This window comes from Maribacter sp. (assembly GCA_020629415.1).
Taxonomy (GTDB): Bacteria; Bacteroidota; Bacteroidia; order Flavobacteriales; family Flavobacteriaceae; genus Maribacter; species Maribacter huludaoensis.
In genome coordinates, this window is the sequence record JAHDDL010000003.1 from 91,702 (window position 1) to 141,414 (window position 49,713).

Consider the following 49,713-nt stretch of genomic DNA (forward strand, 5'->3'; position numbering starts at 1 on the left):
ACATGTTTTTAAAAGTTCTGAGTCGGCGCCAGAACAAAGAATGAAGAAATTTTGAATCATGATGAAAATTCGTTTTTTGACCATCCATACGGCTGGCAAGTTGATGATGATGATGATGTATACTGGGTGAACGTAACTTTTTTGTTTTTGGTACGTAAAAAGCCCTCTAAAAGAGGGCTTTAACATATGTTTGACGTTGTGTCTATCGTATGGTTACAGGTGCGGTAGTAATTCTTACTTCAGTCTTTCCAAGTTTCTTACGAGATTCCATATTCAATTCTTTGTTCTTTTTAAGTATGTCGATCGCTTTATCAGACGTTATTTTTTCGCCTTCAAAATAAAATATTGCTCCTTTTTTTGCCATGTCTTTAGCGTAGTCAAGAGGAGAGGGTGGAGTAGGAGGAGTGGGTGCCGCAGGACTAGTAAGTTCCATAGTCGTTTTTGAGGATGTTCCTTTTATTCCATTGATATTTAAGTTCAAATGATCATAGGGGTCTTGATTTTCAATGATTTCTTTAATTTGATTATCTGCATAATCTGAAGAATTCGGTGCTTTTGGAGCTTTGGGAGCTGGTGGTGGCTCTGGGAAATCAGGGAATGGCTCTGCATTCTCTTTTTGCTCTTTAGACATTAATCCGTAAATATGTTTTAATTGATTTATATCAGATTTCAGGATGCGGATATTGCTACCATCGGCTATCATACGGTTGTATTTTTTTGCAAGCTCATCATATTTTGACATTTGAACAGATGTTGCTCTTTTTTTTCTTTTATCGATTTTAGGGTTGTATTCTTGAATGTCAATAGTTGCTGCTCCATACGCAAGTAATTCTTGCTCTACTTTCATCACTACTTCTTTGGGGCTGTCAGGTACAACCTTTATTATTGTTTTTACAATTTGTTTTCTCTGGTTAATAGTTAAATGAGAATTTATTTCAGATAAATGTTTCTGCAAATCTTCTAATTCAACTAACTCATCTTGTACAAGCAACTGCCCTTCTTTATTTATATTTACGGTTATCTTAGGAATCGTTGACTGTTCATTTTCTCTGGTTTGTAATACTAGATGGTTAGTTTTTACCAAAACAACCTTTGGACTAATGTCTACGGTATCCTTATATTCCTTTTTAGGCATGATATACTTTTTAGAAAAAACAGTAATGCTTTTTGTCTTTAGCTTTCTCAATTCTTGTGAAATGGCAGCTGTAAAACTTGAGTCTATACTCCTTTGTGTATAAATCTGTGCTGATAATTTGTTGTTTTTAACTGCCAATGGAAATTTTTCCTTTACCTTCTCATTTAGTTGTGATAGTTGAACATGCTCATTGTTAAGCCAAATTTGATTTTTGTTCTTTACTTCTATCCAAGCTATCTCTAAAAGCGGTTCATGATAGATATCTGTCTTAAGATCATTGTATACATTTGCTTTGCGTATTTCTTTAGCTTCATTTATAGTTTTACCATGATACTCGCTTGGTTCAAATCCGTTTTTGTCAAGAAGCGTAATAGTTTTTTTACTAAAATGTTCAATATTGGATATACCTGAAGCTCGCAGTGTTGATTGTACCTGATCAATTAATTTATATTGAGTTTCATCATAAAGAATATGAGCGGTTATGTAGTTTCTAGTAATATATGGTCCAAAATTATGATTGACCATTTCTAGTTCTGTTGAAAGGTTTTCTAAAGTTGCCCGTTCATTGTTGATTAGCAAATCTCCAGTTTTTGTAATTTCAATATTAATGTCTTTGATGGTGTTTTTAGATACCACGTTCCTTTGACTAAAGCCGTAAAGCATTAAAGCTAGTAACGGCAGCAACAATAGACTTCGAATTAAAATATTTCTTTTTGATGTTTGTTTTTTCATGATGATGATTCGTTTTTTGATTGATGAATAATTTATGGCATTTGCAATACCAACTGATTGATGGATGTTATGGCTGTTGTTTGATAAATACGACAGCAATGTATTTTGATAGTTTAAATGGTCTTCTTGATTATTGAGTACCGCACTATCTGCTAAAAATTCGTGGTTGAGTTTAATGGTTTTTTTAAATAGATATATCAACGGATTAAACCAGAATAAAACTTGTAGCAATTCAATAAAAAGAACATCTAAACTATGCCACTCCTTTGCATGGGTTTCTTCATGTAATAGTACAGCAGCCGGTATACTCTTAGATTCAAATTTTTGCTTGTTCAAAAATATATAGCGAAGAAATGTATGTGGCGGTAATTCTTCTTTTAACAAGACTTTTACCAAGAAATTAAATTTAATTTGGGTATTGCGTCTAACACGGATCCATAGTTTGGCAATGTTATAAAGAAAACGAAATCCAAAAATTGCAACTCCCAAACCATAAATAGTATAAAGAATTAAGGACCAATTCATGGGCGATTCTTCCATCACATGAACTATAGGTGTTATTTCTGGTTGTTCATTTATAGTTAAAATTTGAGTGACAGCAGTGGTTGGTTCTGCTTCAATATATTCGGTAAAAACAATTTGTGGAATTATTAGAGAAATAATAAGCGCAGTTAATAGAAAGAATCTTTTAAAATGGTGCATACTTTCCCTTTCAAGCAAAAGTTTATAGAACACTAAAAAAATGCCCATGCATGCCGTAGATTTTAAAAGATAGATTTCCATAATTACTTCTTTTCTATTTCAACATCTATTAATTTCTTCAATTCCTCCAATTCAGCTTTGCTTAAATTGGTTTCTTGCGTAAAAAATGAAGCAAACTGACTGGCGCTATCGTTAAAAAAGTTTTTAATGAGTCCGTTTACATGTTTAGAGAAATAGTCTTTTTTCTTAACTAGCGGATAATATTCTCTGCTTCTGCCATAACTTTTATAGTCAATAAACTTTTTATCGGTCATCCTTTTCAACAAGGTGGCTACAGTGGTGGTAGCGGGCTTTGGTTCTGGGTAAGCATCCAATAAGTCTTTCATGAAAGCTTTCTTTTGCTTCCAAAGTATATTCATTAATTCTTCTTCCGATTTGGATAGCTGCATTTTTCTATAAGTTTAGAATTTGTTCTACAAACATAGAATAAATAATTTGATTCTACAAATGTAGAGGTTAAATGCGTTTTGGGTGTACTAAGATTTTTTAAAACCTAATATAATAGAAAGGGCAGCAGCTATAAGACCTGCGGCTAGCAGAACGTTTCCGTTTATGAATCCAAATTGCCAGTGTAGAATTTTAAATTGAGCACCAATAATAATACAAATTACCGCAATTGAATATAGAACTATGTTGATGATTTTCTTTTTTGAAGTAGGGGGCTGTTCCTCTAATGTGGAGGAATTATCATTTGAGAAAAATACATCTTTTATATAGGCAATGATGAAAATTACCAAGGCTATTCTAAAAATATAGGAAAATATATAACCATAATTTAAATGCAGAACTCTAAACAAGTAATGAAGTAAAAACGAAATTAATAAAAATAACTTGGCATAATCTAACCAGTTTTTGATTGGTTTTTTGTAAAACCCTATAATGAAGAAAATAGCGATGCCACCAACTGCTGTAACCAATAATATTTCAGCATAGGGCCAATGCATTATTTTAAAGAGTATGGCAATTAATGCCAAGGCAATGCTTACTCTTAGAAATCGGTTGCTTTTTTCCTTGTTAATCAAAAGTTTTACTTCTTTGGTTTCTATGTAGAACGGCGAATAAAAGTTTTAAGTGTTTTCAAATAGGCTATGGTATGATTTGTTCCCTTTTAAAAGTTTAGATTTGCAGCCTAAAAGCAACCTAGAATGAGTGTAAAAGATGATTTAGAAGCACGTAGTGGTTCCACATGTGAATTATGTACCGGAACCAATAAGTTAGAGGTTTTTGAAGTTGAACCAGTTTCTATAAGTGGAGTTGATTCTAGTATTTTGGCATGTGAAACGTGTCGTAGTCAAATTGAAGACCCGGAACAAATGGATGCTAATCACTGGCGTTGTCTAAATGACAGTATGTGGAGCGAGTATGATTCTGTAAAAGTTGTGGCGTGGAGAATGCTATCTAGATTAAAATCTGAAGGTTGGCCCAAAGATTTGCTGGATATGATGTATTTAGAACCTGAAGTTTTAGATTGGGCAAAGGCTACGGGAGAAGGTTTGGCAGAAAGTGAGAAGATAATTCACCGTGATGTCAATGGTGTAATCTTACAAAATGGTGATAGTGTTGTATTGGTGAAAGACCTAAAGATTAAAGGTTCTAGTCAAGTAGCCAAACAAGGTACTGCAGTAAGGCGAATTTCGTTAGATAGGGAAAATGCTGAATATATTGAAGGCAAAGTAGGACCTACCCTTACCGTAATCATCACTAAATACGTGAAAAAAATATAGTTGTTCGTTATTGGTTCTCGGTATCAATTTATCATCAACAAAATATACTTCTACAATAAAAAACGTCTTTGTAAGCAAAGACGTTTTTTAATTTACTGTCAACTGTCAACTGTCAACTGTCAACTGTCAACTGTCAACTGTCAACTGTCAACTACTTCTTGGTCATTTCCGTAAAATACTGATAAAAATAAGGGATGGTTTCGATACCTTTTAAGTAGTTCCATACCCCAAAATGTTCGTTAGGGGAGTGTATGGCATCACTATCTAAACCAAAGCCCATTAGAATAGTTTTACTCTTTAGTTCTTTTTCAAATAGAGCGACTATAGGAATACTACCACCACTACGTTGCGGTATCGGTTTTTTTCCAAAAGTGGTTTCGTATGCTTTTGATGCTGCTTGGTATGCATCAGTATCTATTGGCGTTACATAACCTTGACCTCCATGATGAGGTTTTACTACTACGGTAACACCTTTAGGTGCAATAGATTCAAAATGAGTTTTAAATAGCTCGGTAATTTCTCTCCAATCTTGGTTGGGTACCAATCTCATAGATATTTTAGCATATGCTTTACTTGCTATAACCGTTTTGGCTCCTTCCCCAATATAACCGCCCCAAATACCATTGACATCTAAGGTAGGTCTAATGGAGTTACGTTCGTTTGTAGAATAACCTGCTTCACCATACACTGAATCAATATCCAAAGCTTTTTGATATTTTTCGATGCTAAATGGTGCTTTTGCCATTTCTGCGCGTTCTTCGGCGGAAAGTTCCTCTACCTTGTCATAAAACCCTGGAATGGTAATATGGTTATTTTCGTCATGTAAACTAGCGATCATTTTTGTTAATATGTTGATCGGATTTGCTACGGCACCACCATACAAACCAGAATGCAAATCACGATTAGGACCCGTAACTTCTACTTCAACATAACTAAGTCCGCGTAAACCCGTGGTAATTGACGGCACATCATTAGCGATCATGCCCGTGTCCGATATTAAAATAACATCGTTTGCCAATTTTTCTTTGTTCTCGGCTACATAAATACTTAAGTTATTACTGCCAACTTCCTCTTCGCCTTCGATCATAAATTTTACATTACACGGAAGCTGATCGGTTTTTACCATCAACTCCAATGCCTTTACATGCATGTACATTTGCCCTTTGTCATCGCAGGCGCCACGTGCAAAAATGGCTCCTTCTGGGTGTAAATCGGTTTTTTTTATTACCGGCTCATAAGGTGGGGAAGTCCATAATTCCAATGGCTCGGCCGGTTGTACATCATAATGGCCGTAAACTAGTACCGTTGGTAGGTCTTTGTTTATGATTTTTTCACCATAAACTATAGGATAACCTGCTGTTTCATGAATTTCAACAATATCGCAACCTGCATCTTCTAGTCTTGATTTTACCATTTCTGCAGCGTTTAATACATCTTGCGAGAAGGCAGGATCTGCGCTAACAGACGGTATTTTAAGAAATTCTATGATTTCATTTAGAAATCGGTCCTTGTTTTCGGAGATATAATTTTTTACGTTTTTCATGCAATTTTTTATCTGACTTTTGATAAAAGTACAAAAAGCGTAATTTTTAAATAGCTAAAATTTAGAGAATTGATTTTTTGCATTATATTTGCACCCCGATAATCACATATCGTGATTTTGGAAAGTATGCAGGCGTGGTGGAATTGGTAGACACGCTAGACTTAGGATCTAGTGCCGCGAGGTGTGAGAGTTCGAGTCTCTCCGCCTGTACAACGAAAGCCTTTCAGGAAACTGAGAGGCTTTTTTTATGGATTTAGTTTTAAAAGGAGCATCCTAGATTTCTGTTTCTCATAAGAATTGTAAGTTTTAGTAGTTATTTACTTCTAATATTGGAGAAAGGATAGTTATGGGTTTCGAAAAAGTATCATTTACAAATTCTGAAGGAAAACAATTAGCAGCTAGGTTAGAAATACCTAATAATCAAGAAGCACATAGCTATGCCATTTTTGCGCATTGTTTTACGTGTAATAAGAATTTCTCTGCGGTTCGTAATATATCAAGGGCCCTAGTGAATAAAGGAATAGCAGTGCTCCGTTTTGATTTTACCGGGTTAGGCGATAGCGAGGGCAGTTTTGAGGACACCAACTTTTCATCTAACGTTTCTGACCTTATTTACGCATCTAAGTTTTTAGAAGTGAATTATAAAGCTCCCTCTTTGCTAGTAGGTCACTCACTTGGTGGTGCAGCCGTTATTTTTGCTTCTGCTAAACTGGAGTCCGTTGTTGCTGTTTCTACCATTGGGGCGCCATCTTCACCGGCACATGTGCAACATTTGTTCAAATCTAATGTTGATGAAATAAATGCAACCGGTAAGGCAAAAGTGAATATCGGAGGACGCGATTTTACTATCAAAAAGGATTTTATAGATGATATTGAATCTAAACCAATGAAAGAGGTCCTAAAGAATTTAAGAAAACCGTATTTGGTGCTGCATTCTCCTCAAGATACCATTGTAGGGATTGAAAATGCAAAAGAATTGTACCAGTATGCACATCATCCAAAGAGCTTTATTTCTATTGATAAGGCCGACCATCTTTTAATGGATAGTGTAGATTCTACCTATGTAGGTAATGTGATTGCAGGTTGGGCAGAGCGGTATTTGGATATTCCTAAAAGACAGTCTGTAAAAACTACGCATCAGGTGGCAGTAAGTATTGGTAATGAGGGTTTCACCTCTGAAATAGTGGCCGGTAATCATCTGTTGATTGCAGATGAGCCTAAGGATTTTGGCGGTAATGACTTTGGTCCTTCGCCTTATGACTACGTTTCATCTGGCTTGGGAGCTTGTACTGCTATGACTTTAAGAATGTATGCTTCAAGAAAAAAGTGGGACTTACAAAAGATTATAGTACATATTGATCACGGTAAAGAACATGCTCCTGATTCTCAAAATACTTCGACTATTAAAAAGATCGATACTTTTAAACGAAGTATAGAATTGTTCGGTAATTTAGACGATAGTCAAAAGAGTAGGTTAATGGAAATTGCAGATAAATGTCCTGTGCATAAAACCTTGTCCGCAACATCGATTATTGTAACAAAACTTAAATAAAAAAAACTAAAATAATATGGTAAAAGCTATATGGAATAATACGGTAATTGCTGAAAGTGATGCTACGGTACAGGTTGAAGGCAACCATTACTTTCCGCCTTCCGCAATTAAAAAAGAATATTTTACAACTACGGATACACATACAAGTTGCCCCTGGAAAGGAGTAGCATCTTATTATGATATTAAGGTTGATGGTGATGTCAACAAGGATGCCGCATGGTATTATCCAGAAGTATCAGAATTAGCAAAAGGTATTAAAGGGTATATCGCTTTTTGGAAAGGGGTAGAAGTGAAAGAAATCTAGCATTAAAAAAGGTCAGTGTTAAACTGACCTTTAAAATTTTATACGATTAAATCACTTACGCTGTAGCATTTTGTGGAGCCCAGTGGCTGCATGACATGCCTGGTGCTGCCTTTTGTGGGTTTGCACAATCGCTAGATTCAAATCTAATACAGGTTATACAATTGGTGTCATCCTTCAAAGCGGCTTTCATTTCAAAACTATCACAAGTGTAACTATTACCAACTTTTACTCCATGAACTTTACAAGTATTCCCTTCTACTAAGTTGTCGCAGTTAACGCAACTATTTCCTAATCTTATCGACATAATTTATTGTTTTACGTTCTACATAAATCTACGTTGCTAAACTTTAAAATACAATTTAAATTGCTGTATTACAGTAGTATGTATTTAGATTATTTAAAAATAGAAGTATAGTTCAGTGACTACATGGCTACTTTTGATATTTAGTATTCAGTGTGTCATTTTAATAGCTTGTATAATACTGGAATATCTCCACTGACTTTAAATGCCTTATATTTAAAAGATTGAATATTGATGTTACCTTAAATGATATTTAGACTTTTTATCACTACAATAGTTCTCTTTGCACTACGCTTATCCGGGCAAGAGCTACCTCCTATTCAAAACTATACACCTATAGAATATAATGCCGGTAACCAGAATTGGTCTATGGCTCAATCTGCAGATCGGACTATTTATGTAGCAAATAATGATGGCTTGTTAGAGTTTAATGGAAATTCTTGGTCATTGTACCAAATGCCTTATGGAACACCGGTAAAATCTGTTATGGCTTTTGATGACAAGATTTATACAGGTAGTTATATGGAGTTTGGCTATTGGAATCGTAATGCATACGGTAAATTAGACTATATATCCATTTCCGATCGGTTAAAGGAACCGCTTATAGAAGACGAGGATTTTTGGAATATAACACAGCTTAAAGATTGGGTGCTTTTTCAGTCTCTGGATAGGGTTTATGTTTATAATATACACAGTTCAACATTTCAAATTTTTGATGTTAGGAGTAATAATCCTAAAATATTTGAAATTGATGGTAAAATATACTTTCAAGATATAGGTAAAGGTTTTTTTACACTAGAAAATGGAGAGCCAATTATGGTTTCTGATGAGGCCGTGTTCAAGAATATAAATATTGTTGGGGCATTTGGTGTAGACAACAATATACTGGTCATAACTGAAAAAGGTTCTTTTTATAATTTAGGAAACGAAGGAATTATAGAATGGAAAATTACGTCGTTAGATGATTTTTCACTAACTAAAATTTACAGTGCAATACAATTGCATGATGGTTCTTTTGTTTTAGGAACCATCTCTAAAGGGATATACCATTTAGATAAAAATGGTGGGCTATTAAAACATATAAATCAGGAAAAGGGAATTAATAATAATACTGTTCTTTCACTGTTTCAAGATAACGATTATAATCTCTGGTTGGGTTTGGATAATGGTATTAGTATTGTTAATCTAGAGTCGCCCTATAAGGAGTATATTGATTATGCAGGAAGTATAGGTGTAGTCTATACGGCAAAGAAAATAGATAATTTGTTATATCTAGGAACCAATCAAGGATTGTTTTACAAAAGAATAGATAGAAATGATAAATTTAAGCTAATAGATGGTACGGAAGGGCAGGTCTGGTCATTAAAGGAAATTGACGGTACCTTATTCTGTGGGCACCATACTGGAACTTATGTCGTAAATAATGGAGAAGTAAACAAAATTTCGAGCGTGCCAGGCACCTGGGACGTTCAATCTATATCAGGTAGATCTAATTTGCTCATCCAAGGTAATTACAAGGGTCTTAGTATTCTTGAGAATGATGATGGTAATTGGAAGTACCGTAATAGTATCGTCGGTTTTGATAGCTCTACTAGATTTTTTGAATCTGTAGGCGATTATCATATATTGGTTAATCACGATTATAAGGGAGTTTATGATTTAAAAATTAGTAATGATCTTACTAGTGTTGAAAAGATTGACAGAAAAGAGTCAAAGGGAATTGGTTCTAGTTTGTTAAGATATAATAACCAAATACTCTACAGTACTATTAATGGTGTTTTTAAGTATAACAAGAATAATGAAGAATTTATAGCAGAGTCTGTTTTAACGAATAACTTCTTCAATGAAGATGAGCATATTATAGGTATACTTAGGTCTACAAATAATTTTGAAAGACTTTGGGGTTTTACAAAAAATAATATAATTACGGTTTCCAAAGGACATTTAAGCAAGGAACCGCAAATGATTAAGATTCCAGTTCCAGCAGCGTTTAGGAGAACAATGGGTGTCTTAGGCTTTGAATCGGTGGTTCATCTAGAGGATGAGTTGTATTTAATAGGAATTTCTAATGGCTACATTACCTTAGATTTAAATGCTATTGAGAAAAGAGTATATGAAGTCAAGATTGGTTCTGCAATCAAAAAAATGCCAAACGATCTTGAAGATAATTTACTCATTCATGATAATCCACAAATATTATATGAAGAAAATAGTATTAGCTTTAATTACAATGTAGCCGAATATGATAAATATACGGAAGTCTATTATCAATACTTGTTAGAAGGTCTAGATGAGGAGTGGAGTAGTTGGAAACTCTCTTCAAGTGCTTCTTTTGATAATATACCTTATGGGAACTATAATTTCAAGGTAAAGGCTAAAATTGGTAATGATGTATCTAGCAATACTGCAAATTATAGTTTTACCATTTTAAGACCTTGGTATGTTTCATATTGGGCAATTATATGTTATATCATCATTGCAATGTTAACCTCGTTACTAATTCATAGAATTTATAAGAGCTATTATAAAAGGCAGCAGCTTCAATTAATAAAAGCCAATAACAAAAGATTGAAGCGTAAAAAGCTTAAGAACCAAAAAAAGATTGTTCAAATTAAAAATGAACAATTACAAGAACTTGTAGATAGTAAAAATAGAGAGTTGGCAATTTCTACAATGAGTATTATTAAGAAAAATGAATTTTTAAGTTCTATAAAGGATAAGTTGAAGGAAAGTTCAGATAATCCTCAGGTAAAATCTGTAATTAAAATAATTGATAGAAACATTAATAATGAAGATGATTGGAAGTTTTTTGAAAGAGCCTTTAATAATGCCGATAAAGATTTTTTGAAAAAAGTGAAAGGTAAACATCCAGAATTATCCGCTAACGATTTACGTTTATGTGCTTATTTAAGGTTAAACCTTTCTTCTAAAGAAATTGCTCCACTTTTAAATATATCTGTCCGCAGTGTAGAAGTTAAAAGATATCGTCTTCGTAAAAAAATGGGTCTTTCTCGTGAATCTGGTTTAACTGACTACATAATGGGTCTTTAATTTCCTCTACAAAACAAAATAATACCACAACATTACCACAACATTTTATGTTTTTGGTTGCTTTCTGTATGCTTTTTTAATTAATAAGGTTTTGTTCATTCTACCCCTAAATATTGGTATTATCTATTTTTTTTAGGTTATAATTTGTATTGTATGTTTTTTGTAGTGGTAAAAATTTAGAATATGGTAATTATGTGTGTTAAATTGCTCTAGTGTTATCTTCTTGAATTGAATACAACAAAGATTGTTTTTTGAATCGCTTTTGATAATATTTAAAATTGAATAATTAACTCAACAAAAAAAATTAACTATGAAAAATTTAAAGTATATCATGGTATCTTTATTTGCGGTATTAATGAGCTGTGACGGAGATGAAATTGATATTCCAGAATCGGTAATGCCTTCTAACTTAACGGTAAGCGCTCAAAATTTAGGAGAGGGTGTTTTTGAGTTTTCTGCGTCTGCAACAAATGCAAATTATTACCATTATGACTTTGGTGATGGTACTTCGGCATTAGAAACTTCTGGATTAACGACCAAAACTTATGATGAAATTGGGGATAATTCATATACGGTAACTATAACTGCTGGTTCTACAGAAGGGAAAAAGATTTCCGAAACATTGAATGTCTCCGTTTCATTGGCATTTACAGACACTGAGACTATTTCATTTTTGACCAATAATAGTTCAAAAACTTGGTTTTTAGCTGCTGCTCAACCTGGGCATTTAGGTTTAGGACCTGCAAGAGAAGGAATTGATGGAGACTGGTGGTATCCTAAATGGTATTCTGCATCGGCGTTTGAAAAATGTGGTACAGATGATTCGGATTGTTTATGTGATGATGAACTAACATTTTCAGTAGATGATTCTGGAGCATTAACGTATATGTTGGATAACAAAGGGCAAACCTATTTTAATGTTGGGCACAAGGCTGTTGTAGGTGGTGCAGAGGATATTGATTTTTGTTATGATTTTGATACTACGGGGTCAAAGAGCGTAGTTCTCTCAGAAGTGTCGGGTAATGTCCCAGATGATCAAACTACGGGAATTCAGATGAGTTTTTCAGATGGTGGTTTTATGGGGTATTATGTTGGCTCATCTACCTATGAAATCTTATCGATAAGTGATACTGAATTGTATGTTAGAACTTATGATACGGAAAATGCTGATCTGGCGTGGTACCATAAGTTTACATCTTCAGAAGCTGTAGAAGGTGCTGAAGAAAGTCTAGAAACTATATATACCAATTTGGTTTGGTCAGATGAGTTTGATGTTGATGGTGCGCCAAATCCTGCAAATTGGGCATATGACCTAGGTGCTGGCGGCTGGGGTAATGCGGAATCACAAACATATACCGATAAGGCGGAAAATGTAAAGGTAGAAGATGGGGTCTTGAAAATAACCGCAATAGCTGGTGAAGGTGAAGCAGCTGTTCACTATTTTGATGACATGACTTTGGTCGATGCTGCAGGAGGTACCCAGTCTATAGAAAATTTTGAAGGTGTTGCTCCGGTTTTTACTGGTTTTGGTGGTGTGGGAACAGTTGTAATTGCCAATCCTGATGCTACTGGTGAAAACACAAGTGCTAATGTAGCGGAATCTACTAAAGCCTTAGGTGCTGAAACTTGGGCAGGTTCGTTTTTTGATTTATCTGCACCTGTTGATCTTGTTACTTATCCTATTATTACTTTAAAAACATGGTCACCTGCAATCGGTGCAAACATAATTTTAAAACTTGAGAACCAAGCAAACGCAGATGAGAATGTAGAGGTGAGCGTTAGTTCTTCTGTTGCCAATACCTGGGAGACATTATCTTTTGATTTTACAGGAGTTGCAGCAGGTACCTATGATCGCGTTGTGTTGTTTTTTGATTTTGGTGTATCTCCTTCTGGTGGCATCACATCCGGAAGAATAAAATCTGAAAATCTTTTTGAATTTACTTATGGTAGAGTTGAAATTAGGGCCAAACTACCTTCTTCTGGCGGTACTTGGCCTGCATTGTGGGCTTTAGGGGCTAATTTTGATGAGGTGGGTTGGCCTGCAGCCGGTGAGATTGATATCATGGAGCATGTAGGTAATAATAACAATACTATTAGTAGTGCATTACACTATCCAGGTAATTCTGCAGGAAATGCAGTTGTAGGTTCTACACCGGTAGAAAATGCTATCTCTGAGTTTCATAATTACACTGTTGAGTGGACGCCGGACAGTATTAAATTTGTTGTAGATGATCAATTGGTTCACAATAGTTTTGTAAACAATGCAACTACTCCATTCAATGCCGATTTCTTTTTAATTATGAATGTTGCAATGGGAGGTACTTTAGGAGGTACTATTGACCCGGCATTTACAGAGGATACCATGGAGGTTGATTATGTTAGAGTTTATCAATAAAATTAGTTAGTTATTTTTAAAAGGCTGTTGAATATTTTTCGGCAGCCTTTTATTTTTGTTTTTCTTTAAAATATGAGCTTTTAAATGAATTGTAAATTTTAAGCAATCATCTTTCTAAGGTATTATAAATAAAAAATGCCCCTTAATCAAGGGGCATTTTTTTTAAAGTAATTTTTTTTCAATAAGGATTTGGTATTAAAAGATTAGACAATCCCCAAAAGGGCTAAAAAAGCTCCTACTACAACGACAGCTAAAAATGCATGCATTGCAATAACAAGCACGGATAGATAAGTCTCTACTCCGGTTTTGAAAGATAAATTGTTCATAACATTACCTACTTTAAAGTTACACTACTAAAGTTAGTTGAATTAAGCAACAATTCCATAGAAAAAGTTGTAAAACTGTCTTAAATAGATGTAAAATCCTACGTTATTGTGGTGTGTCGTTTATAAAAAATGCAATTCAGCCTAGAAATCTGTATTTCGTCGATGTCTGAATTTCAGTAATTTATAACATCACATCATCGCTTGTAAAGCTATGTAGGCAATATTATTCTAAAATCTATTGAATTAAATTAAACCAATCTGCAATACCTGCCAAGGGTACAGATAAAAGAATTATTACCAAGCAGGTAACCATTAATCTAAGAAATCCATTGAGTATTTTAACCCCTGAAGTTAATTCTTGTTTCATAATCATTGTTCTATTGTTCTGTACTCAATATGGGAGATCTAACCTAAAGTGCTGTTGAATAGGTTGGTAAAATCGATTAACGTATAGAAAATATCCTTATAAAGTATCTTTTCTATACAATAATTTGCCTTTTTTGAATTGATATAATATGTGATAACTACGGGGTCAATTGGTAAATGTTTGTTATTTTAAGGTGAAAACGGAGCTTAGCTTAGAAACAATTAGATTGGTAGCACCAGCTTTTTCTTGAATGTATGTAGTATTGATATTTCCAACTTTTAATCTATAATCATTACTCGTATAACACTTGTCACTGATTTTTTGAAAGCTTTGGTAATTAGAAACTGAAATGACTCCGCCAAGTGCTACTAGTTCTTCTGCCTCTGCAAATTCTTCAAACTGGGGGCCTATTATTACCGGAATACCAAAAACTGCTGGTTCTAGTGTGTTGTGGAGCCCGGTAGCAAAGCCTCCACCAACATAGGCAACATCGGCATAACTGTAAATTTTTGTCAAAATACCGATGGTGTCTATGATAAGTACATCATAGTCCTTTAAAGTTGCATTGTCCATTTCGGTATAGCGCATTACTTTTTTGCTTATGGCCCCGGTAATTTCTTGAATAAGACTATTTTTAATAGTGTGCGGTGCAATAACAAACTTAATAGGCTGGTTGTTTTGGTTGATATAGTCGATTATGACTTTTTCGTCTTCTGGCCAAGTGCTGCCAGCTACATAGCAATATTGTTCGTTTTTAAATAGTTTCATGAAATCTAGCTCGTTATTACGCTCTAAAATTTCACTTACCCGATCAAAACGGGTGTCCCCTGCAATGGTAACATTTGTAAGGTTACCAAAAGAACTTAATAGTTTTTTAGACTTTTCATTCTGTACAAATATATGGGTAAACCGGGTCATTGCTTTACGCATAAAACCACCGTACCATTTAAAATATATTTGATTTTCTTTAAACAATGCCGAAATTAAAAATGTTGGTATATCGTTTTTTTTCAGTTCCAATAGGTAGTTAGGCCAAATTTCATATTTAATGAATATGGCTATATCTGGGTGTGCGGCAGTTAAAAATGAATTTACTTTTGACTTGGTGTCCATAGGCAAATAGCAAATACAATCTGCTACCTTGCTGTCTTTTTTTACTTCATACCCGGAAGGTGAAAAAAAAGTAAGAAGTATTTTATGTGATGGATGTTGATCTTTTAGTTTTTCAATAACGGGCAATCCTTGTTCATACTCACCTAAAGAAGCGGCATGGATCCATATTACCTTGTCTTCTGTTGAAATTTTTTGATTGATCAAGGAAATAGTTTCTCTTCTTCCATTTACAAATAAGGATAGTTTTGTGTTTGTTAGTGCTAGGGCCTTTAAAATGGCAGAGGCGCTGATGACGATAAGGTTATAGAGAAAGTACAAACTGATGCTTTTGTGCTAAATTACGTTTCTTTCCATAAAATTACTGTCACCTGTTTCGTATTTTTGTATTGCTTCATGTAATTACAACAGATGAAAAAGATACAAATGGTAGACCTAGGTGGTCAATACCAAGAAATTAAAGATCAAGTAAATACTTCAATAACCCAAATATTAGAAACTTCGGCATTTATTAACGGACCTGAGGTGCATGCATTTCAAAAGGAGTTGGAAGAATATCTGCAGGTTAAACATGTAATACCATGTGCCAACGGTACAGATGCCTTGCAGATCGCAATGATGGGTTTGGGTTTAAAGCCGGGTGATGAGGTAATAACTGCAGATTTTACTTTTGCCGCAACAGTAGAGGTAATTGCCTTGCTACAGTTAACTCCTGTTTTGGTCGATGTTTATCCGGATACCTTTAACATTGACATTGAAGCGATCGAAAAAGCAATTACGCCCAAAACGAAGGCTATCGTTCCTGTTCATCTTTTTGGTCAATGTGCCAATATGGATGCAATTTTAGATTTGGCAAAAAAACATGACTTGTTCGTTATTGAAGATAATGCACAGGCCATTGGAGCTAAGTATCTTTCTAAAGATGGTACCAAACAGGTGGCGGGCAGTATGGGTCATGTTGGCGCTACTTCTTTTTTTCCATCTAAAAATTTAGGCTGTTATGGCGATGGTGGTGCAATCTTTACTAATGACGATAAATTGGCGCATACGCTTCGCGGTATTGTAAACCATGGAATGTACGAGCGCTACCATCATGATGTTGTTGGTGTAAATTCAAGATTAGATTCTATACAAGCGGCCGTATTACGTGCTAAATTGCCAAAGTTAGATGGGTATTGTGAAGCAAGAAGAAATGCAGCACGAGCCTATTCTAAAGCTTTTGAAGGGCAAGAGCATATTGTTACACCTGTAACGGTCAACAATTGTGGAGGTATTTGTGATGTGTGCGATTGTCACGTTTTTCATCAATACACATTGCGTATAACAAACGGTAAAAGAGATGAATTGGCACAATTTTTAGCCAAAAATGAAGTTCCTTTTGGTATCTATTACCCAATTCCACTTCACAAGCAAAAGGCATATCTAGATGATAGATATAACGAAGCGGATTTTCCGGTTACAAATCAATTGGTCACAGAAGTATTGTCTTTACCAATGCATACAGAGTTAGATCAAGAACAGATTGACCATATAACGAAGTTAGTTATCGGGTTTGTTAACGGGTAGTAAGGATAGTTTTCTAAATTTGATAACGTTCAAATAGTATTATAAATGAAAGTATTAGTAACAGGCGGATTAGGTTTTATTGGTTCTCATACCGTTGTAGAATTACAGAACAAAGGATTTGAAGTTGTCATTATTGATGACTGTTCAAATTCAGATGAAAGCGTTCTTGATGGTATAGAGGCAATAACCGGAAAAAAACCGGCTTTTGAAAAATTGGATTTAAAAGAAAAGCATAAGGTCGAAGACTTTTTTCAACGTTATCAAGATGTTACTGGTGTTATTCATTTTGCTGCATCTAAAGCGGTTGGTGAGAGCGTTGAAAAGCCTCTTTTATATTATGAGAACAACATAGGTACCCTAGTTTACATTTTAAAGGAATTGTGTAAAAAGAATAAAGCCAGCTTTATCTTTAGTTCTTCATGTACCGTTTACGGTCAAGCCGATAAAATGCCTATTACAGAAGATGCACCGGTTAAGGCAGCAGAATCTCCATATGGTAATACCAAGCAAATGGGCGAAGAAATCATTGCCGATACTTGTAAGGTGATACCGAATTTGAATGCCATTGCCCTACGTTATTTTAACCCTATGGGCGCACACCCTAGTGGTGAAATAGGGGAATTGCCCAAAGGTGTACCTCAGAATTTGGTGCCTTTTATTACACAAACGGGTATAGGGTTAAGAGAAGAATTGTCGGTTTTTGGAGATGATTACCCTACGCCAGATGGTACGTGTATTAGAGATTATATTTATGTGGTTGATTTAGCTAAAGCCCATGTTGTAGCATTAGAGCGTTTGCTTAATGGTAAAAATGAATCTAATTATGAGGTATTTAATGTAGGTACTGGTAAGGGTAGCTCTGTATTAGAGGCTATAAAGAGTTTTGAAAAAGTGTCTGGCAGAAAATTAAATTACAAGATAGTAGGTAGAAGGCCTGGTGATGTTACTACAGCTTATGCAGATACTACAAAGGCAAATAAAGTTTTAGGCTGGAAAGCTGAATATAGCCTGGATGAAGCTATGAACTATGCTTGGATTTGGGAACAGAAAATACGTGACTGATTTTTTCAGGGTCTACAATATAAATAAGGGGAAATATGGCTATATTTCCCCTTATTTAATTTAAAGGCCGTCTGTTATGAAAAGTTCGTTGTTTCTTTTAGTTTTGTTCGTGTTTTCAGTTGTATCCGCTCAAGATACCTATTTACAATGTGGGAAAATAGTTGATGTAGCATCTGGTAAAATCTTGTCTGAAAAAACAATAGTCATTTCAGAAAATAAGATTAGAGAGATTAGAAATGGATTTGTTGCTGGAAGTGATGCCGACAAAACAATAGATCTAAAATCGAAAACTATTTTACCGGGCTTTATAGATATGCATGTTCATATTGAAAGCGAATCTAGTCCTTCAAGATATTTAGAAGCATTTACTTTAAATGAAGCCGATGTTGCTTTTGAGTCTACAGTTTATGCCAAAAGAACATTGATGGCCGGTTTTACCACAGTTCGTGATTTAGGTGGCTCAGGAGTAAATATTGCCTTAAAAAAAGCGATAAATAAGGGTACGGTGGTAGGACCAAGAATTTTTACGGCAGGTAAAGCACTTGCTTCTACAGGTGGTCATGCGGATCCTACTAATGGTAGAAGTAATGAACTAATGGGTGATCCAGGGCCAAAAGAAGGTGTGGTCAATTCTCCCGAGGATGGTAGAAAAGCGGTACGTCAGCGGTATAAAGATGGTGCGGACGTTATTAAAATTACAGCTACGGGCGGCGTATTAAGTGTAGCTAAAAGTGGTCAAAACCCTCAATTTACCATTGAAGAAATAAAGGAGATTACTGATACGGCCAATGACTATGGTATGCTTACCGCAGCCCATGCCCATGGTGACGAAGGTATGCAAAGAGCTATTTTAGGAGGTATAAAAACTATAGAGCATGGTACATTGATGTCTGAGGAAACTATGGATTTAATGATTAAGCATAACACATTTATGGTTCCTACTATCTCTGCAGGCCAAGAGGCGGCCAGATTGGCAAAAATACCTAATTATTTGCCTCCGGTCGTTGCTAAAAAAGCTTTAGAAATTGGTCCTAAATTGAACGCTACATTTGCAAAAGCTTATAAAAAAGGTGTCAGTATAGCTTTCGGTACAGATTCTGGGGTGTCTCCCCATGGAGATAACGCTAAAGAATTTATTTATATGAATAAAGCAGGTATGCCAATTATAGAGGCGTTGCGCTCTGCCACTATAACAAATGCCATGCTTTTAGGTGAGAAAGAGTTAGGGCAGATCAAGGTGGGGTATATCGCAGATATTGTTGCTGTAAATGAGAATCCATTAGATAATATAGAAACCTTAACAGAGGTGATTTTTGTCATGAAGGAAGGGGTGGTGTATAAACAATTGTAATAACTCCATTTTTTTCTTTTCATAATTGTATCAATACGAATGATTGTATGAAGTTGAAAGTTGATAATAGTGAGCAACTAATACAGGTGGCCGTAGACGCTTTTCTAATAGATGAATTGAAGCAGCAGGTAATTAAAGATTTTATGCTTGCGAATGTTCCCTTAAGTATGCCAAAAAATTTGGAGAATATTGCTTTTGTAGCTCTCATTCGTGAAAAGATATACTTCTTAATGATGGAGCATTTTGCAGAATATCTTAACTTAATGTATATCATAGATGTACCTGAACGTGAATTTCAGCATATAGAGATTACCGATACCGTAGATGTGGCGGATCAGGTTACATTCTTAATTTTAAAAAGAGCGTATAAAAAAGTATGGTATCGGAAAATGTACCAGTAATTTGTGTAACTGTTTTTATACTTTAATGTAAAATTCTTTTTTGTCCATAAAGCAGCCAACTAGCCAACAGGTAAGCATAACCCATAGGGCAAATAATAGAGATCCAAAGTAATCGCCAGTAGTAGCAATGAAAATATTGTTGGCTATCCAATTATATGCGGTAGTACCTTTCATGTTTATTTCTGCCAAACTAATTATAAAAAGCTCCGATAATAAATAGATAAACAAGGTGTTCCTGCCAAATACTTCAAAGAAATAAGTCCATTTTCCAGGTTTTAGTATGTCAAGAAAATATATTAAAATGGCAATAATAAATATATCAATACCGCTGGTAAGTAATACAAAAGAACTGGACCATAGCTTTTTGTTGAACGGAAGTATTAAATCCCACGCAAATCCCGTAATTATAAGAATGCCGGCAGCCATGAAGAGTTTGGCTATGGTTTCAAAATTTTGACCGCTCTTTTGAATGAATTTACCGGTAAAGTATCCGGCAATAACATTGACTATGGCAGGTAATGTACTTAATAATCCTTCAGGGTCAAAAGCCGTACCACCGTTGCCGTGATACAAATGGTCAGCTCCAATTAAAAATTTATCGAGTTTTAAAACGGCATTTCCCGTTAAGGTCAAGTCTCCAAATGCTACTAAAATAATATGATAACCTATTAGTGCTATCACACTAAAAAATAATACAGATTTTGTATTAAAATAATGGACCAGAATAGAAGCGAACAAATAGCATAGTGCTATACGTTGTAATACGCCAAATATTCTGGTCTCGGCAATAGGTTTTAAGCCACCTTCTTCAAAAAATGGAAACCAATACATAAGAAACCCTAATAAGAATATTACCAAAAATCGTTTTAAAACTTTTTTAAAAAATGCGCTGTTTCCTAAGTTTTCGTACTTCTTCATACTAAAACTCATAGCATTGCCAACAACGAATAAAAATGTAGGGAAGACAAGATCGGTAAGTGTAAACCCGTTCCATGCAGCATGCTTTAATATTCCAAAACTGGTATCTCCGTTTCCGGGAGAGTTTACGACGATCATGAGGGCTACATCCATTCCCCTAAAAACATCCAATGAAAGATATCGGTTTTTTAGTTTGCTCATGCCGGTCGGTTTGGTTTGTTGAAGGGTAATGATATATTAAAAATAAACTCGAACAAAAGGCATTAGTGCATTGCCGTAAATACTCTTAGTGTCATCGTACAATACATCGTAACGTAGTCCAAAAGTTACATTTCTATTACTGTAACCGGCACCAATAAAGAATGCGGGTAGCCAATAATTATCTTCAATATCTATGGTCTGTGTCGTAATCGTTCTATTTATACGTAATTGCTCAAATTCTGCGGATAGTTGTATTTGTGGTAATGGATTGTATAATGATAGAACACTGCCGCCATAAGCCAATAATTTATCATTGTCAAACTTGGCATAATTAAAACTTAAACTGGCCCCAGAAGCAAATTTGTCGTTAAATTGATAAATGGCACTTGGTGCAATAGATCCATTGAATCCATTATTTGTGAACCCTAATCCAATACTTCCACCAAATCTAACGTTATTCCAGAAATCAGAATTGTTTTTTGATGCTTGGGCAAGTGTTATGGTGATATTTAACGTTGCTAACCCAATGAAAATTAATTTTTTTAAGCTCATATGACGATTTTGTTTTAAAGTTTCGTTTTTTTCAATAATACATGGCATTCTATCGTTAGATATTGTAAATGTTGTATTTTTGTTAGAAATTTATTCTAAAGATACAGAAAGTAATTCATGGATAAATATTCCTTTTTAAATACCGTTCATACCTCTTTTTTTTCAGAGTTATACGATAAGTACTTAGTGAATCCAGATAGTGTAGAGCCAAGCTGGAGAGCCTTTTTTCAAGGATTCGATTTTGGGGTTGAAAGCTCTTTAGACGAGTTGGAAATCGATGAAAATCGAACTACGGTTGTAGTAAACGGCCATTCTAGTGAAATGCCGGAATCGCTTCAAAAAGAGTTTCAGGTAATACGCTTGATCGATGGTTACCGAAGCAGAGGTCATCTGTTTACTAAGACAAACCCCGTACGTGAACGAAGACATTACGAGCCAACTTTAGAAATTGAAAATTTTGGATTAGCTTCTTCTGATCTGGAAACTGTTTTTAATGCCGGTGACGTAATTGGTATAGGTCCCAGCTCTTTAAAAGAGATTGTTAGGCATCTACAAAGTATCTATTGCGATGCTATTGGAGTAGAGTATATGTATATTCGAAAACCAGAGCGTGTTAAATGGATCCAAGATTGGATAAACGTAAATGACAATCATCCTAATTTTGAGCCAGACCGTAAAAAACATATTCTTAAGAAGCTTAATCATGCTATATCTTTTGAAACTTTTTTGCATACTAAATATGTAGGGCAAAAAAGGTTTTCATTGGAAGGTAATGAATCATTGATACCTGCCTTGGATGTAATTGTGGAGCGCGCCGCTGAAATGGGTGTGAAGCAATTTGTTATGGGTATGGCTCACCGTGGTAGATTGAACGTACTTACCAATATATTCGGTAAATCCGCTAAAGATATCTTCAGTGAATTCGATGGTAAAGACTACGAGCAAGAGATTTTTGATGGTGACGTTAAATATCACTTAGGTTGGACGTCTGATAGAAAATCTGACAACGGTAATAAAATTAAGATGAGCATTGCTCCTAACCCATCTCACTTAGAGACGGTAGGTGCGGTCGTTGAGGGTATTGCAAGAGCAAAACAAGATGCGGATTATCAAGATGATATTTCTAAGGTTTTGCCTATTGTAGTTCATGGTGATGCTGCTATAGCTGGTCAAGGTTTGGTCTATGAAGTGGTTCAAATGGCCGGGCTAGATGGATATAAGACCGGTGGTACTATACATATAGTGGTAAACAATCAAATTGGTTTTACAACAAACTATTTAGATGCCAGAACATCTACCTATTGTACCGATGTTGCCAAGGTAACATTGAGTCCGGTGTTACATGTTAATGCAGATGATGCGGAGGCTGTAGTACATGCATCTCTTTTTGCGTTAGAATATAGAATGCAGTTTAAGGGAGATGTGTTTATAGATTTGTTGGGGTATAGAAAATACGGGCATAATGAAGGTGATGAACCAAGGTTTACACAACCAAAATTATACAAGGCTATATCCAAGCATAAAAATCCAAGAGATATATATGCAGAGAAACTTATTCAAGAAGGTGTTATTGATAGCACTTACGTTAAGCAGTTAGAAAAGCAGTATAAGGATTCTCTTGAGGAAAAATTAGAAGATTCCCGAAAAGAAGACAAAACTGTAATTACTCCGTTCATGGCAGATGAATGGAAAGGTTTTGAGAATGTCCGTGAATGGGAGATGATGGATGCCGTGAATACTAAATTTTCTAAAACCAAATTAAATAAAATTGCCAAGGTAATAACTGCTTTGCCAGAGGGGAAAAAGTTTTTACGTAAAGTTGAAAAGTTGGTTAAAGATAGGTACAATATGTATTTTGAAGCCGATAACTTAGACTGGGCAATGGGTGAGCTCTTAGCTTACGGTTCTTTACTGGAAGAAGGGTATGCAGTTCGTATGTCTGGGCAAGATGTGGAGCGTGGTACTTTTTCTCACCGTCATGCGGTAATGAAAGTTGAAGAAAGTGAAGAAGAGGTTATTTTGTTAAATCACCTTTCTGAAAAGCAAGCTAAGTTTCAGATATACAATTCACTATTGTCAGAATATGGTGTTGTAGGTTTTGACTATGGTTATGCCATGGCAAGTCCTAATACATTAACTATTTGGGAAGCGCAATTTGGAGATTTCAGTAATGGAGCTCAAATTATGATCGACCAATATATCTCTGCGGCAGAAGATAAATGGAAACTTCAAAATGGTTTGGTAATGTTATTGCCTCACGGTTATGAAGGGCAAGGTGCAGAGCATTCTTCGGCAAGAATGGAGCGTTATTTGCAACTATGTGCAAAAGATAATATGTATATAGCGGATGTAACTACGCCAGCGCAGATGTTCCATATTCTTCGTAGACAAATGAAGGCTAATTTTAGAAAGCCTTTGATCATATTTACGCCTAAAAGTTTGTTGAGACATCCAAAAGCGGTGTCTAAGATTGCAGATTTAACTACCGGAGGTTTCCAAGAGGTAATAGATGATGAAACCGCAGATGTCAAAAAAATAAAATCTTTGGTATTTTGTACGGGTAAATTCTATTATGACCTTCTGGCGGTCAAAGAAGAGAATTCTAGGGATGATGTGGCATTGGTAAGAATAGAGCAATTGTTTCCTATTCCTGAAAAGCAAATTAGGGAGGCTATTGCCAAATATAAGAATGCGGACGATATAGTTTGGGCTCAGGAAGAACCTAGAAATATGGGGGCATGGAGCCACCTGTTAACGCATTTTGATGAAGCTAGGAATTTTAGAGTAGTTTCTAGACGTTTTTATGCGGCACCCGCAGCGGGTAGTTCTGTACGTTCAAAAGCACGTCACCAACAAGTTATAGATTACGTTTTTGATAAGACAAAGGACAATATGTCCAAACCTAAAAAATAAAATAACATATCAAATTATAGAAAGAATGATTCTAGAAATGAAAGTCCCTTCGCCGGGAGAGTCTATCACAGAGGTAGAGATAGCGGAATGGTTAGTTGAAGATGGGGATTATGTAGAAAAAGATCAAGCAATTGCTGAGGTAGATTCGGATAAAGCTACTTTAGAATTGCCTGCAGAAGTTAGTGGTACAATTACATTAAAAGCAGAAGAGGGCGATGCTGTTGCCGTTGGTGCCGTTGTTTGTTTAATTGACACAAGTGCAGCAAAACCAGAAGGTGATTCTGGTGCAACAAGTGCTCCGAAGGAAGAGAAAAAAGAAGCCTCTAAAACTGAAAAAGCTCCACAGCCAGTTCAAGCTAAAGAAACTTATGCTTCAGGTGTTCCTTCGCCTGCAGCCAAGAAAATATTGGATGAAAAAGGTGTAGACAGTACATCTGTATCCGGTTCTGGCCGTGATGGCAGAATTACCAAGGAAGATGCTGTAAATGCAGTACCTTCAATGGGGTCGCCAACTGGTGGAAGCCGTGGTGAGTCCCGTTCAAAACTTTCTATGTTACGTAGAAAAGTTGCTGAGCGATTAGTATCCGCAAAAAATGAAACGGCTATGTTGACCACTTTTAACGAAGTGGATATGAGTGCTGTATTTGAACTTAGAAATAAGTATAAAGAGGATTTTAAAAGTAAGCATGGTGTAGGGTTAGGATTTATGTCCTTCTTTACTAAAGCCGTAGTTAGGGCTCTAGAAATGTATCCTGCCGTTAATTCTATGATTGATGGTAAGGAAATGATTTCTTATGATTTCTGTGATATTAGTATTGCGGTATCGGGACCAAAAGGATTAATGGTTCCTGTAATCCGTAATGCTGAAAACTTAACATTTAGAGGTGTTGAAGCTGAGGTAAAAAGATTGGCGATCAGAGCTCGTGAAGGTGAAATTACCGTAGATGAAATGACGGGTGGTACATTTACGATCACTAATGGTGGTGTATTTGGTTCTATGTTGTCTACGCCAATTATCAACCCGCCACAAAGTGCTATTTTAGGTATGCATAATATTGTAGAAAGACCAATTGCACGTGACGGAGCTATTGCGATAGCACCAATTATGTATGTTGCATTGTCATATGATCACCGAATTATTGATGGCAAAGAATCTGTAGGGTTCTTGGTGGCAATCAAAGAAGCAATAGAAAATCCAGAAGAAATATTAATGGACAATAACGTTAAGAAAGCTTTGGAAATGTAATTTTCTAAAATTAGAATAAAGTAAAAAGCGTTGAGTAATCTCAACGCTTTTTCTTTTTTAGATAAATACATTTTTTATCATAGTCAATAATGGCCTTGGATTTTTTTAGAATGTCTGCTCCTATAATTCCGTCAACAGGTTCTGCATTATGTGCCGTAAGTGCTTCGTTCACATGCTTCAGGTCAAATAATACAATTTCCAGTTTTTTAAATTTCCAGGAATTTAAATTTATCGTATTCTTTTTGGATACCAATGTTTCCATATTGGTGGCGCCCGCACCCGCCGCTTTAATTATAGATTCTTCTGAAATTAAGTTAAAATGCGCAATACGATCTAAACCTATACAGGTATTAGATGCTCCGGTGTCCAATATAAATCGTCCTTTAACAGAATTTATTTCGGCATAAATTTCAAAGTGATCGGTCGTAGTCAAAACTAAGGGAATGCGTACGTAATTTTTATCCTTCAAAAATTTTTTGAGGGTTGTCATAATTCATTTTTTTCAAAGATAAGCCTATTTTTGCGGCATGATTATAACAGATACACATACCCATTTATATAGTGAAGCTTTTGATGATGACCGAGGAGAAGCTGTACAGAAAGCAATTGATTTAGGCGTAAAACGGTTTTTTATTCCTGCTATAGATTCTACGTATACAGAAAGTATGTTGGCACTAGAGAAAGATTTTCCGGGGTATATGTTTTTAATGACAGGTTTGCATCCCACGCATGTGAAAGACAATTTTGAAGAAGAGTTGGCCCATGTAGAAGAAATGTTAAATAAGCATACGTATTATGCCATTGGTGAAATAGGAATTGACCTTTATTGGGAAAAGAAGTATTTAAAAGAACAGCAAATTGCTTTTAGAAAGCAAATACAAATAGCGAAGAAGCATAAATTGCCTATTGTTATTCATTGTCGGGAAGCTTTTGATGAGGTGTTTGAAATACTAGAGGAGGAGAAAGGGGATAATTTAAGAGGAATTTTTCATTGCTTTACGGGTACATTTGAGCAGGCAGAAAAAGCAATTTCATATAATATGAAGTTAGGTATTGGTGGGGTTGTAACTTTTAAGAATGGTAAAATAGATACTTTTCTAAAACATATAGATTTAAAACATATAGTTTTAGAAACTGATGCGCCCTACTTGGCACCTACACCTTACAGGGGTAAAAGAAATGAAAGTGCATATATTGTTAATGTTCTAGAAAAATTAGCGGATATTCATAGTGTTTCAAATGAGGAAATAGCTTTGCTTACAACAGAGAATTCCAAAGAGGTTTTCGGAATTTAATAATTATAATAAAATGTTGTTTTGGGTATAGATAAAAGAAATATTTTATTGATTTATACAGGCGGTACTATAGGTATGATGAAAGATTATACTTCTGGCGCTTTAAAAGCTTTCGATTTTTCGCAATTAATGAGAAATATACCAGAGCTTAATCAATTAGATTGTACGATATCTAGTTTTTCGTTCGATCACCCCATAGATTCATCTAATATGAACCCCACACATTGGGTGGCTATTGCAGATATAATTTCAGGAAAATATCAAGATTATGATGGGTTTGTGGTATTACATGGTAGTGATACCATGAGCTATACGGCCTCTGCGTTGAGTTTTTTGCTTGAAAATCTTTCTAAGCCGGTGATATTTACAGGGTCTCAATTGCCTATAGGAGATTTAAGGACCGATGCAAAAGAAAATTTGATAACAGCAATACAAATTGCAGCATTATATAAAAATGGTAAGCCGGTTGTTCAGGAAGTAGGGCTTTATTTTGAATATAAATTGTACCGTGGCAATAGAACTACTAAGATAAATGCAGAGCAATTTCAGGCGTTTGCCTCATTAAACTATCCTCATTTGATTGAATCTGGAGTGCATTTGACCGTTTATGAGGAATATTTATTGCCACAAAAAAGAAAATTAAAGCTAAAATCCCATAGAAATATGGACGATAATGTGGCAATTTTAAAAATTTTTCCAGGAATTAATAAAAATGTTATTGATGCAATTTTAAACGCTGAAAATTTAAAAGCGTTGATTTTGGAGACATATGGTTCTGGAAATGCGCCTATGGAAGAATGGTTTCTTAAGAAATTAAATAATGCTATAAAAGCAGGTGTACATATAATCAACGTTACACAGTGTTCTGGTGGCGCGGTTATGATGGGGCACTATGAGACAAGTTCCAGGTTAAAACAAATGCAAGTGATTAATGGTAAGGATATTACAACCGAGGCTGCCATTACAAAGGCAATGTACTTACTAGGCAGTGGTGTCTCCCATGAATTGTTCAAAACTGTTTTTGAAACTTCTTTACGCGGAGAGATGCTGTAAATTTAACAGTGCTTTAATTTCTTAAACCAATATTTTTTTTGTTATTTGCCCACCCTTAAAAAAGGTATCTTAGAGAGGTGGCCGAGTGGTCGAAGGCGCACGCCTGGAAAGTGTGTATACCCCAAAAGGGTATCGAGGGTTCGAATCCCTTCCTCTCTGCAAGTAAGTTTTACTTTTTTTATATTGTTTTTTTTTTATCTTTAACCCTATTAACTAACTAATTTAAGTTTGAAAAAATGAAAAAATTATTCCCAAGCCTAGCAGTCGCTGGGGCATTTGTAGCAGGTACAAATATTGTAAGTGCAAAAGTAGCAGCAGTAGCTTTGCTAGTTCAAGAAGGAGGAGCTGAAGCGGAAAAAGGATTCACTCAAGTTTTAAAAGAAATGTTTATTACAGGTGGTGCCGGTTTCATGGGTATCGTTCTTTTGTGTTTAATCCTTGGTCTTGCAGTTGCTATTGAAAGAATTATTTATTTGAACATGGCAAGTACAAATTCTACTAAGTTGAAACAACAAGTTGAAGACGCATTGGCATCTGGTGGTGTTGAAGCTGCAAAAGAGGTTTGTAGAAATACAAAAGGTCCTGTTGCTTCTATCTACTACCAAGGTTTGGATAGAGCTGGTGAGAGCATTGAATCTGCTGAGAAAGCTGTAGTTTCTTACGGTGGAGTTCAAATGGGTCAATTAGAGAAAAATGTTTCTTGGTTGTCTTTATTTATCGCTATTGCACCAATGCTTGGTTTCATGGGTACGGTAATTGGTATGATTCAGGCATTCCAAAAGATTGCAGCTGTTGGTAACTTAAGTGCATCTCTTATTGCAGGTGATATTCAGGTTGCATTATTAACAACGGTATTCGGTCTTATTACGGCAATTATCCTTCAAATTTTCTATAACTACATTATCGCTAAAATTGATAGCATCGTTAATGATATGGAAGATTCTTCTATTACATTGATCGATATGTTGGTAGATCACAAAAAATAAGTATCACTTTTAATACCTAAAAATTATGCAAAAAATTATTAAAATAGCATTAATTGCTATAGGTGTATTAAGTGCTATACTATGGTATTTATTGCCAAGTTCAGATATGCCAGCAGCTGAAGCTGCTCAAAGTGGAGCTATGAACACAATGTTTATTATTACTTATCTTTTATTAGGGATAGCTGTTGTAGTAAGTTTAGTGTTTACATTAAAAAACCTTTTTTCTAACCCTCAAGGTCTTAAAAAGACGTTGTTCGTTGTTGGTGGTTTTTTATTAGTAGTTGGGGTTTCTTATGTTTTGGCTAGTGGAACGGATGTTGATCCTGAGTACGCCGCTATGACAGATGAGGGTACTATTAAGAATATAGGAATGGGATTGAATGTATTTTTTATCCTTACTATAATCGCTGTATTATCTTTAGTTATACCAGCTGTTAAAAACATGTTTAGTAAATAAAAAAAATAGAAAACTATGGCTAGAAGAGCAGGAGCACCAGAAGTAAGTGCGGGTTCAATGGCAGACATAGCTTTCCTTTTACTTATCTTTTTCTTGGTAACTACTACTATTGAAACTGATGCAGGATTGGATCGTATGTTGCCGCCAATGGAGCCACCTACTGAAGCGCCACCAATTATTAAACAAAAGAACATTTTTACGGTGAATATTAACCGAAATGGTCAATTGTTGGTGGAAGATGAGATTCTTTCAATAGATAAATTGCGTGAAAAAGCAATTGCGTTTTTAGATAACGGTGGAGCACCATCAGGAAGTCCTGATTACTGTAACTACTGTAAAGGTAAGCGTGATGCTGAATCTTCGGATAACCCGACAAAAGCAATTATCTCTTTGAAAAATGATCGTGAAACAAAATACAGTACGTACATAACAGTTCAGAATGAACTAGTAGGTGCATACAACGATCTTAGAAATAGAGAAGCTAAGCGTTTATTCGGCAAAGATTATGTAGAAATGGAAGCTGAGTATTTGAACCCTGAAACTGAGGATTCCGTAAAGGAAGAACTAAAGGAGAAGGTGACTAGAATACAAGGTTTGTTTCCTCAGAAGTTATCTGAAGCTGAAACTTCAAGCGAATAATTAATAAATTAAAAGTAACACTATGTCAAAATTTGCAAAGAAAAAAGATGGAGAGGTACCAGCGGTATCAACAGCTTCCCTTCCTGACATTGTATTTATGCTTTTGTTTTTCTTTATGACGGTAACCGTTATGAAGGATAGTTCCTTGAAAGTTGAAAACGTACTTCCAAATGCTAGTGAAGTTAAGAAGTTGGAAAAGAAAGATCGTGTTATCTATATTTATGTTGGGAAGCCAACAAAGGAATTTGAGAAAACGTTTGGGTCTGAGCCAAAAATTCAATTGAACGATAAATTCGCTAGTCCTTCAGAAGTTGGTGATTATATTTTAATGGAAAGAGCTAAAAAGCCTCAGGAAATTCAAAATGTATTGACTACAGCACTTAAGGTTGATAAGAATGCAAATATGGGATTGATATCCGATATTAAACAAGAGTTAAGAAAAGTAAATGCCTTAAAGGTAAATTATACTACCTATGAAGGTGATGCTTTCAATAATCTACAATAGTTAGTTAAGTAGAATATCACATTTTCAAAACGCTTCAAATTTATTTGAAGCGTTTTTTATTTCATTAACTTTACTTCATGCGTATTGTTATTTTATTTTTATTAAGTACTCTTTATACCAATGCTCAAGTTGCTAACGATAGTGTTGTTTATAAGAGATATTTAGAGGATCAGTTTTATCTGGGGTTGTCCTATAATTTTATATTGAATCATCCTGAGGGTTCTAATCAACGTAATTTATCCTATGGTCTGCAAGCTGGTATAATAAAAGATATTCCTTTAAATCGTACAGGAACGAAGGCTATTGGTATAGGAGTAGGTTTGGCGTTGAATAGTTATTACTCAAATTTGGTCGCAGATATTTCCGGTGAAACTATTTCTTATAGTATAAACGATGATATTACCAGAAGTAAGTTAGAAACACGTTTATTGGAATTTCCTTTAGAATTTAGATGGCGTAACTCTACCGCAGAAGAATATAAGTTTTGGCGTTTATATGGAGGTATTAAAGCAGCGTATGTGTTAGGTGCGCGATCAAAATATGATTTAGGGGACATTAGTAGTGGATTTAAGAATACAGACCTTAATGAATTTCAGTATGGTCTTACCTTTAGTTTTGGTTATAATACTTTCAATATTAACGCATACTATTCCTTAACAGAGTTGTTCAACGGTTCTGCTTCGGTTAATGGAGAGGTACTACAATATCGACCATTGCGGATAGGACTTATTTTTTATATTCTATAACCAGAACCTTACGGTCAATAATTGTGATAAAAGCCCAATTAAGAGACCAATTATTACTTCTATACCTGTGTGAGCTTTTAGGGCTAATCTAGCGGTTATGATACTTCCTGTAGCTAAAATGAAAAAGCTGATCGCTATGATCAGATTGATTTCAAAATGTATGCTTAAATTAATCAAATACATTAAGAGGCCACTAACACCAACGGTATGTAGACTTGCTTTAAAATTAAAAAATAGTAATAATATACACGCTATAGTAGCTCCTAGAAGTCCTGTAAAATAAAAGTATAGCTCACTAACATAATTATTAGGAATGACTTTATAAAGGATTAAAAGAAGAATAGAAGCGTGAATGTAGAGCGGATATTTTCTTTCTTGTATCGTATGTAGTGAGAGGGATTCTACCAGACCTAGATTTCTTAAAATAAAAAAAGTGATGATAGGAATAATAACCGTTAAGATGAAAATAGGTAGAATGCTGGCACTCTGTATTTCTAGTGGGGTATATTTGGGCGTTATAAGAAAGTATGCAACTGTACCACCAATAGGTATGAAAAGGGGGTGTAGGATATATGAGATTATAGTGGAGAAAAGCTTCATTAAATTTCTTTTCTCATACGTGCTACGGGAATATTAAGTTGCTCTCTGTATTTGGCAACCGTTCTCCTTGCAATAGGATAGCCTTTTTCTTTTAAGATGGTAGCAAGTTTGTCATCCGTTAGAGGTTTTTTCTTAGGTTCGTTCTGGATAACGGTTTCTAAGATTTTCTTTATCTCTTTAGTAGAAACATCTTCTCCTTGCTCATTCTTCATAGACTCGGAGAAGTATTCTTTAATGAGTTTGGTGCCATAAGGAGTATCCACGTATTTGCTGTTGGCAACCCTAGAAACCGTAGAAACGTCCATACCAATTTCATCGGCAATATCTTTCAATATCATAGGTCTCAGGTTGCGCTCATCTCCTGTCAAGAAATATTCTTTTTGATATTGCATAATTGAGTTCATAGTAATGTATAAGGTCTGCTGACGTTGTCTTATAGCATCTATAAACCATTTTGCAGCATCTAACTTTTGCTTAATGAACATCACGGTATCTTTCTGGGACTTAGACTTCTCTTTTGCCTCTTTGTACCCTTTAAGCATATTGCTATACTCTCTGGATACGTGTAGTTCTGGGGCATTTCTACCGTTAAGTGTAAGCTCTAGTTCTCCTTCAGTGATTCTAATGGCAAAATCCGGTACTACGTGCTCAACAATTCGGTTATTACCGGAATATGAGCCGCCGGGCTTAGGGTTTAATTTTTCAATTTCTCCAATGGCTTCTTTTAGTTCAGCTTCGGTAATATTATGCTTTTGAATTAATTTTTGATAATGCTTTTTAGTAAAATGCTCAAAAGACTTTCTAAGAATTTCAGTAGCTAGTTCAATACTTGGCGTAATTTCTTTACGTTCAAGTTGTATTATTAAGCATTCTTCCAAAGATCGAGCTCCAACACCTGGAGGATCTAATTCTTGGACAATTGATAATATTCTGGTAATGGTTTCCTCATCCGTATACACGTTTTGTGTGAAGGCCAAATCGTCCATAATATCTGCGATAGGTCTGCGTATATATCCGCTTTCATCAACACTACCAACTAGGAACTCTGCAATATTCCATTCGTTATCTGTAAGATAAACAGTATTCAGTTGGTTCAATAAATATTGGTTGAACGATGTGCCTGCGGCGTAAGGAACACTCTTTTCCTCATCGTCTGAACTGTAATTATTGGCTTTGGTGCGATAATCTGGAATTTCATCATCACTTAAATAGTCATCTATATTGATATCTTCTGTGTTGATGGACTCATTATCAGCCGTGTCATCATAAATATCATCATAGTCGTCAGTAGTACTTTCAACATCCTCTTTGCCGGTTTCTAAAGCCGGATTCTCCTCTAATTCCTGTTTTAGTCGCTGTTCAAATGCTTGCGTAGGCAATTGAATTAGCTTCATCAATTGAATTTGTTGAGGAGATAACTTTTGAGATAGTTTAAATGAAAGGTGTTGTTTCAGCATTACTATATTCTAGTACTTGTAAAAGTAATTAAATCCGTTTAAAATTCGGCATTTTGCGGTGTTCTAGGAAACGGTATTACATCTCTAATATTGCCCATGCCTGTAGCAAAAAGTACCAATCGTTCAAAACCAAGTCCAAATCCGCTGTGCTCTGCAGTACCAAATTTTCTTAAATCTAGATACCACCAAAGTTCTTTTTCGTCAATGCCCAGTTCCTTGACTTTCGCTTTAAGCACATCTAAACGTTCCTCTCTTTGTGATCCACCTACAATTTCCCCTATTCCAGGAAATAAGATGTCCATGGCTCTAACCGTTTTGCCATCTTCGTTCAAGCGCATATAGAACGCTTTTATTTTTGCTGGGTAATCAAATAATATAACCGGACATTTAAAATGCTTTTCTACCAAATAACGCTCATGTTCACTTTGTAGATCAGCACCCCATTCCTCAATTATATAAGAGAATTTTTTCTTTTTGTTGGGCTTGCAGTTTTTAAGGATATCTATTGCTTCCGTATAACTGACTCTTTTGAAATTGTTATTTGTTACAAACTTCAATTTTTCAATTAAAGGCATTTCGCTACGTTGAGCTTGTGGCTTACTTTTTTCTTCGTCTAACAATCTCTTTTCCAGAAACTCTAAATCTTCTTGACAATGCTCTAGGGTGTAAGAAATAACACTCTTTATGAAGTCTTCTGCTAAATCCATATTGGCATCTAGATCAAAAAAGGCCATTTCAGGTTCGATCATCCAAAATTCTGCTAAATGTCTAGATGTATTTGAATTTTCAGCTCTAAATGTTGGTCCAAATGTATATACTTTTCCTAAGGCCATTGCGTAAGCTTCTGCTTCCAATTGGCCGGAAACGGTTAGGTTTGTTTCTTTTCCAAAGAAATCTTCTTTATAATTGACTTCTCCTTCTTCGTTCAAAGGCGGATTCTTTTCATCAAGTGTTGTTACCCTGAACATTTCACCTGCTCCTTCAGCATCGGACCCTGTAATAATAGGAGCATGGAAATAGTTGAAACCGTTTTCTCTAAAGTAGTTATGAATGGCAAAAGATAAGGTAGACCTTACACGCATAATTGCCGCAAATGTATTGGTGCGTATTCTTAAATGTGCTTTTTCCCTAAGAAATTCCAAGGAATGTTTTTTTGGTTGAATAGGGTATTCTTCAGGATCGGCCTCACCTAAAACTTCTAGAGCACTAACTTGTATCTCAACTGACTGTCCGCGTCCTTGACTTTCAACAAGTGTACCGGTTACTTTTACAGCAGCTCCCGAATTAATTTTTTTTAATAGTTCTTCATCAAAATTTTCAAAATCAACTACACATTGTATGGTGCTCAGTGTTGAGCCGTCGTTCAATGCTATAAATCTATTACTTCTAAAGGTTCTTACCCAGCCTTTAATAGTGGTTTCTTGTAGTAAGTTTTTACTTGCCAGTAGTTCTTTTATTGTTGCTAAACGCATGATATTGAATTGAAAATTATAGTCCCAAATATAGGATTTTGTTGAAAAATAGAGGGCTTAAATAGCTATATAACTTGCGATGAAAAGATATTATTGGTTATTGTTTTCATCATGAGGTAAAATATCTATTTGCGGTTTTTTAAGTGTTTGTTTGTTGGCTATACTTTTTTCTAGTGATAGCAACAGGGAAGGTAGTAAAATTAAGTTGGCCAACATAGCTAATAACAATGTTGCCGAGACTAATGAACCTAAGGCAACCGTACCACCAAAATTGGATATCACAAAAACGGAAAATCCGAAAAACAATACTATTGAAGTGTAAAACATACTTACGCCTGTTTCTCTCAATGCATTATATACTGATTTTTCAATACGCCAATTGTTTGCGGTAAGTTCTTGTCTATACTTTGCCAGAAAATGTATAGTATCATCTACCGAAATACCAAAGGCTATACTAAATACTAGAATAGTAGAAGGTTTTATAGGTACGCCAACAAATCCCATAATTCCCGCAGTAATGACAAGTGGCAATAAATTGGGAATCAGTGAAATTACGATCATTCTAAATGATCTAAAAAGGTATGCCATAAACAATGCAATTAGACCAATGGCCAAGGCAAGTGACATGATTAGATTTTTAACCAAGTATTTGGTTCCTTTAAGGAATAACAATGCACTACCTGTCATATAGACCTCATAACGTTCTACCGGGAATATTTTAGTAATATTCTCTAGTAAGCGTTCTTCTATTTCTTCCATGCGGCTGGTATTTACGTCTCGCATAAATGTTGTCATTCTGGCGGTTTGCCCGGTGCTATCAACAAATGATTTAAGCAGGTCTCCATTATTGCCAGATTTGCGGGCAACATCCATTATGAACGTGTTTTCCTGGCTGGTAGGCAATTGGTAGTATTTTGGTATACCGTTGTAAAAGGCCTGCTTGGAATATTTAACCAGGTTTACAACGGAAACAGGTGTAGAAAGTTCAGGAATCTCTTCTATGACCTCTCCAAGCTGATTCATGCGTTTAAGAGTTACAGGTTTTAAAACTCCCTTTGGTGTTTTGGTGTCTACCACAATTTCTACGGGCATAATACCTTTGAACTCTTTTTCAAAAAAGCGAATGTCATGAAAAAATTCAGCATTCTTTGGCATGTCCTCTATAGGACTGCCAGATATTCTTATTTGGTAAATACCAATAATACTAACCACCAACAAACATATAGATACAATATAAACTGTAATTCTTCTATGTCTCACAATACGTTCCATCCATTGCACAAATGCATCGATCCATTTTTTGTTCAAATGTTTTAAATGCTTTGTTTTTGGTAGGGGCATAAAGCTATAAACAATAGGTATTATTAATAGCGATAATACAAATATCCCCAAGATATTAATAGAAGCAACTATGCCGAATTCCTTCAACAATGTACTGTCCGTTACAATGAAAGTTGCAAAACCAGATGCTGTAGTAATGTTGGTCATTAAGGTCGCATTTCCAATTTTAGAAATTACCCGTTGCAGTGAAAGGGCCTGATTACCATGTTTTTTAACTTCTTGTTGGTATTTATTTATCAGGAATATACAGTTGGGAATACCAATAACTATAATTAATGGCGGAATAAGTGCCGTAAGAACTGTTATTTCATACTGTAATAAGCCAAGTAGACCAAAGGCCCACATTACACCAATAATTACAACACACATTGAAATAAACGTAGCCCTAATACTTCTGAAAAAGAAAAAGAAAATTAATGAGGTAACACCTAGTGCCGCTAAAATAAATTTTCCTATTTCATCAATAATATTTTGCGAGTTCATGGTTCTCACATACGGCATGCCAGATATATGAACGTCTAAATTGGTCTCTTCTTCAAATTTTTTGACTAAGGTGTTTATGTCCTGAAGAATAAAATCTTTACGTACCGATGTGTTTACAATATCCTTATCTAAATTGACAATGGTTCTAATTGTTTTACTTTCTTTATTGTAAAGTAGATTATTGTAAAACGGAACGTCATTGAAAAGATGGTTGGTAATGCTGTCTATTTCTTGTTTAGACTTTAGTTCGCCGTTAATAAGTGGGCGCATTACAAATTCTTGCTTGTCTTTATCTTTGATAAGTTCTTTTAAGTTATCCGTTGAAATAACGAACTCCACTTCTGGGAAAGCGGCAAGTTGCTTGCTAAGCTTGTTCCATCTATTGAAATTGGTTGGTGTGAACAAAGCGCTATCACGTATTGCAAAAACAACTGCATTGCCTTCTTCACCAAATTTGCTCAGAAAATTTTGATATTGAATATTTACAGGATGGTCATCTGGTAGTAAGTTCGTTTGGGAGCTGGAAAATCGCATGTATTGCCATTGCCAACCCATAAATACCGTAAAACCGGTAATCAATAGTAAAATCAGGATTCTGTTTCGTAGAATTATGTTTGCCGTTTTTGGCCAAAATCCTTTCGTAAGTTTAGCTACCATAACTGTTTTTGCAGGTCGCAAAGGTAACTATTACCTACATCTGTTCCTAAACTGAAAAGTTTAAATTTTTTACAAAAGAATAAAGCTACCCTAATTGAGGTAGCTTTGTATCTTAATTAACATATCTATGATTAGACTTTCATGATCTCAGCTTCTTTTTTTGCCAAGAAATCTTCAATTTTCTTAGTAAATAGATCAGTTAGATCTTGAACATCTGCAGTCGCGTTTTTTTGAAAATCTTCAGAAATATCTAAATCCTTAATTTCTTTATTAGCATCTTGCCTTGCGCTGCGTACACCTACTTTGGCGTGTTCTGCTTCTGCTTTGGCTTGCTTTGTAAGTTGAATTCTACGCTCTTCTGTCAAAGGTGGAACGTTAATGATGATCATGTCACCATTGTTCATTGGGTTAAAGCCTAAATTGGCATTCATGATAGCTTTTTCAATTTCTTGAAGCATGTTTTTTTCCCATGGTTGAACAGAAATTGTTCTACCGTCCGGAGTGTTCACATTCGCTACTTGTGATAATGGAGTTTGTGACCCGTAGTAATCGACCATTACCGATGATAACATTGTTGGGCTGGCTTTTCCAGCTCTAATCTTCAAAAATTCTCGTTCCAAGTGCGCTATAGCGGCATTCATGCCTTCTTTTGTAGCGTCTAAAACAAATTGTACTTCTTCGTCCATATAATAAGTATATTATTATCTCAATAACATAAACTGTACCGAAAATTATAAGTTGACCGTTGTACCAATATTTTGTCCGTCAACAATTTTCAATAAGTTTCCTTTTTTGTTCATATCAAAAACTACAATGGGTAGTTCATTTTCTTGACTAAGTGTAAAGGCTGTAGTATCCATAACTTTGAGCCCTTTGTTAAGCACCTCTGAGAAAGAGATGTTGTCAAATTTCGTGGCGCTTTTGTCTTTTTCCGGATCAGCAGTATAAATACCATCTACACGCGTTCCTTTTAGTATAACATCCGCTTCAATTTCAATGGCACGTAATACAGCGGCAGAATCTGTAGTAAAGTAAGGATTACCTGTGCCTCCGCCAAAGATAACAACTCTTCCTTTTTCTAAATGTCTCATTGCACGTCTTCTGATAAAAGGCTCGGCAACTTCGTTAATTTTAATGGCACTTTGAAGTCTGGTCTGTACACCGTTCATTTCTAGGGCACTTTGTAATGCCAAACCATTTATAACGGTAGCCAACATACCCATATGATCACCTTGAACCCTGTCCATACCGGTTGCTGCACCTGCTAGTCCACGAAAGATATTACCGCCGCCAATTACTATGGCCACTTCTATACCTTTATCAACTACTTCTTTAATTTCTTCTGCATATTCATTTAGACGATTAGAGTCTATGCCGTATTGTTTTTCGCCCATTAAGGCTTCACCGCTTAATTTCAGAAGAATTCTTTTGTAGTGCATCTTAATTTTTTATTTGCCATCAAAAATAATGAAAATATTTGATGGGCGTAGCCAATAATTAGTTGAAGCAAAACATAAATCGTTAAGATGTTGTCATAACATATTATCTATCTTTGATAACGTTGATTTTTAAATATTCACATATGAGGTTTTTTATGAAAAAAAATGTTTTAATTGTCGTTTTGGCATTGTTGTTTAATGCATGTGGGGCAGGTAAAGCGCTATTGTCTATTGAAAAAAGTCCTGTTATTATTTCTATTGACTTGATCAATATTGTTGATGATAAGGTGCAGGTAATTGTAGATCCCGGTGCTTTTAGTAAATCAACAGTTGTATTTAGAATTCCTAAAACTGTACCTGGAACATATAGCTCTGACAATTACGGAAAGTATATTGAAGCTTTTAAGGCTATAGATTATAAAGGTAATGTGTTAGAAAGTACAAAACTTGATGACAATAGCTGGAGTATTTCAAGCGCTGTTCAATTGGATAAAATTGAGTATTTGGTCAATGACACCTATGATACTGAAAATGATGTAGAAGATGCGGTATTTTCACCTGCTGGAACCAATATTGCCGCAGGCAGTAATTTTATGCTCAATCTGCATGGTTTCGTAGGTTATTTTGATAACTTTAAAGAAGTGCCATACGCTATCAATATAAATAAACCAGCTGATTTGGTCGCTACTACATCACTTGCTTTTACGACGGATAGAAAACCTGATTCTCAATGGGATGCCTTTTCGGCAAAACGTTATTTTGAAGTTATAGATAATCCGATTATGTATGCAAGACCGAATACTGAAACCTTTGAGATAAATGGTATTACGGTAACCTTAAGTGTTTATTCGCCAAATAATGTTTATAAGGCTTCTGATTTAAAGGAGAGAATGGTTAGTATGATGGGGGCTCAGAAGAAATTCCTTGGAGATGTAGATAGCACCAAAGAGTATAGTATTCTATTGTATATGTCTGATGTTAATGTGCCTGACGCTCATGGTTACGGTGCATTGGAGCATCATACATCAACAGTAGTTGTTTTGCCTGAAGCTATGGACATTGGTCGTTTAGAGCAAGCTATGGTAGATGTGGTTTCACACGAATTTTTTCATATCGTAACTCCGTTATCCGTTCACTCAAAAGAGATTCAGTATTTTGATTTTAACGACCCTAAAATGTCAGAGCATTTATGGATGTATGAGGGTACGACAGAATACTTTGCCAATTTGTTTCAGATTCAGCAAGGTCTAATTACAGAAGAGGATTTTTACGAGCGCATGTTGGGTAAAATTACCAATTCTAAGTTTTATGATGATAGTATGTCTTTTACGAAAATGAGCAAGAATATTTTGGAGCAGCCTTATGAGACAAATTATGCTAACGTTTATGAGAAAGGTGCTTTGATTAACATGTGTTTGGATATTATTTTGAGAGAAAAAAGTAATGGGGAGAAAGGTATGCTTTGGTTAATGAAGGAATTATCTAAAAAATATGGTACAGATGTTCCTTTTGAAGATGCTGCTTTATTCGGTGAAATAATTTCCATGACATACCCAGAAGTTGGTGCATTCTTTAATAAGCATGTTATTGGAACGACACCGATAGATTATGATGAATATTTTGCAAAAGTTGGTTTAGCTACAAAAGAGGTAGAGGAAGCAACAGGATACTTTTTTGATGGACAAGTGCCTTATATGGATGTGGATGTTCAAAACGACAGTGTAATATTTATTCGTAAGAATATAACGTTGAATTCTTTCTTTGATGACTTAAAATTAAAAGGTGGGGATATTTTCAGAACTATCAACGGTAAAGGCATTAATCTTGAAAGTCTTAGACCTATAATAGGAGAGAGTTTTGGTTGGACAGCAGAAACTGTAGTCACTATGACTGTTGAAAGAGATGGGGAAATGATTTCAGTAGAAGGTCCTGTAGGTAAACCTGTTAAAAAAGCAACAAAGGTCGTTGCTCTGGAAGGGGTGTCTCAAGAAATTGTTAAGCTGCGTAATGCTTGGTTGAAGAATTAGAATTAAGTTTAAACTTTAAAAATAAAAAAACCGTCTACTTTTTACAGTAAGACGGTTTTTTATTGAGTTAGTTGTATTGTAATTAACCTACGGTTACACGTTTAAAACCTAGAACAGAAACATCACCATGAGATTCAACATATTTACCAACGTTGATTTTCTCATCTTTAATGAAGTTTTGGTCTAATAAACACTGCTCTTGATCTAAAGTGGTATTGTCAGATACGAATCTTTCCATTTTTCCCGGAAGAATTTTATCCCAAATTTTCTCAGGTTTACCTTCAGCTTGTAATTGCGCTTTAGCATCTTCTTCTGCTTTAGCCATAACTTCAGGAGTTAACTGTGACATAGAAATATACTGAGGTACATTTTTAAGTGTTTTACCTAAACGACCTAATTCTTCATTGTCTTTTTCAATAACAGCTATTCTAGCTTCTGTTTCGGCAGCTACAAATGTAGGGTCGAAATCTTTATAAGATAATGTAGTCGCACCCATTGAAGCAACTTGCATAGAAACGTCTTTAGCCAACACATCAGCAGTATCAACTTTAGCGGAAAGACCAACTAAAGCAGCAATCTTGTTAATGTGAACGTAAGAACCAACGTATGGTGCTTCTAATTTTTCAAAAGCAGTGATTTCTAATTTCTCGCCAATAACACCAGTTTGCTCAACTAATTTCTCAGCAACTGTCATACCTCCAAAATCAGCAGCTAAAAGTTCCTCTTTAGAGTTACAGTTAAGTGCTATTTCAGCTAACTGATCGGCAAGGGCAAGAAAGTTTTCATTTTTACCAACGAAGTCAGTTTCACAACCAAGTACTATGGCAACACCAACAGTTTGGTCAGAATTCAACTTAGCAATTGCAGCACCTTCTGACGATTCTCTGTCAGCTCTTTTGGCTGCTACTTTTTGTCCTTTTTTACGAAGCACTTCGATTGCTTTGTCAAAATCACCTTCGGCCTCTACCAAAGCGTTTTTACAATCCATCATTCCAGCGCCAGTCGCTTTTCTTAATTTATTTACTTCTGCGGCGGTAATTTTTGCCATTTTATTTTCTTTTAGGATACCCGTTTTAATGGGTTGTTCTTAGATTTATTTATATCAAAAATAGAATAACTTATTCTACACCACCTTTGGTGTTGTCTTGCCATTCTTTAAGTTCGTCCCACTTACCCTCTGCAGCCATTTTAGCTTGCTTTGGCCAAGATGTTGGATCCAAGTGAGCCATTCTAGAACTTGCTTCTGTTAAGATTTCTTTGATTTTTTCAGCTTCGCCTTTAGAAAGGTCAGCGAATGTAGCTATACCGGCAGCAACTAATGCTTCGGCTGCTTTTGGTCCAATACCTTCAACTTTCGTTAAATCGTCTGCTTTAGTATCGTTTGCAACAGCTTCTTTAGTAGCCTCAACATTTACTTCAACGTTTGGTACGTTGTCAACCATAGGTGCCGGCTTGGTGTCAACTTTTGCAGGAGATGGAGCTGGCGTTTCTGCAACAGCTTTTTTCTTAGGAGCTTTTTCCTTTTTCTCTGCAGCATCACCTTTTTCTGCTTTACGTTCAGCAAGACCTTCGGCAACTGCATTTGTTACTTCTGTCATGATGATGTCAATTGACTTGGATGCATCATCGTTAGAAGGTATAAGGTAATCTACATCTCTAGGATCACAGTTGGTATCTACCATTGCAAAAATAGGAATGTTCAATTTTTGAGCTTCTTTAACTGCAATGTGTTCTCTCATTGTATCAACGATGAACAAAGCACCTGGTAAACGGGTCATTTCAGAAATAGAACCTAAGTTCTTTTCTAATTTTGCACGTAAACGGTCAACTTGCAATCTTTCTTTTTTAGATAATGTAAGGAAAGTACCGTCTTTCTTCATACGATCAATAGAAGCCATTTTCTTAACAGCTTTACGGATAGTAACAAAGTTGGTCAACATACCACCTGGCCATCTTTCTGTGATGTAAGGCATGTTTACTGCCGCCGCTTTTTCTGCAACGATATCTTTTGCTTGTTTTTTGGTAGCTACGAAAAGTATTTTTCTACCTGATGCCGCAATCTTGCTAAGAGCCTCATTGGTCTCGTCTAATTTTGCAACTGTTTTGTAAAGGTTGATTACGTGAATACCATTACGCTCCATGTAGATGTAAGGAGCCATGTTCGGATTCCACTTTCTTGTAAGGTGACCAAAATGTACACCTGCTTCTAATAATTGTTTTACTTCGACTCTCGCCATTTTAAATTTAGTTTACGTTCTTTTGAATTAGCAATAACAAAGTGGTATCTCGAATAATAATATCAAGAAGCCTTCATCATTTAGATGCTAAACTAATCTTACCTTCAATTTTTAGGAATTAAAGGATTTTTAATTGTCCTGAAAGGACTTTCAATGAACTTGTTAATAATCTGGTTTCCCAGTGTGATAAAATATAAAAATAGGCACCCAAAAAGGGTGCCCGGTACTCTTGTAATCTCGAATTAACGTTTCGAGAATTGGAATTTTTTACGTGCTTTCTTCTGACCGAATTTCTTACGTTCAACCATTCTTGGATCTCTAGTCAATAGACCTTCTGGCTTTAAGATGGTTCTGTTTTCAGCATCAATCTCACACATTGCTCTAGATAAAGCAAGGCGAATAGCTTCTGCCTGACCAGTGATACCACCACCGTAAACATTTACTTTTACGTCGTAAGTATCAAGACTTTCAGTTAATGTAAAAGGTTGTTTTACTTTGTATTGAAGTGTTGCAGTTGGAAAGTATACGCTTAAATCTTTATTGTTGATAGTTATGTCACCATTACCATCAGAAAGATATACTCTAGCTACAGCGGTCTTTCTACGACCAATTTTATGAATTACTTCCATCTTATTTAATGTCTTTTAAATTAACAACAGTAGGCTTTTGAGCTTCCTGACCGTGCTCTGTACCTGCGTAAACTTTAAGGTTTCTAAAAAGTTCTGCACCTAATCTGTTCTTAGGTAACATTCCTTTTATTGCTTTTTCAAGAATACCTTCTGGATTTTTGTCCAACAATTGTTTTACACTAGTAGTACGTTGACCACCTGGATAGCCAGTATATCTCATATATGATTTATCAGACCACTTGTTTCCTGTAAGAACAATTTTCTCTGCGTTGATAATAACAACATTATCACCACAATCAACATGAGGGGTGAAACTTGGCTTGTGCTTTCCTCTTAACAAATAGGCGACTTTTGAAGCCATGCGTCCTAATGTTTCTCCTTCGGCATCTACCAATAACCACTCTTTGTTTACAGTTGTTCTGTTGGCCGAAACGGTCTTATAACTTAATGTATCCACTACTGCTATTTTTAACTATTATTTGAATCAATCCCTAGAAAGGGGCTGCAAATCTACAATTATTAACTTGAATTGCAAATACTTGTTTCTTATTTTTTTACATTTTTTAAATAAATGTAAGATCTAAATACTTTGTCTTCATGTAGATACTGTTAAACTTATCGGTTTTATTACTATTTCTGTAACAATTACAATTCTTTTGTGTCTCTACATTATTACCATCAATCAACCAAAGAACACACGATTATGAATAAATGTATATTCCAAAGTATCTTATTTCTGCTATTTATATCGACAGTATTTGCTCAAAAAGATGCGGCAAAGGTACAAAGGGAATATGTTACCAAACAACTTCCGGTAGAAGAAGAAATTACAATTGACGGCTTATTGTCTGATAAAGCTTGGGATACTGTTTCTTGGGATGGAGATTTTACCGTTTTTGACCCTAACAACGGAGAGGCACCAAGTCAAGCCACAAAATTCAAAATTGCCTATGATGCTAAATTTCTTTACGTTGGTATTCGTTGTTATGATAGTGTTCCTTCTAAAATAGAAAAAAGACTTGCCAGACGTGATAATTTTTCTGGAGATTGGATAGAGATCAATATTGATAGTTACAATGATAAAAGGACCGGTTTTTCATTTAACGTTTCTGCTGCCGGCGTAAAAGGCGATGAGTTTATATCGCAAAATGGAGATTTTTGGGATGCCAGTTGGAATCCCATTTGGTATATGGCATCTAAAGTGAATTCCGAAGGTTGGACGGCAGAAATGAAAATTCCCTTCAGTCAATTAAAATTTGGGGAACAAAAAGAACAGATTTGGGGGCTTCAGTTAAACAGAAGATTTTTTAGGGCAGAAGAACGTTCTCTTTGGCAGCCTGTTTCTTTAGATGCTCCAGGTTGGGTAAGTGAATTTGGTGTACTTAGAGGACTCATTGATATTCAGCCACAAAAGCAATTGGAAATTCAACCTTTTTTGGTAAATCAGTATAATGCTTATCCTTCACAGGAAGGAAATCCTTTTCGCGATGGTAGTGATTATAGGTTAAACGTAGGCTTGGATGCCAAAATTGGTTTAACCAATGACCTTACTTTAGATTTAACCGTAAATCCGGACTTTGGTCAAGTAGATGCTGATCCCGGAGCTATTGCTTTAGACGGATTTCAAATCTTTTTTGAGGAGCGACGACCTTTTTTATCGAGAACAAGAATATTTTTGATTATGAGTTTGCCGATGGTAATGACAATATTTTTTATAGTAGAAGAATAGGAAGAAGTCCGCAAGGTTTTGTAACGACGACACCAGATGAATTCATTGATCAGCCAACAAATAGTACAATTTTGGGTGCCGCTAAATTTTCTGGTAAAACTAAAAATGGATGGTCATTGGGCTTGTTGGAAAGTGTAACTGGTAATATGTACGCAGATATTGAAGATGTCTCCGGTAATAAAAGATCGGAACTGGTAGAGCCATTAACAAATTATATAGTGGGTAGGGTACAGAAAGATTTCAATCAACGAAATTCTTTTATTGGTGGAATATTTACTGCTACAAATAGAAAAATACCAGATAATCTAGATTTTTTAAGAAGTGGAGCTTATACGGGCGGACTTGATTTTAAACATAATTGGAAGAATAGAAACTATTATGTTGAAGGTAATATTGTAGGTAGTCACGTTACGGGTAGTGAAGATGCAATTGCAAGAACACAAAATAGCATAACGCACCTCTTTCAAAGAGTTGATGCACGTCATGTTCCAGTAGATGATACTAGAACCTTGCTAACAGGTACCGGTGGTAAAATAGAATTAGGTAAGGCAGGCGGTGGTAATTGGAGATATGACGGAGGTGTCATTTGGCGTTCTCCGGAATTGGAACTCAATGATATTGGTTTTTTAAGGCAAGCAGATGAAATAAAGCAGACTACTTCTGTTAGTAGACTTTTTATAAAGCCTACCAATTTTTATAGGAGGGCAAACTTAGAATTAAGCCAATATTCTACCTATGATTTTGAAGGCAATTACAATAGAATACAATATCAGTTTGAAGGATTCATAAATTATAAAAATAATTGGTGGACAGAGGTTGGGGCGGCGCATAAACCTAGAATTTTTTCAAATACCGTCCTTCGTGGCGGACCACGTTGGCGTTGGTCAGATGAAAACTTTGCTTATCTTTTCTTTGGTTCCGATAGTAGAAAGAAATTAAGTTTTACTTTAGGGTACGTTAACAGTCAGGCTGCAGAAAATAACTTCTCTTTGGCACGATATGTTTTTAGGTTGAACTACCAGCCTTTTGATGCTTTTAGCCTGTCTATTTCCTCTGAATTTGAAGATAATCCCAATAAAACCCAGTATGTCACCGAAAGCAGTTTTAATGGCAGTGCAAGATATATCACAGGTAATATTGATCAAAAGACCTTTAGTACATCCATTCGTTTTAATTATAGTATTAATCCTAATTTATCAATTCAATATTATGGTGAGCCTTTCATTTCTAGAGGCACATATACCAATTTTAATTTTGTAAATAATCCTATCGCTGAGCGTTTAGCTGATCGCGTAAGTATGTATTCAGAAAATCAAATTGCAAAATCAACCCTTGATGAAATTTATTTAATAGATGCAGATTTTGATGGTAGGGTAGATTATCAAATTGAAAATCCAGATTTTTCTTATGTACAGTTTCGGTCAAATCTGGTACTTAGATGGGAATATGTGCCAGGCTCTGAAGTTTTTTTAGTTTGGTCTCAAGGGGTAGTAGGGGCAGGAAACCCTAGTGAAACTTTGGGAAGGAATTTAGACCGTCAAATACTAGGGCAGAAAAAAGATAATACCATTTTATTGAAGGCAACGTATAGATTTATTCTTTGATAAGTAGGAGGTGGTATTGGGCCGTTTGTACAATTTTGAAATATTTGGGAGTTTTTTTCGTTTTTAGGAATGTACAACTAAAAAACAAAAAAATGTATAAGCATATTTTATTAATTGCTGGGGTGGTAGTAACGCTATTGTCCTGTAGTTCTGATAAAGATGAAATTCAAAATGAAGCGGAAATCAATAGTACTGCAATTGTTGGTACTTGGGATGCTACAGAACTTGAAATTGATAATGAAACGGCAAGTGACGATGTTAAATTTGGAAAACAAATATTAGATTTTCTTACAGAGAAAAACTGCTTTATTATTACCCTGCAGTTTAATGAAGACCTAACGGCAAGCGCTTCTAACTCTGCAAACTATATTGAAGTTAACGCTACTGCTACTGGTTTGGATATTCCTTGTCCTACAGCGTCAGATGAAAGCGAAAGTACATATACTTTTGACGGTAAGACTGTTACTACAATAGATGAGAACGGAGCGGAAGTGGCAATAGGTGTTACTATTGACGGTGATGTAATGACATTAGATGCAAGTGATCTTGATATTCCTAACTTTTCAGAAGACGGGCAATTGATTTTTGTGAAGCGATAAACTATATTCAATTACAATAGAAATAAAATGACCCTTGCATTAATTGTAAGGGTTTTTTATTGCTTGTAAAATTTGGCTTTTACATTCTGGTGTTCAGATCGTATGGTGATCATATACAATCCTTTTTTAAGATTGAAAACAGGAATGTTCAGCGAATTTCTTTTAATTTCCCATTGATGAAAAATTACTTGGTTGCCATAACTATCTCTAATGGTTATTGCGGCATTTTCATCATTTTGTAGACCAAGTACATTGATAACATTGGTTGCCGGATTAGGAAAAACTTTAACATCTTGAAAATCTTGTGCCGCCACTTGGTTAGCGTTAAAGATGATAAAAACTAAAATGATTAAAATCCTTTTCATAAAATATAGCGTACCTCATGAGAGAAGTACGCTATATGCTAACGTTTTAAAGATATATTTTCGTCTAGCTTTATATAAACTTTAACTTTCTAAAAAGAAAAAAATGTTTCGCTGGTAGATGAATTGTTATTGCTGTCTTTTGAAATAACTTTAATTGCATACTGTTGACCAGCGGTAATGTTATAAGTGGTGTTAAGCAATGTTGTATTTTCTAATATCAATTCTAAAGTTTCGCCCGATCCAATATATACATCATAATTTTCTAAGTCGTCATCTAAGTCTTCACCTATCCAAGAAACGGTTACTGAACCGTTACCATTATCCGAAACGCTAATTTCTGCAGGAAAAGGAGCAAAGTTCTCTGTACTTGTGCCTTCTGAATAGAAGTTCCATGAATCACTTGGTAGTGTTTTTGAACCTAAAATGGCAGTTACTGACCATGAAAATTGGGTGCCTTTAGGCAAACCAACAGTAAGTGATGTGGTGGTTACAGTTCTTGTGTCTATAGAATTGGTTTCTTGATTAGTAATTTTTAGTTCATAAGAAGTTGCATTGGTAGATCCCGACCATTGAAATTCTATGCTTACCCCATCTGTACCATTATCTTCTCCTTCTGTACATATTAAATTGTTCTCGGGGAATACAAGATTGAATGCGCCCAGTTCTTTTTCTTCGGGTGGTGTTGGGTTGTCATTGTTCTTGCCACCGCATGACGCAACAAGTATTCCCATTAAAATTAATTTTATAGCTAATCTCATTTTTTAACAAATTTTAAATTGATTTCTTTATCTCCTTCCACGATAGTTAACATGTACATACCGGGTGATAAGTTAGAAATATTCATTTCTAATGTGCCGTTATTAATTTGTCGGCTTTCTTGTAATGTGGTTACTCCACTTACATTAGATACTATAATTTGTGCTTCGGTCATGATGTTCAGACCTTCAACTCGTAATAAATCCGCAACAGGATTCGGAGACAAAATAGCATTATTAATTACAACACTATCATTAAAAACACCTTGGCAAATTTTATCGGTTTCTATAGAAATAACATTAGCTCCTTTGTCTAGCGGAAATGATAATTGCTGATTGGCTATATTATCAACTTCAAAGGAATATACCTTGTCATTCACTGCAACTTGGTAATTCTTACTTCCAGAAACTACTACACTCGCTTTTTGTGAAATGTAATCAATTACCGTTTTACCAGAAATGAATTCTTCGGGGGTTTCTATGGTTACTGTGTAGCATTGCTCATAAATTGGATACTCTGGTATAGTTACACAAACCGTATACGAGCCAGAAGAAAGATCTGATCTTACTAGTCCATTTGATGCATTAATGTTATCAAAGGTGTTGTCTAGTAACATACCGGTGATTTGAACCGTGTAATTGTAATCCTCAGTGAAAGAAACAGAGATTTCACCATTTGCCGTATTTGGACAACTAGTACTTGTTACTTTTACTTGAATACCATCATTTGGAATATCTGGGAGTGTATTTTCAGAAATCGTACACCCGCTCGAATCTACCGTCTCACCTGCAGGGGTGTTTGGACAATCGTCATCGGCATCTGTTACGCCGTCATTGTCAGAATCTGTTATTGTGGTCACTGTGCAGCCATTTTCATCAACTGTATCTCCTGTAGGAGTATTTGGGCAGTCATCATCGGCATCTGTTACGCCGTCATTGTCAGAATCTGTTATTGTGGTCACTGTGCAGCCATTTTCATCAACTGTATCTCCTGTAGGAGTATTTGGGCAGTCATCATCTGCATCTGTTACACCATCATTGTCGGAATCTGTTACTGTGGTTACTGTGCAACCATTTTCATCAACTGTATCTCCTGTAGGAGTATTTGGGCAGTCATCATCTGCAT

At 35.4% G+C, this 49,713-nt stretch carries 44 protein-coding genes, 2 tRNA genes and 1 pseudogene; 23 read left to right on the top strand and 24 right to left on the bottom strand.

Annotated elements, in window-relative coordinates; translation table 11 throughout:
* The 4 genes from QZ657_RS02490 to QZ657_RS17205 all read right to left on the bottom strand — a co-directional run.
* The coding region (locus QZ657_RS02490) for a hypothetical protein (protein ID WP_291964766.1) at nt 1-186 on the bottom strand (186 nt) is incomplete at its 3' end.
* A gap of 16 nt (nt 187-202) precedes the next feature.
* Nucleotides 203-2,569: a M56 family metallopeptidase gene (locus QZ657_RS02495; RefSeq protein WP_291964768.1), complete on the bottom strand. Its 2,367-nt coding sequence runs from the start codon at nt 2,567-2,569 to the stop codon at nt 203-205.
* An 83-nt stretch (nt 2,570-2,652) separates the two neighbouring features.
* Nucleotides 2,653-3,018, bottom strand: coding sequence for a BlaI/MecI/CopY family transcriptional regulator (locus QZ657_RS02500; protein ID WP_058104004.1), 366 nt, complete (start codon nt 3,016-3,018; stop codon nt 2,653-2,655).
* Nucleotides 3,019-3,105: 87 nt separating this feature from the next.
* Nucleotides 3,106-3,651, bottom strand: coding sequence for a GldL-related protein (locus tag QZ657_RS17205; protein WP_366934145.1), 546 nt, complete (start codon nt 3,649-3,651; stop codon nt 3,106-3,108).
* 123 nt (nt 3,652-3,774) lie between these two features.
* Here QZ657_RS17205 and QZ657_RS02510 point away from each other — a divergent pair, with 123 nt between their 5' ends.
* Nucleotides 3,775-4,353, top strand: a complete 579-nt coding sequence (locus QZ657_RS02510; protein WP_291964771.1) for a PhnA domain-containing protein — start codon at nt 3,775-3,777, stop codon at nt 4,351-4,353.
* Nucleotides 4,354-4,504: 151 nt separating this feature from the next.
* Here QZ657_RS02510 and QZ657_RS02515 read toward each other — a convergent pair whose 3' ends face one another.
* A complete protein-coding gene (locus QZ657_RS02515) occupies nt 4,505-5,896 on the bottom strand; it encodes a dipeptidase (protein WP_291964773.1) in 1,392 nt (463 codons plus the stop codon).
* A 128-nt stretch (nt 5,897-6,024) separates the two neighbouring features.
* Here QZ657_RS02515 and QZ657_RS02520 point away from each other — a divergent pair.
* From QZ657_RS02520 to QZ657_RS02530, 3 genes are all read left to right on the top strand, one after another.
* Nucleotides 6,025-6,106 (top strand) — tRNA-Leu (locus tag QZ657_RS02520).
* A 136-nt stretch (nt 6,107-6,242) separates the two neighbouring features.
* The gene (locus tag QZ657_RS02525; protein ID WP_291964775.1) at nt 6,243-7,448 is read left to right on the top strand and encodes a bifunctional alpha/beta hydrolase/OsmC family protein; all 1,206 of its coding nucleotides are present in this window, start codon (nt 6,243-6,245) and stop codon (nt 7,446-7,448) included.
* Nucleotides 7,449-7,464: 16 nt separating this feature from the next.
* The gene (locus tag QZ657_RS02530) at nt 7,465-7,752 is read left to right on the top strand and encodes a DUF427 domain-containing protein (protein WP_291961146.1); all 288 of its coding nucleotides are present in this window, start codon (nt 7,465-7,467) and stop codon (nt 7,750-7,752) included.
* 55 nt (nt 7,753-7,807) lie between these two features.
* Here the strand turns inward: QZ657_RS02530 and QZ657_RS02535 are convergent, their stop codons facing one another.
* A complete protein-coding gene (locus QZ657_RS02535; RefSeq protein ID WP_276471502.1) occupies nt 7,808-8,056 on the bottom strand; it encodes a hypothetical protein in 249 nt (82 codons plus the stop codon).
* Nucleotides 8,057-8,299: 243 nt separating this feature from the next.
* Here QZ657_RS02535 and QZ657_RS02540 point away from each other — a divergent pair, with 243 nt between their 5' ends.
* Both QZ657_RS02540 and QZ657_RS02545 read left to right on the top strand, forming a co-directional pair.
* The gene (locus tag QZ657_RS02540) at nt 8,300-11,104 is read left to right on the top strand and encodes a triple tyrosine motif-containing protein (RefSeq protein WP_291964777.1); all 2,805 of its coding nucleotides are present in this window, start codon (nt 8,300-8,302) and stop codon (nt 11,102-11,104) included.
* 310 nt (nt 11,105-11,414) lie between these two features.
* Complete coding sequence (locus QZ657_RS02545; protein ID WP_291964780.1) at nt 11,415-13,499, top strand: glycoside hydrolase family 16 protein; 2,085 nt, start codon at nt 11,415-11,417, stop codon at nt 13,497-13,499.
* A gap of 561 nt (nt 13,500-14,060) precedes the next feature.
* Here the strand turns inward: QZ657_RS02545 and QZ657_RS02550 are convergent.
* Nucleotides 14,061-14,192 carry a hypothetical protein gene (locus QZ657_RS02550; protein WP_291961140.1) on the bottom strand — a complete coding sequence of 44 codons (132 nt, stop codon included), beginning with the start codon at nt 14,190-14,192 and terminating at the stop codon, nt 14,061-14,063.
* 183 nt (nt 14,193-14,375) lie between these two features.
* Complete coding sequence (locus QZ657_RS02555; RefSeq protein ID WP_291964782.1) at nt 14,376-15,623, bottom strand: 3-deoxy-D-manno-octulosonic acid transferase; 1,248 nt, start codon at nt 15,621-15,623, stop codon at nt 14,376-14,378.
* Nucleotides 15,624-15,713: 90 nt separating this feature from the next.
* Between QZ657_RS02555 and QZ657_RS02560 the strand changes: the two genes are divergently transcribed.
* The 4 genes from QZ657_RS02560 to QZ657_RS02575 all read left to right on the top strand — a co-directional run bounded on the left by QZ657_RS02560 (nt 15,714) and on the right by QZ657_RS02575 (nt 19,682).
* The gene (locus tag QZ657_RS02560) at nt 15,714-16,868 is read left to right on the top strand and encodes a DegT/DnrJ/EryC1/StrS family aminotransferase (protein WP_291964784.1); all 1,155 of its coding nucleotides are present in this window, start codon (nt 15,714-15,716) and stop codon (nt 16,866-16,868) included.
* A 45-nt stretch (nt 16,869-16,913) separates the two neighbouring features.
* Complete coding sequence (galE, locus tag QZ657_RS02565; protein WP_291961134.1) at nt 16,914-17,930, top strand: UDP-glucose 4-epimerase GalE; 1,017 nt, start codon at nt 16,914-16,916, stop codon at nt 17,928-17,930.
* Between the two features lie 76 nt (nt 17,931-18,006).
* Nucleotides 18,007-19,281: a metal-dependent hydrolase family protein gene (locus QZ657_RS02570; RefSeq protein ID WP_291964786.1), complete on the top strand. Its 1,275-nt coding sequence runs from the start codon at nt 18,007-18,009 to the stop codon at nt 19,279-19,281.
* Nucleotides 19,282-19,328: 47 nt separating this feature from the next.
* Nucleotides 19,329-19,682: a hypothetical protein gene (locus tag QZ657_RS02575; RefSeq protein ID WP_291961131.1), complete on the top strand. Its 354-nt coding sequence runs from the start codon at nt 19,329-19,331 to the stop codon at nt 19,680-19,682.
* Between the two features lie 15 nt (nt 19,683-19,697).
* Here QZ657_RS02575 and QZ657_RS02580 read toward each other — a convergent pair whose 3' ends face one another.
* Nucleotides 19,698-20,801, bottom strand: a complete 1,104-nt coding sequence (locus tag QZ657_RS02580; RefSeq protein WP_291964788.1) for an acyltransferase family protein — start codon at nt 20,799-20,801, stop codon at nt 19,698-19,700.
* Nucleotides 20,802-20,837: 36 nt separating this feature from the next.
* A complete protein-coding gene (locus QZ657_RS02585; RefSeq protein WP_291964790.1) occupies nt 20,838-21,353 on the bottom strand; it encodes an alpha-ketoglutarate decarboxylase in 516 nt (171 codons plus the stop codon).
* A gap of 117 nt (nt 21,354-21,470) precedes the next feature.
* Between QZ657_RS02585 and QZ657_RS02590 the strand changes: the two genes are divergently transcribed.
* Together QZ657_RS02590 and odhB are read left to right on the top strand one after the other, a co-directional pair.
* The gene (locus tag QZ657_RS02590) at nt 21,471-24,266 is read left to right on the top strand and encodes a 2-oxoglutarate dehydrogenase E1 component (RefSeq protein WP_276471512.1); all 2,796 of its coding nucleotides are present in this window, start codon (nt 21,471-21,473) and stop codon (nt 24,264-24,266) included.
* 25 nt (nt 24,267-24,291) lie between these two features.
* Nucleotides 24,292-25,512 carry a 2-oxoglutarate dehydrogenase complex dihydrolipoyllysine-residue succinyltransferase gene (odhB, locus tag QZ657_RS02595; protein WP_291964792.1) on the top strand — a complete coding sequence of 407 codons (1,221 nt, stop codon included), beginning with the start codon at nt 24,292-24,294 and terminating at the stop codon, nt 25,510-25,512.
* Nucleotides 25,513-25,552: 40 nt separating this feature from the next.
* Here odhB and QZ657_RS02600 read toward each other — a convergent pair whose 3' ends face one another.
* On the bottom strand, nt 25,553-26,002 hold the full coding sequence (locus QZ657_RS02600; RefSeq protein WP_291964794.1) for a retropepsin-like aspartic protease: 450 nt from the start codon (nt 26,000-26,002) through the stop codon (nt 25,553-25,555).
* A gap of 37 nt (nt 26,003-26,039) precedes the next feature.
* Between QZ657_RS02600 and QZ657_RS02605 the strand changes: the two genes are divergently transcribed.
* The 8 genes from QZ657_RS02605 to QZ657_RS02640 all read left to right on the top strand — a co-directional run bounded on the left by QZ657_RS02605 (nt 26,040) and on the right by QZ657_RS02640 (nt 31,193).
* The gene (locus QZ657_RS02605) at nt 26,040-26,807 is read left to right on the top strand and encodes a TatD family hydrolase (protein ID WP_291964796.1); all 768 of its coding nucleotides are present in this window, start codon (nt 26,040-26,042) and stop codon (nt 26,805-26,807) included.
* 27 nt (nt 26,808-26,834) lie between these two features.
* Complete coding sequence (locus tag QZ657_RS02610) at nt 26,835-27,860, top strand: asparaginase (protein ID WP_291964825.1); 1,026 nt, start codon at nt 26,835-26,837, stop codon at nt 27,858-27,860.
* A 71-nt stretch (nt 27,861-27,931) separates the two neighbouring features.
* A tRNA-Ser gene (locus QZ657_RS02615) sits at nt 27,932-28,019 on the top strand.
* A gap of 77 nt (nt 28,020-28,096) precedes the next feature.
* On the top strand, nt 28,097-28,846 hold the full coding sequence (locus QZ657_RS02620; RefSeq protein WP_291964799.1) for a MotA/TolQ/ExbB proton channel family protein: 750 nt from the start codon (nt 28,097-28,099) through the stop codon (nt 28,844-28,846).
* 25 nt (nt 28,847-28,871) lie between these two features.
* On the top strand, nt 28,872-29,303 hold the full coding sequence (locus tag QZ657_RS02625; protein ID WP_291964801.1) for a hypothetical protein: 432 nt from the start codon (nt 28,872-28,874) through the stop codon (nt 29,301-29,303).
* Between the two features lie 15 nt (nt 29,304-29,318).
* Nucleotides 29,319-29,942 carry an ExbD/TolR family protein gene (locus QZ657_RS02630; RefSeq protein WP_276471518.1) on the top strand — a complete coding sequence of 208 codons (624 nt, stop codon included), beginning with the start codon at nt 29,319-29,321 and terminating at the stop codon, nt 29,940-29,942.
* A gap of 22 nt (nt 29,943-29,964) precedes the next feature.
* Nucleotides 29,965-30,447: an ExbD/TolR family protein gene (locus tag QZ657_RS02635; RefSeq protein ID WP_276471519.1), complete on the top strand. Its 483-nt coding sequence runs from the start codon at nt 29,965-29,967 to the stop codon at nt 30,445-30,447.
* 77 nt (nt 30,448-30,524) lie between these two features.
* Complete coding sequence (locus tag QZ657_RS02640; RefSeq protein WP_291964803.1) at nt 30,525-31,193, top strand: porin family protein; 669 nt, start codon at nt 30,525-30,527, stop codon at nt 31,191-31,193.
* Here the strand turns inward: QZ657_RS02640 and QZ657_RS02645 are convergent.
* The 6 genes from QZ657_RS02645 to pyrH all read right to left on the bottom strand — a co-directional run bounded on the left by QZ657_RS02645 (nt 31,188) and on the right by pyrH (nt 38,642).
* Entirely contained in the window at nt 31,188-31,793 is a 606-nt protein-coding gene (locus tag QZ657_RS02645; RefSeq protein ID WP_291964806.1) for a hypothetical protein, read from the bottom strand. The two genes, QZ657_RS02640 and QZ657_RS02645, sit on opposite strands and share 6 nt — an antisense overlap.
* A complete protein-coding gene (gene rpoN / locus QZ657_RS02650) occupies nt 31,793-33,250 on the bottom strand; it encodes an RNA polymerase factor sigma-54 (protein WP_291961118.1) in 1,458 nt (485 codons plus the stop codon). Before rpoN ends, QZ657_RS02645 begins: the two co-directional genes overlap by 1 nt.
* 38 nt (nt 33,251-33,288) lie before the next feature.
* Complete coding sequence (gene asnS / locus QZ657_RS02655) at nt 33,289-34,722, bottom strand: asparagine--tRNA ligase (RefSeq protein ID WP_291964808.1); 1,434 nt, start codon at nt 34,720-34,722, stop codon at nt 33,289-33,291.
* A 90-nt stretch (nt 34,723-34,812) separates the two neighbouring features.
* Nucleotides 34,813-37,203: an efflux RND transporter permease subunit gene (locus tag QZ657_RS02660; RefSeq protein WP_276471524.1), complete on the bottom strand. Its 2,391-nt coding sequence runs from the start codon at nt 37,201-37,203 to the stop codon at nt 34,813-34,815.
* A 131-nt stretch (nt 37,204-37,334) separates the two neighbouring features.
* Complete coding sequence (gene frr, locus QZ657_RS02665) at nt 37,335-37,889, bottom strand: ribosome recycling factor (protein WP_276471525.1); 555 nt, start codon at nt 37,887-37,889, stop codon at nt 37,335-37,337.
* A 45-nt stretch (nt 37,890-37,934) separates the two neighbouring features.
* Nucleotides 37,935-38,642, bottom strand: coding sequence for a UMP kinase (gene pyrH, locus QZ657_RS02670; protein WP_291964810.1), 708 nt, complete (start codon nt 38,640-38,642; stop codon nt 37,935-37,937).
* A 155-nt stretch (nt 38,643-38,797) separates the two neighbouring features.
* Between pyrH and QZ657_RS02675 the strand changes: the two genes are divergently transcribed.
* The gene (locus QZ657_RS02675; RefSeq protein WP_291964812.1) at nt 38,798-40,669 is read left to right on the top strand and encodes a peptidase M61; all 1,872 of its coding nucleotides are present in this window, start codon (nt 38,798-38,800) and stop codon (nt 40,667-40,669) included.
* Between the two features lie 82 nt (nt 40,670-40,751).
* Here the strand turns inward: QZ657_RS02675 and tsf are convergent, their stop codons facing one another.
* The 4 genes from tsf to rplM all read right to left on the bottom strand — a co-directional run bounded on the left by tsf (nt 40,752) and on the right by rplM (nt 43,992).
* On the bottom strand, nt 40,752-41,717 hold the full coding sequence (tsf, locus tag QZ657_RS02680) for a translation elongation factor Ts (RefSeq protein WP_291964813.1): 966 nt from the start codon (nt 41,715-41,717) through the stop codon (nt 40,752-40,754).
* Between the two features lie 70 nt (nt 41,718-41,787).
* A complete protein-coding gene (gene rpsB, locus QZ657_RS02685) occupies nt 41,788-42,906 on the bottom strand; it encodes a 30S ribosomal protein S2 (protein ID WP_276471529.1) in 1,119 nt (372 codons plus the stop codon).
* 242 nt (nt 42,907-43,148) lie between these two features.
* Entirely contained in the window at nt 43,149-43,535 is a 387-nt protein-coding gene (gene rpsI / locus QZ657_RS02690; protein ID WP_076547268.1) for a 30S ribosomal protein S9, read from the bottom strand.
* A 1-nt stretch (nt 43,536) separates the two neighbouring features.
* Nucleotides 43,537-43,992, bottom strand: coding sequence for a 50S ribosomal protein L13 (gene rplM, locus QZ657_RS02695; RefSeq protein WP_036151839.1), 456 nt, complete (start codon nt 43,990-43,992; stop codon nt 43,537-43,539).
* Nucleotides 43,993-44,238: 246 nt separating this feature from the next.
* Here rplM and QZ657_RS02700 point away from each other — a divergent pair.
* Together QZ657_RS02700 and QZ657_RS02705 are read left to right on the top strand one after the other, a co-directional pair.
* Nucleotides 44,239-46,868: pseudogene (locus QZ657_RS02700) on the top strand (DUF5916 domain-containing protein).
* Nucleotides 46,869-46,960: 92 nt separating this feature from the next.
* On the top strand, nt 46,961-47,467 hold the full coding sequence (locus QZ657_RS02705) for a lipocalin family protein (RefSeq protein WP_291961101.1): 507 nt from the start codon (nt 46,961-46,963) through the stop codon (nt 47,465-47,467).
* 56 nt (nt 47,468-47,523) lie between these two features.
* Here the strand turns inward: QZ657_RS02705 and QZ657_RS02710 are convergent, their stop codons facing one another.
* The 3 genes from QZ657_RS02710 to QZ657_RS02720 all read right to left on the bottom strand — a co-directional run.
* Nucleotides 47,524-47,832: a T9SS type A sorting domain-containing protein gene (locus tag QZ657_RS02710; protein WP_291964816.1), complete on the bottom strand. Its 309-nt coding sequence runs from the start codon at nt 47,830-47,832 to the stop codon at nt 47,524-47,526.
* An 89-nt stretch (nt 47,833-47,921) separates the two neighbouring features.
* A complete protein-coding gene (locus QZ657_RS02715; protein WP_291964818.1) occupies nt 47,922-48,590 on the bottom strand; it encodes a fibronectin type III domain-containing protein in 669 nt (222 codons plus the stop codon).
* Nucleotides 48,587-49,713, bottom strand: a 1,127-nt coding sequence (locus QZ657_RS02720; RefSeq protein WP_291964820.1) for a T9SS type A sorting domain-containing protein, incomplete at its 5' end; no start/stop codon positions are given. The genes QZ657_RS02720 and QZ657_RS02715, both read right to left, overlap by 4 nt.

Excerpts from the sequence above, each read along its gene's own strand:
- rpoN (WP_291961118.1), bottom strand. The coding sequence starts at position 33,250 with ATGCTGAAACAACACCTTTCATTTAAACTATCTCAAAAGTTATCTCCT.
- QZ657_RS02630 (WP_276471518.1), top strand. The coding sequence starts at position 29,319 with ATGGCTAGAAGAGCAGGAGCACCAGAAGTAAGTGCGGGTTCAATGGCA.
- rpsB (WP_276471529.1), bottom strand. The coding sequence starts at position 42,906 with ATGGCGAGAGTCGAAGTAAAACAATTATTAGAAGCAGGTGTACATTTT.
- QZ657_RS02535 (WP_276471502.1), bottom strand. The coding sequence starts at position 8,056 with ATGTCGATAAGATTAGGAAATAGTTGCGTTAACTGCGACAACTTAGTA.
- QZ657_RS02620 (WP_291964799.1), top strand. The coding sequence starts at position 28,097 with ATGAAAAAATTATTCCCAAGCCTAGCAGTCGCTGGGGCATTTGTAGCA.
- QZ657_RS02645 (WP_291964806.1), bottom strand. The coding sequence starts at position 31,793 with ATGAAGCTTTTCTCCACTATAATCTCATATATCCTACACCCCCTTTTC.
- frr (WP_276471525.1), bottom strand. The coding sequence starts at position 37,889 with ATGGACGAAGAAGTACAATTTGTTTTAGACGCTACAAAAGAAGGCATG.
- QZ657_RS02675 (WP_291964812.1), top strand. The coding sequence starts at position 38,798 with ATGAAAAAAAATGTTTTAATTGTCGTTTTGGCATTGTTGTTTAATGCA.
- rpsI (WP_076547268.1), bottom strand. The coding sequence starts at position 43,535 with ATGGAAGTAATTCATAAAATTGGTCGTAGAAAGACCGCTGTAGCTAGA.
- QZ657_RS02710 (WP_291964816.1), bottom strand. The coding sequence starts at position 47,832 with ATGAAAAGGATTTTAATCATTTTAGTTTTTATCATCTTTAACGCTAAC.
- asnS (WP_291964808.1), bottom strand. The coding sequence starts at position 34,722 with ATGCGTTTAGCAACAATAAAAGAACTACTGGCAAGTAAAAACTTACTA.
- QZ657_RS02640 (WP_291964803.1), top strand. The coding sequence starts at position 30,525 with ATGCGTATTGTTATTTTATTTTTATTAAGTACTCTTTATACCAATGCT.
- QZ657_RS02625 (WP_291964801.1), top strand. The coding sequence starts at position 28,872 with ATGCAAAAAATTATTAAAATAGCATTAATTGCTATAGGTGTATTAAGT.
- QZ657_RS02605 (WP_291964796.1), top strand. The coding sequence starts at position 26,040 with ATGATTATAACAGATACACATACCCATTTATATAGTGAAGCTTTTGAT.
- QZ657_RS02560 (WP_291964784.1), top strand. The coding sequence starts at position 15,714 with ATGAAAAAGATACAAATGGTAGACCTAGGTGGTCAATACCAAGAAATT.
- QZ657_RS02715 (WP_291964818.1), bottom strand. The coding sequence starts at position 48,590 with ATGAGATTAGCTATAAAATTAATTTTAATGGGAATACTTGTTGCGTCA.
- QZ657_RS02550 (WP_291961140.1), bottom strand. The coding sequence starts at position 14,192 with ATGAAACAAGAATTAACTTCAGGGGTTAAAATACTCAATGGATTTCTT.
- QZ657_RS02585 (WP_291964790.1), bottom strand. The coding sequence starts at position 21,353 with ATGAGCTTAAAAAAATTAATTTTCATTGGGTTAGCAACGTTAAATATC.
- QZ657_RS02495 (WP_291964768.1), bottom strand. The coding sequence starts at position 2,569 with ATGCACCATTTTAAAAGATTCTTTCTATTAACTGCGCTTATTATTTCT.
- QZ657_RS02510 (WP_291964771.1), top strand. The coding sequence starts at position 3,775 with ATGAGTGTAAAAGATGATTTAGAAGCACGTAGTGGTTCCACATGTGAA.
- QZ657_RS02635 (WP_276471519.1), top strand. The coding sequence starts at position 29,965 with ATGTCAAAATTTGCAAAGAAAAAAGATGGAGAGGTACCAGCGGTATCA.
- galE (WP_291961134.1), top strand. The coding sequence starts at position 16,914 with ATGAAAGTATTAGTAACAGGCGGATTAGGTTTTATTGGTTCTCATACC.
- odhB (WP_291964792.1), top strand. The coding sequence starts at position 24,292 with ATGATTCTAGAAATGAAAGTCCCTTCGCCGGGAGAGTCTATCACAGAG.
- QZ657_RS02525 (WP_291964775.1), top strand. The coding sequence starts at position 6,243 with ATGGGTTTCGAAAAAGTATCATTTACAAATTCTGAAGGAAAACAATTA.
- QZ657_RS02540 (WP_291964777.1), top strand. The coding sequence starts at position 8,300 with ATGATATTTAGACTTTTTATCACTACAATAGTTCTCTTTGCACTACGC.
- QZ657_RS02530 (WP_291961146.1), top strand. The coding sequence starts at position 7,465 with ATGGTAAAAGCTATATGGAATAATACGGTAATTGCTGAAAGTGATGCT.
- QZ657_RS02580 (WP_291964788.1), bottom strand. The coding sequence starts at position 20,801 with ATGAGCAAACTAAAAAACCGATATCTTTCATTGGATGTTTTTAGGGGA.
- QZ657_RS02575 (WP_291961131.1), top strand. The coding sequence starts at position 19,329 with ATGAAGTTGAAAGTTGATAATAGTGAGCAACTAATACAGGTGGCCGTA.
- QZ657_RS02500 (WP_058104004.1), bottom strand. The coding sequence starts at position 3,018 with ATGCAGCTATCCAAATCGGAAGAAGAATTAATGAATATACTTTGGAAG.
- QZ657_RS02515 (WP_291964773.1), bottom strand. The coding sequence starts at position 5,896 with ATGAAAAACGTAAAAAATTATATCTCCGAAAACAAGGACCGATTTCTA.
- QZ657_RS02705 (WP_291961101.1), top strand. The coding sequence starts at position 46,961 with ATGTATAAGCATATTTTATTAATTGCTGGGGTGGTAGTAACGCTATTG.
- QZ657_RS02570 (WP_291964786.1), top strand. The coding sequence starts at position 18,007 with ATGAAAAGTTCGTTGTTTCTTTTAGTTTTGTTCGTGTTTTCAGTTGTA.
- QZ657_RS02545 (WP_291964780.1), top strand. The coding sequence starts at position 11,415 with ATGAAAAATTTAAAGTATATCATGGTATCTTTATTTGCGGTATTAATG.
- QZ657_RS02660 (WP_276471524.1), bottom strand. The coding sequence starts at position 37,203 with ATGGTAGCTAAACTTACGAAAGGATTTTGGCCAAAAACGGCAAACATA.
- pyrH (WP_291964810.1), bottom strand. The coding sequence starts at position 38,642 with ATGCACTACAAAAGAATTCTTCTGAAATTAAGCGGTGAAGCCTTAATG.
- tsf (WP_291964813.1), bottom strand. The coding sequence starts at position 41,717 with ATGGCAAAAATTACCGCCGCAGAAGTAAATAAATTAAGAAAAGCGACT.
- QZ657_RS02600 (WP_291964794.1), bottom strand. The coding sequence starts at position 26,002 with ATGACAACCCTCAAAAAATTTTTGAAGGATAAAAATTACGTACGCATT.
- QZ657_RS02590 (WP_276471512.1), top strand. The coding sequence starts at position 21,471 with ATGGATAAATATTCCTTTTTAAATACCGTTCATACCTCTTTTTTTTCA.